Source organism: Agrobacterium sp. CCNWLW155 (assembly GCF_036888815.1).
GTDB lineage: Bacteria > Pseudomonadota > Alphaproteobacteria > Rhizobiales > Rhizobiaceae > Agrobacterium > Agrobacterium radiobacter.
Genome location: NZ_JBAKFW010000007.1, coordinates 1 through 57671 on the forward strand (window position 1 = coordinate 1; position 57671 = coordinate 57671).

The 57671-nt window shown below is 58.8% G+C and carries 48 protein-coding genes (1 of these 48 running past the window's edge); 21 read left to right on the plus strand and 27 right to left on the minus strand.

The annotated features are described in order from the left end of the window. Window positions 1-323: 323 nt before the first annotated feature. The 11 genes from V6S97_RS19645 to V6S97_RS19695 all read right to left on the minus strand — a co-directional run bounded on the left by V6S97_RS19645 (window position 324) and on the right by V6S97_RS19695 (window position 12897). Window positions 324-1934, minus strand: coding sequence for an ABC transporter ATP-binding protein (locus V6S97_RS19645; RefSeq protein ID WP_162697146.1), 1611 nt, complete (start codon window positions 1932-1934; stop codon window positions 324-326). Window position 1935: 1 nt separating this feature from the next. Continuing rightward, the gene (locus V6S97_RS19650; RefSeq protein ID WP_003510220.1) at window positions 1936-3066 is read right to left on the minus strand and encodes an ABC transporter permease; all 1131 of its coding nucleotides are present in this window, start codon (window positions 3064-3066) and stop codon (window positions 1936-1938) included. Then, window positions 3059-3982, minus strand: coding sequence for an oligopeptide ABC transporter permease OppB (gene oppB / locus V6S97_RS19655; RefSeq protein ID WP_003510218.1), 924 nt, complete (start codon window positions 3980-3982; stop codon window positions 3059-3061). Before oppB ends, V6S97_RS19650 begins: the two co-directional genes overlap by 8 nt. A gap of 54 nt (window positions 3983-4036) precedes the next feature. Further along, window positions 4037-5632: a peptide ABC transporter substrate-binding protein gene (locus tag V6S97_RS19660; protein ID WP_112356964.1), complete on the minus strand. Its 1596-nt coding sequence runs from the start codon at window positions 5630-5632 to the stop codon at window positions 4037-4039. A 260-nt stretch (window positions 5633-5892) separates the two neighbouring features. After that, window positions 5893-6771, minus strand: a complete 879-nt coding sequence (locus V6S97_RS19665) for a carbohydrate ABC transporter permease (protein WP_003510216.1) — start codon at window positions 6769-6771, stop codon at window positions 5893-5895. Beyond that, the gene (locus tag V6S97_RS19670) at window positions 6771-7859 is read right to left on the minus strand and encodes a carbohydrate ABC transporter permease (RefSeq protein WP_112346584.1); all 1089 of its coding nucleotides are present in this window, start codon (window positions 7857-7859) and stop codon (window positions 6771-6773) included. The genes V6S97_RS19665 and V6S97_RS19670 overlap by 1 nt, the downstream gene beginning before the upstream one ends. 13 nt (window positions 7860-7872) lie before the next feature. After that, the gene (locus tag V6S97_RS19675) at window positions 7873-9141 is read right to left on the minus strand and encodes a sugar ABC transporter substrate-binding protein (protein WP_112356965.1); all 1269 of its coding nucleotides are present in this window, start codon (window positions 9139-9141) and stop codon (window positions 7873-7875) included. 420 nt (window positions 9142-9561) lie between these two features. Next, window positions 9562-10440 carry an efflux RND transporter periplasmic adaptor subunit gene (locus V6S97_RS19680; protein WP_111792750.1) on the minus strand — a complete coding sequence of 293 codons (879 nt, stop codon included), beginning with the start codon at window positions 10438-10440 and terminating at the stop codon, window positions 9562-9564. Continuing rightward, a complete protein-coding gene (locus tag V6S97_RS19685; protein WP_111792749.1) occupies window positions 10437-10646 on the minus strand; it encodes a DUF1656 domain-containing protein in 210 nt (69 codons plus the stop codon). Before V6S97_RS19685 ends, V6S97_RS19680 begins: the two co-directional genes overlap by 4 nt. Further along, window positions 10643-12673, minus strand: coding sequence for an FUSC family protein (locus V6S97_RS19690; protein ID WP_334427659.1), 2031 nt, complete (start codon window positions 12671-12673; stop codon window positions 10643-10645). The genes V6S97_RS19685 and V6S97_RS19690 overlap by 4 nt, the downstream gene beginning before the upstream one ends. Continuing rightward, a complete protein-coding gene (locus tag V6S97_RS19695; protein ID WP_334427660.1) occupies window positions 12670-12897 on the minus strand; it encodes a hypothetical protein in 228 nt (75 codons plus the stop codon). Before V6S97_RS19695 ends, V6S97_RS19690 begins: the two co-directional genes overlap by 4 nt. A 209-nt stretch (window positions 12898-13106) precedes the next feature. Here V6S97_RS19695 and V6S97_RS19700 point away from each other — a divergent pair, with 209 nt between their 5' ends. Continuing rightward, window positions 13107-13913 carry an AraC family transcriptional regulator gene (locus V6S97_RS19700; RefSeq protein ID WP_162690425.1) on the plus strand — a complete coding sequence of 269 codons (807 nt, stop codon included), beginning with the start codon at window positions 13107-13109 and terminating at the stop codon, window positions 13911-13913. Window positions 13914-14041: 128 nt separating this feature from the next. Here the strand turns inward: V6S97_RS19700 and V6S97_RS19705 are convergent, their stop codons facing one another. Beyond that, window positions 14042-14665 (minus strand): TetR/AcrR family transcriptional regulator, encoded by a 624-nt coding sequence (locus V6S97_RS19705; protein ID WP_111792746.1) that lies wholly within the window; start codon window positions 14663-14665, stop codon window positions 14042-14044. Window positions 14666-14752: 87 nt separating this feature from the next. On the opposite strand from V6S97_RS19705, the gene V6S97_RS19710 reads away from it, so the two are divergent. Next, window positions 14753-15526, plus strand: coding sequence for an SDR family NAD(P)-dependent oxidoreductase (locus V6S97_RS19710; RefSeq protein WP_003510207.1), 774 nt, complete (start codon window positions 14753-14755; stop codon window positions 15524-15526). Window positions 15527-15687: 161 nt separating this feature from the next. Here the strand turns inward: V6S97_RS19710 and V6S97_RS19715 are convergent, their stop codons facing one another. After that, complete coding sequence (locus V6S97_RS19715; protein WP_112356967.1) at window positions 15688-16089, minus strand: tautomerase family protein; 402 nt, start codon at window positions 16087-16089, stop codon at window positions 15688-15690. An 89-nt stretch (window positions 16090-16178) separates the two neighbouring features. Here V6S97_RS19715 and V6S97_RS19720 point away from each other — a divergent pair, with 89 nt between their 5' ends. Next, window positions 16179-17021, plus strand: a complete 843-nt coding sequence (locus V6S97_RS19720) for a LysR family transcriptional regulator (protein ID WP_112356968.1) — start codon at window positions 16179-16181, stop codon at window positions 17019-17021. A 137-nt stretch (window positions 17022-17158) separates the two neighbouring features. On the opposite strand, the gene V6S97_RS19725 is transcribed toward V6S97_RS19720, so the two are convergent. After that, window positions 17159-17563 (minus strand): VOC family protein, encoded by a 405-nt coding sequence (locus tag V6S97_RS19725; protein ID WP_307008713.1) that lies wholly within the window; start codon window positions 17561-17563, stop codon window positions 17159-17161. 27 nt (window positions 17564-17590) lie between these two features. Further along, window positions 17591-17926 carry a cupin domain-containing protein gene (locus tag V6S97_RS19730; RefSeq protein WP_003510203.1) on the minus strand — a complete coding sequence of 112 codons (336 nt, stop codon included), beginning with the start codon at window positions 17924-17926 and terminating at the stop codon, window positions 17591-17593. Between the two features lie 148 nt (window positions 17927-18074). On the opposite strand from V6S97_RS19730, the gene V6S97_RS19735 reads away from it, so the two are divergent. Continuing rightward, window positions 18075-18620, plus strand: coding sequence for a MarR family winged helix-turn-helix transcriptional regulator (locus tag V6S97_RS19735; protein WP_060723751.1), 546 nt, complete (start codon window positions 18075-18077; stop codon window positions 18618-18620). Between the two features lie 115 nt (window positions 18621-18735). Here the strand turns inward: V6S97_RS19735 and V6S97_RS19740 are convergent, their stop codons facing one another. Next, a complete protein-coding gene (locus tag V6S97_RS19740) occupies window positions 18736-19632 on the minus strand; it encodes a LysR family transcriptional regulator (RefSeq protein ID WP_003510199.1) in 897 nt (298 codons plus the stop codon). A 105-nt stretch (window positions 19633-19737) separates the two neighbouring features. On the opposite strand from V6S97_RS19740, the gene V6S97_RS19745 reads away from it, so the two are divergent. The 7 genes from V6S97_RS19745 (at window position 19738) to V6S97_RS19775 (ending at window position 26937) form a co-directional block, all read left to right on the plus strand. Next, window positions 19738-20820 (plus strand): 4-oxalomesaconate tautomerase, encoded by a 1083-nt coding sequence (locus V6S97_RS19745; protein ID WP_003510198.1) that lies wholly within the window; start codon window positions 19738-19740, stop codon window positions 20818-20820. Window positions 20821-20868: 48 nt separating this feature from the next. Continuing rightward, entirely contained in the window at window positions 20869-21870 is a 1002-nt protein-coding gene (locus tag V6S97_RS19750; RefSeq protein ID WP_003510196.1) for an ABC transporter substrate-binding protein, read from the plus strand. Window positions 21871-21879: 9 nt separating this feature from the next. Next, entirely contained in the window at window positions 21880-22701 is an 822-nt protein-coding gene (locus tag V6S97_RS19755; protein WP_112356969.1) for an ABC transporter ATP-binding protein, read from the plus strand. Then, entirely contained in the window at window positions 22688-23464 is a 777-nt protein-coding gene (locus V6S97_RS19760; RefSeq protein WP_020009013.1) for an ABC transporter permease, read from the plus strand. The genes V6S97_RS19755 and V6S97_RS19760 overlap by 14 nt, the downstream gene beginning before the upstream one ends. Window positions 23465-23580: 116 nt before the next feature. Then, complete coding sequence (locus V6S97_RS19765; protein ID WP_003510191.1) at window positions 23581-23823, plus strand: hypothetical protein; 243 nt, start codon at window positions 23581-23583, stop codon at window positions 23821-23823. A 202-nt stretch (window positions 23824-24025) separates the two neighbouring features. Continuing rightward, on the plus strand, window positions 24026-24601 hold the full coding sequence (locus V6S97_RS19770; protein ID WP_060727546.1) for a DUF1349 domain-containing protein: 576 nt from the start codon (window positions 24026-24028) through the stop codon (window positions 24599-24601). A 392-nt stretch (window positions 24602-24993) separates the two neighbouring features. Beyond that, window positions 24994-26937: a methyl-accepting chemotaxis protein gene (locus V6S97_RS19775; RefSeq protein WP_111792744.1), complete on the plus strand. Its 1944-nt coding sequence runs from the start codon at window positions 24994-24996 to the stop codon at window positions 26935-26937. Between the two features lie 211 nt (window positions 26938-27148). On the opposite strand, the gene V6S97_RS19780 is transcribed toward V6S97_RS19775, so the two are convergent. The 6 genes from V6S97_RS19780 to V6S97_RS19805 all read right to left on the minus strand — a co-directional run bounded on the left by V6S97_RS19780 (window position 27149) and on the right by V6S97_RS19805 (window position 41549). Continuing rightward, complete coding sequence (locus V6S97_RS19780) at window positions 27149-32149, minus strand: beta strand repeat-containing protein (protein ID WP_334427661.1); 5001 nt, start codon at window positions 32147-32149, stop codon at window positions 27149-27151. A 270-nt stretch (window positions 32150-32419) separates the two neighbouring features. Further along, window positions 32420-33577, minus strand: a complete 1158-nt coding sequence (glf, locus tag V6S97_RS19785) for a UDP-galactopyranose mutase (RefSeq protein WP_003510423.1) — start codon at window positions 33575-33577, stop codon at window positions 32420-32422. A 102-nt stretch (window positions 33578-33679) separates the two neighbouring features. After that, the gene (locus tag V6S97_RS19790; protein ID WP_111792741.1) at window positions 33680-35725 is read right to left on the minus strand and encodes an O-linked N-acetylglucosamine transferase, SPINDLY family protein; all 2046 of its coding nucleotides are present in this window, start codon (window positions 35723-35725) and stop codon (window positions 33680-33682) included. Between the two features lie 219 nt (window positions 35726-35944). Beyond that, complete coding sequence (locus V6S97_RS19795) at window positions 35945-36910, minus strand: glycosyltransferase (RefSeq protein ID WP_060723757.1); 966 nt, start codon at window positions 36908-36910, stop codon at window positions 35945-35947. A 93-nt stretch (window positions 36911-37003) separates the two neighbouring features. After that, window positions 37004-39946: a beta strand repeat-containing protein gene (locus V6S97_RS19800; RefSeq protein ID WP_111792740.1), complete on the minus strand. Its 2943-nt coding sequence runs from the start codon at window positions 39944-39946 to the stop codon at window positions 37004-37006. A gap of 709 nt (window positions 39947-40655) precedes the next feature. Continuing rightward, on the minus strand, window positions 40656-41549 hold the full coding sequence (locus V6S97_RS19805) for a LysR family transcriptional regulator (protein WP_035213264.1): 894 nt from the start codon (window positions 41547-41549) through the stop codon (window positions 40656-40658). Window positions 41550-41674: 125 nt separating this feature from the next. On the opposite strand from V6S97_RS19805, the gene V6S97_RS19810 reads away from it, so the two are divergent. From V6S97_RS19810 to V6S97_RS19820, 3 genes are read left to right on the plus strand one after another with little or no spacing between them, the layout of a single operon-like run. Beyond that, complete coding sequence (locus tag V6S97_RS19810; RefSeq protein WP_112207965.1) at window positions 41675-42862, plus strand: MFS transporter; 1188 nt, start codon at window positions 41675-41677, stop codon at window positions 42860-42862. Beyond that, a complete protein-coding gene (locus V6S97_RS19815) occupies window positions 42859-43323 on the plus strand; it encodes a cyclophilin-like fold protein (protein WP_111792738.1) in 465 nt (154 codons plus the stop codon). Before V6S97_RS19810 ends, V6S97_RS19815 begins: the two co-directional genes overlap by 4 nt. A gap of 26 nt (window positions 43324-43349) precedes the next feature. Beyond that, window positions 43350-44429, plus strand: coding sequence for an alpha/beta hydrolase (locus tag V6S97_RS19820; protein ID WP_111784229.1), 1080 nt, complete (start codon window positions 43350-43352; stop codon window positions 44427-44429). A gap of 120 nt (window positions 44430-44549) precedes the next feature. Here the strand turns inward: V6S97_RS19820 and V6S97_RS19825 are convergent, their stop codons facing one another. After that, on the minus strand, window positions 44550-45449 hold the full coding sequence (locus V6S97_RS19825) for a LysR family transcriptional regulator (RefSeq protein WP_003508348.1): 900 nt from the start codon (window positions 45447-45449) through the stop codon (window positions 44550-44552). 119 nt (window positions 45450-45568) lie between these two features. On the opposite strand from V6S97_RS19825, the gene V6S97_RS19830 reads away from it, so the two are divergent. From V6S97_RS19830 to V6S97_RS19855, 6 genes are all read left to right on the plus strand, one after another. Beyond that, complete coding sequence (locus V6S97_RS19830) at window positions 45569-46501, plus strand: VOC family protein (protein WP_111793407.1); 933 nt, start codon at window positions 45569-45571, stop codon at window positions 46499-46501. Between the two features lie 143 nt (window positions 46502-46644). Further along, the gene (locus V6S97_RS19835) at window positions 46645-47337 is read left to right on the plus strand and encodes a hydrolase (protein WP_107677804.1); all 693 of its coding nucleotides are present in this window, start codon (window positions 46645-46647) and stop codon (window positions 47335-47337) included. A 72-nt stretch (window positions 47338-47409) separates the two neighbouring features. Further along, window positions 47410-47700, plus strand: a complete 291-nt coding sequence (locus V6S97_RS19840; RefSeq protein WP_020813626.1) for a XapX domain-containing protein — start codon at window positions 47410-47412, stop codon at window positions 47698-47700. Next, window positions 47700-49682 carry an amidohydrolase gene (locus V6S97_RS19845; RefSeq protein WP_111792952.1) on the plus strand — a complete coding sequence of 661 codons (1983 nt, stop codon included), beginning with the start codon at window positions 47700-47702 and terminating at the stop codon, window positions 49680-49682. Before V6S97_RS19840 ends, V6S97_RS19845 begins: the two co-directional genes overlap by 1 nt. Before the next feature lie 208 nt (window positions 49683-49890). Continuing rightward, entirely contained in the window at window positions 49891-50331 is a 441-nt protein-coding gene (locus tag V6S97_RS19850) for a DoxX family protein (RefSeq protein ID WP_020813628.1), read from the plus strand. Then, window positions 50328-51926: an MFS transporter gene (locus V6S97_RS19855; protein WP_112346601.1), complete on the plus strand. Its 1599-nt coding sequence runs from the start codon at window positions 50328-50330 to the stop codon at window positions 51924-51926. Before V6S97_RS19850 ends, V6S97_RS19855 begins: the two co-directional genes overlap by 4 nt. 55 nt (window positions 51927-51981) lie before the next feature. Here the strand turns inward: V6S97_RS19855 and V6S97_RS19860 are convergent, their stop codons facing one another. Both V6S97_RS19860 and V6S97_RS19865 read right to left on the minus strand, forming a co-directional pair. Continuing rightward, window positions 51982-52764, minus strand: coding sequence for a pyrroline-5-carboxylate reductase (locus V6S97_RS19860; RefSeq protein WP_080867453.1), 783 nt, complete (start codon window positions 52762-52764; stop codon window positions 51982-51984). A 121-nt stretch (window positions 52765-52885) separates the two neighbouring features. Beyond that, entirely contained in the window at window positions 52886-53740 is an 855-nt protein-coding gene (locus tag V6S97_RS19865) for a LysR family transcriptional regulator (RefSeq protein ID WP_003522061.1), read from the minus strand. 130 nt (window positions 53741-53870) lie between these two features. On the opposite strand from V6S97_RS19865, the gene V6S97_RS19870 reads away from it, so the two are divergent. Beyond that, window positions 53871-55388 carry an MFS transporter gene (locus tag V6S97_RS19870; RefSeq protein WP_112356971.1) on the plus strand — a complete coding sequence of 506 codons (1518 nt, stop codon included), beginning with the start codon at window positions 53871-53873 and terminating at the stop codon, window positions 55386-55388. A gap of 30 nt (window positions 55389-55418) precedes the next feature. Here the strand turns inward: V6S97_RS19870 and V6S97_RS19875 are convergent, their stop codons facing one another. Both V6S97_RS19875 and V6S97_RS19880 read right to left on the minus strand, forming a co-directional pair. Next, window positions 55419-56372: a DUF535 family protein gene (locus V6S97_RS19875; protein ID WP_111793770.1), complete on the minus strand. Its 954-nt coding sequence runs from the start codon at window positions 56370-56372 to the stop codon at window positions 55419-55421. 151 nt (window positions 56373-56523) lie between these two features. Beyond that, a protein-coding gene (locus tag V6S97_RS19880; RefSeq protein ID WP_060723768.1) for an ATP-binding protein crosses the window boundary here: on the minus strand, window positions 56524-57671 show its 3' portion. Its footprint extends 10 nt past the window's final position; the window shows 1148 of its 1158 coding nt (coding positions 11-1158); its start codon lies off the right edge, out of view; its stop codon occupies window positions 56524-56526.

The following is a 57671-nucleotide window of genomic DNA, read 5'->3' on the forward strand; positions in this document are numbered from 1 at the left end:
CGGGGTGGAGCAGCCCGGTAGCTCGTCAGGCTCATAACCTGAAGGCCGCAGGTTCAAATCCTGCCCCCGCAACCAAACCCCACCAAACATATCAAAGGGCTCCGAGACAACTCCGAGCCCTTTTTGGCGTTTCTGGACCGCGGAAATTACGATATTCCGCCAGACCGCAATGGTCGCCAAATCTCCAACCTCTCAATGCCTGAGATTATACAGAAGCTGGATTTGCAGGATCGCAGGGATAGACCGAGACCCGGAAGAACAGCGCGGACGTGATCGTCCTGTGCCTTGCCAAGACGGGTAGTCCGGCGCTGTCGGGCGCTAATCTACCGTGCGACTCCCGCCGAGAACGCGGATTTGATGAGTGTTTCGGTATATTCCGCCGTCGGCCTGTTGAATATGTCGTCCGTTTCTCCCTCCTCCACAATCTTCCCGTTTCTCATGACGATGACGTAATCCGAAATGGCTTTGACGACAGAAAGGTCGTGGCTGATGAAGATGTAAGAAAGGCCGTGCGTTTTTTGCAAATCGCGCAGCAGGTCGATAACCTGGCCCTGAACGGATCGGTCCAGCGCCGATGTAGGTTCGTCGAGAATGACGACATCAGGCTTAAGGATGATCGCGCGGGCAATTGCGATACGCTGACGTTGTCCGCCTGAAAACTCGTGAGGGTAACGGTTGCGGGCGGCGGGATCGAGACCGACTTCTTTCAGCGCTTCGATTGCGCGTTTGTCACGCTCCGCCCGGCTGAGTTGCTGCTCATGCACGAACAGACCTTCGGTGATTATTTCTCCGACAGTCTGTCTCGGCGAGAGAGAGCCATAGGGATCCTGGAACACCAGCTGTAGATGCCGTCGCAAAGGCCGCATGGCCTTTCGGTCGAGGCTGCTGATTTCCGTCGCGCCAAAGAAAATGCGGCCATTTGCATGGGCAAGACGCAAAAGCGCGCGACCGAGCGTGGACTTGCCCGATCCCGATTCACCGACGATGCCGATGGTCTGTCCCTGGTGAAGGCTGAGATTGACGTCATCGACGGCCCGAAACCTGCTCGGCTTCGACAGGAAGCCGCCGGGGATTTTATAATCGACTGTCACGTTCTGGCCGGAAAGAACGATCGGCGCCTCTTTACCGACTGCAGGCTTGTGCCCGCTGGGTTCTGCGTCAAGAAGCATCCTGGTGTATTCCGCCTGCGGACGATCGAAGATATCCTCCGTCGTGCCGGTCTCGACAATCTCGCCGCGGCGCATAACGGCGACGCGATCGGCAAAGTGGCGGACAACGCCGAGATCATGCGTGATCAGGACTATGGCCATGCCGAAGCGTTGCTGCAACGACTTCAGAAGGTCGAGAATCTGCGCCTGGATCGTTACATCAAGCGCAGTCGTCGGCTCATCTGCAATCAGAATGTCCGGTTCATTTGCGAGAGCCATGGCAATCATGACTCGCTGGCGCTGGCCGCCGGAGAGTTCGTGCGGGTAGCTGTCTATGCGTCGCTCCGGATCAGGAATTCCCACGAGCTTCAGGAGTTCGAGAACGCGTGCACGCGCTTGTCTTTTGCTGCCACCTTTGTGGTGGATGATCGGTTCGGCGATTTGCGCGCCTATCCTGTAGAGGGGATCGAGCGAGGTCATCGGCTCCTGGAAAATCATGGTGATTTTCGCGCCGCGGATGTCGTTCAGTTTGCTGACCGGCAGACCGATCAGCTCGCGCCCGCGATATTTTGCCGAGCCCTCAATAACGCCGTTGGATGCAAGCAGCCCCATGATGCCCATCATGGTCTGGCTTTTGCCGGAACCGGATTCGCCGACAACGGCGAGCGTTTCCCCCGGTTTGACGTCAAGATCGATGCCTTTAACGGCATTCACCGTGCCATCAGGCGTGGTGAAATCGACCTTGAGATCGCGGACGGTGAGGATGGTTTCAGATGTCTTGGTCATATCAACGATCCTTGGGATCGAGCGCATCACGCAACCCATCGCCCACGAAATTGAGCGAAAACAGGGTCAGCACGAAGAAGATCGCCGGAAATATCAGGAGCCATGGTGCCGATTGGATATTGTTGGCACCTTCGGAAATCAGCGCGCCCCAGCTCGTCAACGGCGCCTGCACGCCAAGACCGAGGAAGGAGAGGAAGCTTTCCAGAAGAATGACCTTGGGCACGACAACGGTGACGAAGACGACGACGGGCCCGATCGTATTGGGAATGATGTGGCGGCGGATGATCTGCCAGTCGCTCAAACCCAGGGCTTGGGCAGCACTCACAAATTCCCGCCGTTTCAAGGCAAGCGTCTGGCCACGCACGATACGTGCCATATCCAGCCATTCCACGGCACCGATGACCAGGAAGATCAGGATAAAGCTGCGGCCGAAAAAGACCACCAGAACGACCACCAGAAAGACGAAGGGCAGCGAATAGAGGATTTCGACGAAACGCATCATCACATTGTCGACACGCCCCCCGATATACCCCGCAGTCGCGCCGTAAACGACGCCGATCCCAAGCGAAACGAGACTGGCGAGAACGCCGACGGTGATCGAGATCTGCCCACCCAGCATCACGCGAGCCAGCATGTCGCGACCGTTCGAATCCGTACCGAAGAAGAAGTATTCGCGGTTTACCTCGCCTTCCAGCTTCAGCGTCCGGCCTTCATCTTCGGTGGCGACGACCTTCGTATTTTCGAATTCGTTGGCGCGGTCGAAATAACGTGTCGCGCGCGGGTCGATCGGGCTACTGGAGGTGATGGTTGCCGTGAAGGTCTGCCCCTCCACGGAAAATTCCTTCAGTTCCACGCGCGCGCGGCCTGCGACGCCCTCCATCACGCCCTGAAGGTTGTTCACATCCGGGCGTGGCTCAAGGCTTGGCGCCACGGAGACATAGGACGAAAACACCTGATCATAGGTGTGCGTAAGGAAATTCGGACCGATAAATGAGAAAAGCGTAATCAGCACGAGCATGATGGAGCCAGCCATGGCCGCCTTGTTTCGTTTGAAACGCAGGGCTGCCAGCTGGAACAGGCTTCGGCTTTTCACCGATGGTTGAGGGGCAATATTGCCGGAGATATCAGTCATGTCTGACCCTCGGATCGAGCAGGCCGTAGAGAATATCGACCACGAGATTGAACACGATGACAAAAATGGCGACGAGAACGACGGTTCCCATCACCAGCGTATAGTCACGATTGATGGCGCCAAGAACGAAGTAACGGCCGACGCCGGGGATCGTGAAGATCGTCTCGACGACCGCCGAACCGGTAAGCAGGGCTGCGGCACAGGGCGCGAGATAGGAAACGACCGGCAGCATTGCCGCGCGCATGGCATGGAACACCACCACGCTGCGCGCTGGAAGACCATAAGCCTTGGCGGTGCGGATATGGTCCATCCGCAGAGCCTCGATCATGGCACCGCGCGTCAGGCGCGCGATAACCGCAAGCTGCGGCAAAGCGAGCGCGATCATTGGAAGAATGAGATATCGCAGCGATCCGTCGCCCCAGCTGCCTGCCGGCAGAAGCCCGAGCATGACGGCGAAGATCAGCGTCAGAACCGGTGCGACAACGAAGTTCGGCACGGTGACGCCGACTGTCGAAATCGACATGATCGAGAAATCGAAGGCGCTGTTCTGCTTGAGCGCGGCGAAGGTGCCGGCAAGAACGCCGCCCACCAGCGCCAATAGAAGAGCATAGCTGCCGAGTTCCAGCGAATAGGGCAGGCCCTTGCCGATCAACTGGGCGACGGTGTTGTCCTTGTAGATGTAGCTCGGACCGAAATCGCCGGTGACGGCATTGCCGAGATAGATGAGATACTGGCGCCACAATGGTTCATCCAGATGATAGGTTCTCATCAGGTTTTCCATCGTCTGCGGCGGCAGGGGACGCTCAAGATTGAACGGACCACCCGGTGCGAAACGCATCAGGAAAAACGAAATCGTGACGACGATAAACAACGTCGGCACGGCGCTCGCCAAACGGCGCAGAATAAACGAGATCATGGTTTTTCGGGCTCCGGCATGGCACGGTGGTTTCGGCCACCGTGCCAGTGCTGCTTATTCGGAAACGCTCAGGAAGCGGCTGAGGTGTTCGTTGGCAGCATTGTCGACCCAACCCTTGACGCGGTTGGAAACCAGCCAGAGGTCTGCCTGCGTCAGAAGCGGCGCAACCGGCTGTTCCTTCATGAGGATCGTTTCTGCCTCATGCAGCAGCTTGGAGCGCGCTGCCGGATCCTTTTCGTCATAGGATTTCTTCATCAACGCATCATATTCGGCGTTGTTGAACTTGGCGTAGTTGAAGGTCTTGTTGGAGGATATGGAAAGCGCGAGGAAGTTTTCCGCATCCGCATAGTCGGCAACCCAGCCAGCACGCGCGACATTGAATTTGCCGCCTTCCTGCAGGTAGCCATAGTGTGAGGCGACGTCGAGGTTCACCAGCGACACCTTTGCGCCAAAGGTGTTCTTCCACATATCTGCAATAGCGGTGGCAACACGCTCATGGTTCGGGTTGGTGTTGTAGCGGATTTCGACGGAAAGAGGCTTGCCGCCCTCACCGTAGCCGGCTTCCTTCATGAGTTTTAGGGCTTCGTCTTCGCGATCAAGCTGGGACAGCGTCGCAAAGTCGGCCTTGGCTGGCTCGCCGTAGGAAGCCATACCGGGGGGAACCATCGAGTAGGCCGGAACCTGAGAGCCGCTGTAGATTTCCTTGGCGAGGAAATCGCGGTCCACCGCCATCGACAGGGCTCGGCGGACCCGGACGTCGTTATAGGGCGCTTCGCGGGTATCGAAGGTGTAGTAATAGGTCGCAAGCGTCGGCGAAACGTGAACCTGTTCACCATAGGCCTTGCGCAGACGGTCGATCTGATCTGCGGAAAAATTGTAGGCGAGGTCCATTTCCTTCGCTTCGAAACGGCGAACGGATGCGGCCTGGTCATCCACCGGGTAGAAGATGACCTTATCGATCTTGGTGTTTGCTGCGTCCCAGAAACTGGTGTTCTTGACGACCGTCAGGCTGTCATTCGGGACATGCGCTTCGAGCTTGTATGCACCGTTCGAGACCATGACACCAGGCTTTACGAAGTTCGCGCCGTTCTTTTCGTAGCTCGCCTTTGAGATGGGCAGAGCCGCCTGATGGGCAAGTAGTTCAACGAAGAAGGGTGTCGGGCGCTCGAGTGTGATCTCAAGGGTCTTGTCATCCACCGCCTTCACGCCGAGCTGCTCAACCGGCGTTTCGCCCTTGTTGATCTTTTCGGCGTTCTTGATCGGGTAGAGAATATTCGCATATTTTGCGGCGGTCTTCGGGTCCTCGACGCGCTGGTAGGAGAAAACGAAATCTCCAGCCGTTACCGGAGTACCATCTGACCACTTCGCATCCGCGCGCAGCTTGAACGTGTAGACTGTGCCATCCTCAGACAGCGTCCAGCTTTCCGCCGTACCGGGAATGATCTTGCCGGCAGCATCGTAAATGGTGAGACCTTCATAAAGGTCTTTCAGGATAAAGGCTTCGATGTTGATCGAGGTTTGTGCCTGATCGAGCGTCTGTGGTTCCCCAGCATTACCACGGTGCAGAACTGTTTCTGCAAGTGCGGAACTGGCACCGATCAGAAGCGATCCTACCAGCAGAGTGACGCGCGCTGTTGTTGTTATCGACATTGTTTTCTTTCCCCGTGAATATTTTAAGTCCACAAACAAGGCCAAATTGCTTCAAAGCGCAACCACAATAACGCAACCACAATAAATTGTGAGTTCTGGCGAAACCTCGCGTTTCACTTGGGTTGACGTACCCAGCCTCCCGAGCTTGACCCGAGAGTTTCTTGTAGAAAACTTTGGTGGGAACTCATCCGGCGGCAGGCTGTCGCGAAGATGCCGGCCTTTGGCGCCCGAAAGGTTCGTGCCGCGACCTTGCCGATGCATTATCCCTTTATCCCGCTCGCCGCGATACTGGAGATGAACAGCCTCTGCAGGCAGAGATAAAAGATCAGCACCGGCAGCGTGATGATGGTGAGATAAGCCATCACCTCACCCCAGGGTGTGTTGAGCTGGAAGAAATATTGCAGCCCCACCATCACCGGCCTGTAGGCCTCGGACTGGGTGACGAGAAGCGGCCATAGATATTGCTGGCTGTACATGACGAGAAACTTCAGGATCGCAGCCGTTGCGATGACCGGGCCGCTGAGCGGCATCACCACCTGCGCGTAAATCCGCAGCCAGCCGGCCCCGTCGATGCGCGCCGCCTCCAGCAACTCCTTCGGCAGATCCTTGAAATATTGCACGAAGAGGAAAATCGTCAGCCCGTCTGCGATCCATGGAATGATCTGCACATGCCAGGAATTGAGCCATCCCCAGGTAAACCCATTGCTGCCGATCCATGGCAGATTGTTGACTTCAAGCAGCAGCGGCACGGCAATGGTTTCAAAGGGAATGATGAGGGTGGCGAGGATGACCGAGAAGAGCACATCCTTTCCACGCCAGTTCAAAAAGGTGAAAGCGAAGGCGGCAAGTGAGCCAAGCAGCAGGGCGAGAAAGACGGTAACGCCCGTTACCAGCACCGAGTTGAATATGAAGGTCGCAATCGGCGCTCGGGCAAAAGCCGCAGTGTAGTTTTCGAGCGAAAGGTCTCCCACCGGCAGGAAGGCTCGTATCGACGTGGCATCACTGAGCAGCTGGTCGTTCGGTTTCAGCGACGAGAAGCCCATGAACAGCAGGGGCAAAATGAAGATCGCCGCGAAAGCCAGCATGAGTACATAGTTGCCGATGAGAAAAGCGAGGCTTTTGCGTTGTCCGGCCTGCATCATTGCTTCTCCCTTGTCAGGTATCGCTGGGTGAGCGATATGCACAGGACAAGCAGGAACAGGACGACCGAGATTGCCGAACCTGCCGCGATGTCCTGCTGTCGGTATCCCCGCTCAACCGCCTGATAGACGATGCTCTGCGTCGAATCGCGGGGTCCGCCCTTGGTCATCACATCGATCTGCGCAAAAAGGGCAAAAGCCTGCATGGTAATGACGATGATAATTAGCACGGTCGTGTTGCGCAGCAGCGGCCAGGTTATCATGCTGAACTTCTGCCAGCGGCTCGCTCCTTCGATATCAGCCGCCTCGTAAAGATCCGGAGAGATTGTTTGCAGGCCGGAAAGCCATATGACCATGTGGAAACCGACGCCCTGCCAGACTGACATCACCAGAATGGCCCACAGGGCGGTATCGGTTCTGCCCAGCCAGTCGACTGGCTGGAACAGCCCGAAGCTCATGTAACTCAAAAGGCTGTTCAGAAGACCGTTATCCGCCGCATAGATAAACCGCCAGAGCAGGGCCACCACCACCACCGACAGCACCACAGGCATGAAGTAGATCGCACGGAAAATCGTGACGCCGGGAATCTTCTGGTTCACCAACAGGGCAAGAAACAACGCAAGTGCTGCCTGAACCGGCGCAACGACCGCCACGAAGGAAAGCGTATTGACGAGCGCTGTCAAAAACACAACGTCGCGCGCCAGAATGACGATCTGGTTCTCGCCCCAGGTGAAGCTCTTATATTCCCGCATCCCCTCCAGATGGGGATAGTCGGGATTGTTGCGGGTGAAATTGCGAATTCGCGGATAGGAGATGGCGCCATCCGCACCCTGCTTGAGGCTCCCATCCGCCTCCCTTTCCGGCTCGAGCGTCAGCACGCCGATACCCAGCAGCCGGGTGTAGTTTTCAACGCCGACAAACTCGGTCGGATTGGGAGATGTCAGCCGCTGGTTGGTGAAGGAAAAACCGAGCCCCAGCAGAAAGGGCGTGATCAGGAACAGCCCGATCAGCACCATGGCCGGTCCAGCCATGAACCAGCCCGTGAAACCGTCCCGGGTCAGTTTCCCCTTTGAGGAAAAGAGCGCCATCGATCACATGCCCCTATTTGGGTTGGTAACCGGAATTGCGCTCTATGTTGTTGTTTATCTCGTCGGTTGCATTGTCCAGCGTATCGGCCACATCCGCGCCATTGGCAATGTCGGACACGGCCTTGGAAAAGACCGGCGAGATGAAGGCGTAAGCTGGCGTCACCGGACGCAATGTTCCCTGACGCTTGGAGAGCTCGAAGAAAACCTCGAGCTGGCCGCCCTGCTTGTAATTCTTCGTCATCTGGGCCGCTGAAGACGTGGCCGGGATCAGGCCGATCGCATCGGAGAACTGCGCGAGATATTTGTCCTGTATGGCGAATTCGATGAAGGCGGATGCGCCTTCCGGATGTTTGCTGGTGGCCGACACGCCAAACTGCCAGGATCCCGCACCGATCTTCGGACCGTTCCCGAAATCAGGGGCCGGCAGGAACAGCAGATCGTTCCCATATTTCTCCAGAGCCTTCACCGCCACCCAGTTGCCCATCCATTGCAGGGCGTGGCGACCTTCCAGAAATCCGGTTTCATGGTCGGCAGGCGACTGCGAAGTTCCGGGCGCGAGCTTCTTCTGGAACAGGGATTGCCACCACTCCCCGAACTTGACGGCACTGTCTCCGTTAAGGACGTTCTCGGCGGTTTGATAATTTTCCTTGTCGATCAAACTGCCGCCGAAGCTTTCCAGAAACGGGCTGAAGGCATAGCTGTACCATTCGGTTTTATCGGCCATGCCGAGGTCGATCGCATAGTCGAACTTGCCGCTGGCCGCGAGCTTTTCGAGCGCTGCATTAAATTCTTCGCCGCTCCATGGCTGGTCCAGCGTTGGAATGCGAATGCCATTTTCATCGAGAACAGATTTGCGGGCAAAGACCGCGACGGCTGCGTCCCACAGGCCGACTGAATAGAGCTTGTCTCCCCACTTCCCGACGGCGCCCGGCAGGAAATTGGCAAGCTTTGCCTCATCGATCTGCAGTGGCTGCAGATAACCGGACCACGCCCAGTTCGGCATGTTCGGGCCGTCGACATCCAAAATGTCAGGCAGCTTGTTGGAGAGCGCAGCGGCGGTGACGGACTCATTATATGCGCTCTGGGGAAATTCCTGAAGCGAGACCCGCCAGTCTGACTGAGACGAATTGAAGTCTTCGATAATGCCCGCTAGGATCTTGCGTTCTTCAACATTGCCCGCACCATGATACCACATCGTCAGGTCGGTTTGTGCCAATGCGGCAGTGGAAAAAAGCATCGACAGGGCAGTGGCTGCTCCGGCAAAAATGGCTTTGGTGGTCATAGATGGTCCTCCTCCTGAAGAAGGGTAACTTCACCATCTACAGATTGTTCCGCAGAAAATTCGCATTCGGACAACAGTGTCCTATTGCGAAAGCCTCGTTACGGCGGCTGCAAGTTCCGCTCCATCTCCGCCGTTGCGGCAATCTTTTGCAGCATACGCTTGGGGACGTTCAATCCGTTGACCAGCCCCGAGCGTATGCTGTCTGCCTTTGAAGCAGTGATTCCTGGCGGCCTCGGCCCGATCCGGGGAACGCTGGCCGGCGTCGTCGTTCTCGGTATCTCCCAGGCGGCTGGCAATAGGTGGCTCCAATGGCTTGTTTTGCTGCAAACCGAGTCGTAATCGGCTGCGAAAGGTTCCAGGAATCTTACGACTAAACCCGGTTAGCGATCACACAACGCCGTTGATAGAGCCAGATAAGACCTAGTCCCTTTTTTGTTCAATCGAAACCGTTGCAGTCCGGCCCGCTATCAGTTGCACGCCATCGGGGATCTCGTCGATCGATATCCGCACCGGAATCCTCTGGGCCAGACGAACCCATGAGAATGTTGGTGCCACACTTGCGAGAGCACCTGCGGAATCGCTGCGCTCCCGATCCTCGATGCCGGCCGCGATGCTTGCGACGTGCCCGATCACAGGTTCAGGCTCACCCATGATGTCGATCCTCACCCGATCGTTGACGTGGAGCCGGGGAAGCTTTGTCTCTTCGAAATATCCTGCGATATAGATGGATTCTCTTTCTACCAGCACCCCGATGGCATTACCCGAAGAGACATAGTTTCCGCGGCGCAGAGAGAAGTTCGTGACGACCCCAGTTGCGGGCGCTTTCACGGTTGTCCGCTCCAGGTTGAGCGCGGCGAGATCCCGGGTGGCAAGCGCTGATTGATATGAAGCGTCTGCCTGATGCATCTGGCTTTCCGCCTGCTGCTGCTGCTTCAGGCTGGCAGCCTCTTTCGAAGCGAGCAACTGATATCGTTCGAAATCGGTTCTTGCCAGTTCCGCGGAAGCCCTGGCGCTCCGCATCTGGGCTTCCGCGTCACGCAGTGCAAGCTCAAAACGAAGTGTTTCGATACGAAATAGCGTTGCGCCTTTCTCCACCCACTCGTTGTCCGACACCAGAACTTCCGTGACGGGGCCGGAGACATCGGGAGCCAACCTGACAATGTCGGCACGGACATGAGCGTCGCGGGTCCATGGCGCTTCCATGTAAAACGACCATAGGTGCATGCTCAGCACCGCGGCACAAGCGACCATAGACAGGGTCAAAAGAACACGACCCGAAATATGTGTGACATTCTTCATCTTTGAAACCAGCTCATAGCAATTGAAAACACGCCGAGAAGGGTGAGGTAGAGTGCGAGGTTGAACAGCGAACGATGCCATACCAGCCGATAGAACCCGATCTTGGAGAGAGCCGATGCAAGAGCGCGGAGGGCGCCGTAGGTGAACAGGGCGAGCGCCGCGAACGATGGCAGGAAGGCGCCATAGAGATCGAATTGCCCGGTCATGCTGCCATCTCGCTTGCAGGTGGCGTCGAGAAGCCCGGCGGATCAGCGTCCGGCACAAGGCAAAGACGAAGGGCGGCGACCTGCACCAGAAGCTCCCGTTCCGCAGCCGCCGTGAGAGTGCCCGGAGCGGAAAGAACAAGCTCGTCCAAAACCGCAAGGGCATTTTCCAATGACTCACGGCGTCTGGTGGACTTCAGGTCGTATAGCCCTTCCACTGCTTTGAAGACGGCTTCCATTTTACAACGAACTGGCTCGGACGCTTCATCCGCAAGCCGCTGCATCTTCGCCACATGAAGGCCTGTGCGCAAATCCCGAATAAGATCGGCATTCGCGGCATCGGAAGTCGATGGGAGTTTTGCCGCTCGCGAAGCAAACAGACCGGCGATATCGATGACGTGATGGTGCGTGACATGAGCGTCTGCATGTCTGCCGGCGGCGATTTTCGCAACGTGCCTCTGCGTAACGGAAAAAAGCCTTCTAGCGTTCGTCTCCGCCCTTACGGACCGGAAGATACCGCAGACTATAATCGTCCAGACCATGGCAAGTACGGTGGCAATCCCCGTGTTCGAGAATGTGATGAAGTCACTGCTCTGGTGTGACTGGAGTGTGAGGAGAAGGGGAAAATTTATGCACAATCCCATGCCGACGAGTGCCAGCGACGGCACCGCGAGACTTATTCCCGCCGGGATCAGGAATAGCCCAAGTGCCGCGACGAGCGGCACGAAACCGTCGATCGCCGGAAGGATCGCGAAACCGTAGACGAATGCTGCGATGACAGAGCCAATCGTTACGCGGACAAACTTGCGCATCGCCGGAACCGGATCATCCATTGTGGCAAGGAGGCAGCAAGTGACCCCTGATATCTGCGCAAACGTCATTCCATCTGGCCAGCCGCTTGTGATCCAGAAGAAGATTGATGTCGCCAGGCAGATCGCCACTGAAAGTGCCGACAGCGAAGCCATTCCGATGTCGCGATGCTGGGCTGGCATTGTCTTGGGTGCCGTGAAGCGGCGGGTCGCTCTCGCCGTATTCTCTTCTTCCAGAGATTCTCGAAGAGTGCGGCACTCGTCGGATATCCGAAGAATATTCACGAGATTCCGCGAAGCGTTGGCGAGGAGAAGATTTTCCCAGGAATGAAGCGTATCGGACGGAGCAAGCGCATCGATCTCGACTTTCAGGCGTTCTGGGGTATTCGTCGAACGAGAAGCCACCCGTGCAATCACAACCAGAGCCCATTGCGCGCCGGAGGTATTCAGCCTGGTCAATGAGCGCCGCAAATCTTCGAGTTCAGCCAGTAATGGAAGCAAGGACACCATTCGGTGCTGCAGCGATCGGGTCAACGAAACAGCAGGTCGATATCTGGAGCCGTCATATTGAAGATGCGTCGTAAACGAGCGCATTTCCACAGCATCCGCCGCGAGACCTTGTCGCTCCATCCTGCTCTGGATTTCGCTTACCTCTCCGACTGCCGTCGTGGCGAGGAGCGTTCGCGTCTTTGCCATCCATGCGTCGATCCGACCGACGAGAACGTTGCCCACATGGGCAGGAAAGACGACATGGCTGACGATCGAGGCGCACGTGATGGCAAGACCGATCTCCTCAATGCGCGATACGACCGTATCAAACGTGTTTGCCGGAGCCGTGACCAGCGGCAAACCCGCAAGAAGCACCGTATATCCGGCCAGTAGCGGAACATAGCTTCGGGGCGTGCGGTCGAGAAGACTGATGAAGGTGCATACCGAGACCCAGGCAATGATCGCGGCAGAAAGCAGTATAGGCTCGTTTGCGAGGGTGGGAACCATGAGGATCGTCGCGCCGCCGCCGATGAGAGTTCCGAGCAGTCGATAGACTGACTTGGAGGAGATCGCGCCCGAAAGCGGATGAGCGACGATGTAGACCGTAGCTACCGCCCAAAACGGTCGAGGCAGATCGAAGTTGATGGCGATGAAATAAGCCAGCATTGCCGCTGCGAACGTCTTCAAGGAAAAAATGACGTTGGCGGTGGTGACGACCGGGCGGGTGTTCACGCCTCATCTCCCGGCCGGGAGCTTCCGGTGGGGAGGTCTCGCTGGTTGTCGGCATTGGTGAGACCGTAGATTGCCGGTGAAACATAGCAGAAGGGCGGTGCCGCCAGGCAGGCATTCATATAGGCTTCAGCCGGGTCGGCACACGAAACAGTCGAGGTGGCTTTGGGCCGGCGGGCAAGGAACGTGTGGATTTTCAAGAGGAAGGCGCGTGTAAGCTTCCTCAAAAAGGTTATGCGCGTGGACCCGACCCGCTTGCGCGGTACGGGCAGGATGCAAAGTCTGCGAGAGCACCTGTGAGGCAATCGAATTTCAGTCCGTACTATATCGGACCACCAGTGAGGGTCGTGCTTTTGAATTGCCATCGTCATTCTCCGAAATCTTTTCGGATGATCCTATCGACAAGGCACTCGGAGGAATTTAGATATCCTCTCAAATGATCACTAAATCCAACCAGCCTCCGATGTCTCTTTCCGCAGCTCTCTTCGACCATGAGCTCGAAGAGTCCACGGCGCGAGCGCATGCCTTCAGGATCGACGTATCGCAAAACGAGCGCGAAGCTCCCGAGCACCAACATCGCAAGGGCCAACTCGTCATGGCTTTGCGAGGCGGGATCACCTGTCGCGTTCCAAGCGGGATGTGGATGGTGCCGCCTCATTGTGGTGTCTGGGTTCCAGGGGGCATGCCGCATAGCAATATCGCGACCGCCAATGCTCGTCTGTTCTTCCTGTTCATTGAGCCGGGCGCCGCCGACCTTCCGGACCGGTGCTGCACGCTTTCCCTATCTCCGCTCGTCAGGGAACTTATCATCGAGATGGCTGACCAGTCCGAAGTCGCGATGGTGGATGCCGAATTCTTCACCACACTGCTTCTATCGGCCTTGTCGCGTATGCCCATAGAGGATCTGCATCTGCCGATAACCGATGAACCTCGGCTTGCTCGGATCGCGTCGGCACTGGTCGGCGATCCTTCTGACCGAAGCACGATAGCGCGATGGGCGACACGAGTGGCTTTGAGCGAAAATTCCCTCGCCCGTCTCGTTCAACGGGAGACCGGCCTGACTTTCGGGCGTTGGCGGCAGCAGTTACAGTTGATCATCGCGCTGCGAAGTCTTGCAGCGGGGGCAACAGTGCAGCAGGTTTCGGGCGACCTTGGGTATGAGTCCGTATCTGCCTTCATAACGATGTTCAAGAAAGCGCTCGGTACATCTCCGGCCAGGTATCTCAAGACCTTCGACCAATAATCATAAAGGGAATGCTGTCACTAAAGCGCAGGTGGGGCTTGAACAAGTTTTGATGGAGAGTCGCCTGTCAGCTCCATTCGGCCTATTCTGACTGAGCCCTCAATCTGCCTGTTCAAGAGCCTTCGGACTCAATCCTGACGGCCCTGTTTCCCCGGCCAGGCTGTCAGCGCGACGTCGACCAGAGCCTTCAATCTTGCCGTACATGCGCCATCACATGCCTGCGCAGACATGCCCTGAATGATGGCGCCATAAAAGCGCGCGAGGGTATCCGTGTCCGTTTGCTCGGGCAGTTCGCCTTCGCTGACGGCGCGGTCGAACCGCGTCTTGAGAATCTGTATTGCCGCCTCGCGCCATGCTGCCGCTGTGCGGGCGACAGAGGCGTTTTCTTCCGAATGCTGGAGAACGGCGGTAGACACGATGCATCCGCGCGGCTTGTCCGGCTGGGTGTCTCCTTCGGCAATGTCGTAGAGATAAGTGGCGAGCGCCTCGTAGGCCGGTATTTTCGCCTGCAGCATTTCGGAACGGCGTTGGCTTTCCTGCGCGATGCTATGATCGAGCGCCAGCCGGAATAATTCTTCCTTTGAGCCGAAGGTCGCGTAGAGGGACGGCGGGGTGATGCCCATCGCATGGGTAAGGTCCGCTATCGAGGTTCCCTCATAGCCGCGTTCCCAGAACAGTCGGGCTGCGACATCGAGCCCTGCATTCCGATCGAGCAGACGCGGTCTGCCGCGTTTTCGCGTTGTTTCAGTCATTATTATATCGATCACTATAAAAATATTGACAGATCATGATTGGCTTTTATTATATCGATCGCTAGTTAAATCGCAACGGAGTGATCCATGTCCCGGAAACTATCCAACAAAGTCGCCCTCATAACGGGCAGTTCACGCGGTATTGGCCGCGCCGCCGCCTTGGCGTTTGCGAAAGAAGGTGCAGGTCTTATCGGCGTCCATTACGGCGCAAATCCCGATGCCGCACAGGCAACGATCCGCGAGATCGAGGCCCTCGGTTCGAAGGCGGTCGCGCTCAATGCCGATCTGCGGGCAGGGAAAGCAGCAACCGACAGCTTGTGGGAGCAGTTTAAGGAAGCCGCGATCGCTTTCACCGGCGCGCCATCGCTCGATATTCTCGTCAACAATGCGGGCATTGCCCCGGCGACACCGTTGAAAGAAACAACGGAGGCCGCGTTCGACGAGTTGATGACGATCAACTTCAAGGCGCCATTCTTCCTTATTCAGGCTGTCGCTGATCATCTCCGCGACAATGGCCGCATTATCAATGTTTCGACCGGTTTCACGCGCATTGCGGCGCCGACGCATCCGGCCTATGCGGCATCCAAGGGTGCGCTTGAGACATTGACACTGGCACTCGCCCCGGAATTCGGCCGGCGCGGAATTACGGTCAATTCGGTTCTGCCGGGTGTTACTGAAACCGACATGAACGCCGAATGGCTGGCAGCGCCGGAGGCCCGTGCCGGTGCCGAGGCCCTGTCCGTCTTTTCACGTATCGGTCGCGCCGACGATATTGCTGACGTCATCACGTTCCTTGCCTCGGATGATGCCCGCTGGACGACCGGGCAGATGATCGATGCGACAGGCGGTGCGCGGATTTGATCCCGCGAGCGTAGACTTGGATGACGGGTGTCGGGCAGTTTCGCTCGACGCCCGGATGAGGAGGTGGGGCAGCTGTAATCCTCCTCCACCTCGAGTAGACATCTTGTATCCGGGGCCACGCCGCTGGCTTTGTCATGCCCCGCCTCATCTGGTTGCCGGTGTTATCCGTGCTTGCGCGCCCACCGCAGGTTCTGGGTTTGCCCGCCATAACCATAGGCGTCGCCATCAACAGCGTGAACCAGGACATAGCTCGCCTCGTGCACGGGGCCTACCAGCGCGTTCATCCCGTCATAGACCCGCCGGACCCATTCGGTCGTTTCATCCTTTAAGTTGGTGTGCTCGGTAATCGAAACCTCGACATAGAAGCTTCCGATCTTCTGGTCGGCGACACTCGATCCGGCAATGATCCAGTCCTCGGGATCGGCACTCTCGACGAGAACCGCGGTGACGGCCGGGTCCTTGTGCAGGATTTCCGCCGTGAGGCGAGAGAGCAGCGCCGCGACTTCCAGCTTTGGGTCGCTTCCGTTTTGGGGTTTGGTGTAACGCGCTTTGATCATGGGCATGGTCTTGTCTCCTTGTTGCCGAGACACCTTGCGCAAATTTCTTCATAATGAGAAGATGAGGATAGATATTCCATACATAGTGATTTCATATGATTGATCTTGAGAGCGTTCGCCTGTTCATTTTCTCCGTCGAGCTCGGCAGCCTGACAAAGGCGGCGGAGGCGTCGGGAACCGTGCAACCGGTCGTCAGCCAAAAATTGAAGATGCTGGAGCAGCGTGTCGGCAGGCGTCTGATCGACCGTTCGCCGCGTCATTTGCGGCTCACGGAGGATGGTGAGGTGTTTCTGCCGAAGGCGCGCGAGCTGCTCGCCAAACACGAGGAAGCACTGACCTTCGGACATGAATCACCGCTGCACTTCAGCCTGGCTGCGAGTGACCATGCGATCGGGGGCCGCCTTTCGACGGCCATAAGAGCGATGCGTGCGGCACTTCCTGCCAATGCGGTGATTGAAGTGAATGTCGGCTTTTCCCGGCACGTGAAGGAAAATTTCGCGTCCGGACAGGCGGACGCCGTCATTTTCAGGCGCAACGGCGGTGGCTCTGACGGCGAAATCCTGCGTACTGACAAGCTGGGATGGCGGGCCGCTCCAGACTGGCGGCCACGCGCGAACAGCGCCATCCCGCTGGTGTCGCTGGGAACCGGGTGTGGAGTCCGGGAAATTGCGGTGTCGGAGCTTAGAAGAGCCGGCGTGGATTGGCGCGATACGTTCACCGCCGGAAGCTGCTCGGCGCTCCATGAAGGAATTCTTGCGGGAGCGGGTGTCGCGCCGCTCGGCAATATTAGCGCCCGTGGTCTGCCCGACAGGGGCGCGGAACTCGGGCTGCCTTCGTTGCCGCCTTCCGATATCGTTCTTCTCTCCCGTGCAAGAACGCCGGCACACGCATCGGCGATCAGAGCGCTGGCCGCAGCCGTATCGGGCACCGGCGATTAGGTGAAGGGGCGGACGTGCTTTAGTTTCCGGCTGCTGTTCGCAGCCCACGGTCAAGTGCGAAGCGCCTTCCTGATATCAAAACCATTCGGGAGGCACGCTTTACGCTATCAATGAGGATCATCCCTTTGTGGATAACGTCAGCCCGCGTTGCTCAAGTCCATGTAAGCGGGTTCAAACTCGTGGCCATCGGGATCGGCGAAGGTGCGGAGATACATGAAACCCAGATCCTGCGGCTCTCGAACATCCGCCTGTCCGCCCGCTTTTGCCGCGGCGTCAACCATGGCATCCACCTCTTCGCGGCTGTCGCGCGAAAGAGCAATCAGCATGCCGTTTGTTTTGTGAGCATCGGCGATCGGTTTGGCGGTGAAGGTCTTGTAATAGTCATGCCGCAGTAGCTGGAATGTAATCGTGTCCGACCACACCATCGAACTTGCGTCTTCGTTGGAGAACTCCTCGTTCTTCACGCAGCCGATTGCCCCGTAGAAGGCGGTTGAAACAGCCAGGTCTTTGACCGGCAGGTTCAGGAAAATCATTCTGGCCATTGTCTTTCTCCTCATGTTGGAACGGAATTACAGGAAGGTCTGCTGGAAGGTCTCACTCGGATGGATGCAGATGATCTCCAGCCGGTCCGTACCGATATTTTCGAAGCGATGGGGGATATTGGCAGGCCCGACGACGATGTCTCCCGACGAGCCGCGCGCCCGTTGATCGCCTATCGTGAACTCGGCCTCGCCTTTGCGCACCACCCAGGTTTCGGCATAGGGGTGAACATGCAGATCAGGGCCGCGACCCGGATCGGCATTGACGAGAAAGATGGATACGGCGCTTCCGTATTCGCATCCTTCATAACGCACTGTCCGGCTCTCGCCGGGCTTCGGCTCGTGATGACGGCGTATGGAAAACATCTGGTCTCCTCCCTGAGACAAAACTATCTTCGCGAGAAGATATATGTGCGATTTATCTTCCTGTCAAGATATCTATCTTCTTGCAAAGATATATTCACGGAGCAGGCAAAGCCGTATATGGTTTTCAGAGTGGTAATGGGGTGATGAGATGAAGCAGGCGATGCCGGACACGACGGCGGATCGGACGATTGAAACTGACAGGGAAGATCATGTGGATCGTCTCCGTGGCCAGTGGGCGCGGGAACTGCCTGATATCGATACCGAGCCGATGGCTATCTTCGGGCGCGCCAAACGGCTCAGCAACCTTCTGGCACCGTCAATAGAAGAGACATTCGCCGGCTTTGGTCTCGATCGCGGCGAGTTCGATGTTATTGCCACATTGCGCCGGTCGGGACCGCCCTACCAGCTGACGCCGACGGAGATGTACACGACGCTGATGCTCTCTTCAGGCGGCCTGACGCACAGGCTCGACCGGTTGGAAAAGGCCGGCCTCATCGAGCGCAGAAAATCGAAGCTTGATGGGCGCAGCGTCGTTGTGTGCCTTATGCCGGCCGGCATCGAGCTGGCGGAAAAGGCGTTTCGCCGGGACATGAGAAGCGAACTGAATTTCCTGCAGGGCCTCACTCCGGACGAGCGCGAGAACCTTGCGGCGCTGCTGAAAAAGCTGGTGCTGGATATCGAGGCCCGGGTGTAGCTTCTGGTGCAAATTCGTTCATTCGAGCGATCTGCAAATCAGAGGCTGTTACCGCGCACCTACGGTTTGCGCCGCCACTAGCCGGGATGTCGTAGAAGGTATTTTTCTAAAGAGATCATTGTGTTTTCCAGGTCTCGAGCAGCATCCTCACAAATTTTTCGGCGGCTGGGGAAAGAGCACTGCTTCGCCTTTGCACGATGCCAATCGTACGGGAGACCACCGGGTTGACGATCGGCCGGGTGATGAGGAATGGATGATCGTCCTGCGGCGTTGCCAGCCGCGGCAGGACTGAAATCCCAAGCCCGGCTTCGACGAGACCGAGCGATGTGTTGAGATGCGTGACCTCATAAAACCAGTTCAATTTCAGATTGTGCCGCGCAAGCGCGCTGTCCAGAAGCGTCCTGTTGCCGCTTGAACGATCCACGACGACCAGCGGATAGGCCTCCAGCTGGTCCCACTCGATCGTTTCGAACGCTGCCAGAGGGTGGTCTTTTCGCATTGCCAGCACGAACGGGTCATCGATGAGTGGCTCGAATGAAAGCTCGGGATCGGAATTGCCCATTAGGTTGATGCCGAATTCCACCTCGCCTCTGGCGACCGCCTGCAGACCCTCATTGGCTGTCAGATCCCTGATCCGCAGCCTTATGTGGGGATATTGCTGGCTGAAGGTCTTGATAACGGTCGGAAGAAAGTAAAAAGCGGCAGTGGGGACGCAGGCCATCGTAATAAGCCCGCGCCTTTGCGCGCCGTCCTTCATGGCAAAAAGCGATCCGTCAAATTCCTCGAGCATACGCCGGACGAGCGGCATGACTTCCTGCCCCATGGCGGTAGGCGCGACGTGGCGCGTCGTTCTTTCCAGAAGTGGCGCCCCGATGGCCTGCTCCAGTTTCTGGATGCGGCGGGTGAGCGCCGGTTGCGAGATGTGCAGCGCCTCGGCGGCCCTGTGGAAACTGGCGAGTTCAACCACCGCTTGAAATGCCCGCAGATCCAGAATTTCACAATTGATGCTCATAACGCAATAAAACTCCAAAACATTGCATTTAACAGATTAGACTCTTTTGCTCATATTGCAACAACACGGCGTATTGATCCGCCAAATGCAATATTGAGGCAACCCATGAACGATCTGCTGAAGATACCCTGTGTGCTGATGCGCGGTGGAACGTCGCGTGGACCGTTCTTTCTTGCATCCGATCTTCCGCGTGATCGAGCAGACCGGGACGCGGCCCTTCTTTCCATCATGGGGTCGGGCCATCCGTTGCAGATCGACGGCATTGGCGGGGGCAATCCGGTCACGTCCAAAGTTGCGATTATCGGACCTTCCACGGTCAGGGGCGCCGACATAGATTATCTGTTCGCACAGGTTCGGACCGACAGGCAGTATGTCGACTATTCGCCAAACTGCGGAAACATGCTGGCCGCCGTCGGCCCCTTCGCCATCGAAGCGGGGCTTGTCGAAGCGCAGGGCAACGATACTCTTGTGAGAATTCATAACGTGAATACCGGCAAGCTGATCGAGGCGAAGGTCCCGACACGCGGCCGCGAGGTTATTTATCTCGGCGACGCCTCGATCGACGGTGTTCCGGGCCTGGCGGCGCCCATCGCATTGACATTCATGGATGCAGCAGGTGCGAAAACCGGCAAGCTGCTGCCCACCGGAAAGCCGGTTGACGTGATCGATGGGGTCAACGTGACGGCCATAGACTGCGCCATTCCGATGGTTCTCATCCGCGCAGCAGATCTCGGCATGACGGGTTACGAGGATCCGCAAACCCTGAGCGCCAACAAAGACCTTATTGAACGGATGACGCGCATCCGCATTGAGGCTGGAAAGTTGATGGGAATGGGTGATGTAAAAGACATGGTCATTCCGAAACCGGTGCTCGTTGCGCCCGCCCGTAAAGGTGGCACTCTCTCGGTACGGTATTTCATGCCTAACGAGTGTCATCCCGCACTGGCGACGACCGGTGCTGTTGGCATCGCAACGGCGGCTGTCACCAAAGGCTCCGTCGCATATGATGTGGCCGGAGGCCTTTCGGTGCCCACCCAGATCCGCATCGAACATCCCGCCGGCTGCCTCGACGTGCAGTTGGAAATGCGAAACGGCGCAATAACGGCCGGACTTGTAAGGACGGCGCGCAGGCTTTTCGAAGGCTTTGCCTTCGCCAAACCAACCGCTGCGATTGAAGACGCAGCCTAGACGCGGCCATAGTGGCGCAAAATATAGTCAAACCGGGAGGAGACCCTTATGCGTAAATATCTGCTTGCAACCGCCGCGCTCTGTGCGCTGGCGGCATCCGCCAATGCCGAATCCGTCAGAATGAGCGTTGGCTCGTACAACCTCAACAACCTGCCTTTCCCCGTGGCCGCCAGTCTAGGCTTCTACAAGGAGGAAGGCCTTGATGTAACGACCGAGAACTTTGCCCAGGGCGGCTCGAAGGTGCTTCAGGCACTGGTTGCCGGTTCCACCGACGTTGCCGTGGGTTTCTACGATCATACGATCCAGATGCAGTCGCAGAACAAGCACGTGGTCGGCTTCGTGCAGCTCGCCCGTAACTCGGGTCTGGTTCTCGCGGGCAAGAACGACACCGATTTCGATCCGGCCAAGCCCGAGACGATCAAGGGCAAGAAGGTCGGCATCACGTCGCCCGGCTCCTCTTCGGATTTCTTCATTCGCTACTACATGAAGCAGCATAATCTCAGCGACAACGACATTTCCATCATCGGTGTCGGTTCGGGCGCTGCGGCCGTTGCAGCCCTGCAGCAGGGCAAGATCGATCTGCTCGTCAATTACGACCCTGCCGCGACCATCGTCGTGGAGCGCGGGCTCGGCAAGATCCTCATCGATGCCCGTAGTGATCAGGGCGCTAAGGATGTCTACGGCGGCATCTATCCGACATCAGTTCTTTACGCGACGCAGGATTATATCAACGCCAATCCCGAAGTGATCCAGAAGGTCACCAATGCAACGGTTCGGGCTCTGCACTGGATGAAGCAGCATTCTGCGGAAGAAATCGTCGCAAAGCTTCCCGATGATTTCGTGTCCGGAGACAAGCAGACCTATATCAAGGCAGTTGAAGCGGCCAAGGCGATCTTCTCCGAAGATGGCAAGTTTGAGCCTGCCGATCTCGAAACGCCGCTGGCCGTCCTGAAAAGCTTCAACGATGCGGTCGCAAAGGCGACGATCGATCTCAACACCACCTACACCAACAAGTTCGTCGAGGCCGCGGCCTCGAAGGCCGCAAACTGAGAGGCCGCCATGTCTTCGCCAGCCAGAAAGCTAGAACCCGTGACGGAACTCAAACCCCAGCCGATGGTGGCAATCGACGACGTGACCATGGCGTTCGGTTCGTTTGTTGCCGTGCAAAACGTAAATCTCAAGGTCGGCGATGGCGAGTTCCTCTCCATCGTTGGGCCGACGGGATGCGGAAAGTCCACCATTCTCAACGCCATCGCGGGACTGTTGAAGCCCGCCCAGGGCAAGGTTTCCATCGACGGCTCGCTCGTCAAGGGCGTACAGAACAACATCGGATATCTGTTCCAGCAGGACGCGCTTCTTCCCTGGAAGACCGCGTTTCAGAATGTCGAGCTTGGCTTGGTGTTCCGCGGCGTTCCCGAAAATGAGCGGCGCGCCAAGGTTCAGGCCTGGCTTGAAAAGGTTGGCCTGAAGGGTTTCGGAGACCGTTTTCCGCACCAGCTCTCCGGTGGACAGCGCAAACGCGTGCAGATGGCGCAGGCGCTCATTACCGAGCCGAAGGTCATCCTGATGGATGAACCCTTCTCCGCATTGGATATTCATACCCGCCACCTCATGCAGAACGAATTGCTGCGCCTGTGGCAGGAGGATCGCCGTGCGGTGGTGATGATCACCCATGATCTGGAAGAGGCGATTGCGCTCGGAGACCGGGTTGTCGTTCTCGCTGCAGGCCCGAAAAGCCGAGTCATCGAGAGTTTCCCTGTCGATCTTGAACGGCCCCGCAACGTTGCGGAAATCAAACTCGATCCAAAATTCATGACGCTCTATCGCGATATATGGGCGTCCCTGCGTGGCGAAGTGGAGAAAAGCTATGCAAGCCGTTAATGTTCGTATCATCCAGATCGCTCTTCTGGTCGTGCTCTTGGGCGGTTGGCAGCTCGGTGTCACCTCGGGCGCCATCGACCGCTTCTTCTTTCCCGCGCCCTATGACATCGTCAAACAGGTGATTGACTGGGTTGCCGATGCCGGTTTTTACAAGCATGTCGGCATCACGCTGAGCGAAACGGTGCTTGGCTATATCATCGGAACAGGTCTCGGCGTCGGCGCCGGCGTCTGGCTGGGCCTCAGCCCCTTCGTCGCCCGCGTGCTTGATCCGTTCATCAAGGCCGTGAATGCCATTCCGCGCGTCGTTCTGGCCCCGATCTTCGTGCTCTGGCTCGGTCTTGGCCTGTGGTCGAAGGTTGCGCTTGCGGTTACGCTCGTCTTCTTCGTCACGTTCTTCAACGCCATGCAGGGCGTGCGCGAGGTGAACCCGGTCGTGCTTTCCAATACCCGCATTCTTGGTGCGAAGCGCTCGGATCTGCTGCGTCATGTCTATTTCCCGGCGGCGGCGAGCTGGATCTTATCGTCGCTGCGCACTTCCGTCGGATTTGCGGTGGTCGGCGCAATCATCGGCGAATATCTGGGAGCTTCCGCTGGCCTCGGTTACCTGATCGCCCGCTCGGAAGGAAACTTCGATGCGGTCGGTGTTTTTGCGGGCATCATCATCCTCGCGGTCTTTGTTCTTATTATTGACCTCATTCTGGATTTTGCGGAGAAGAGGTTGATTACCTGGCGACCGAATGCAGGCGAGGAGCGTCCTGCGTAAGCGGACTGAAACAGGAATATTCCGTCGGGGGCGGTCCTTGATCGCCCCTTTTAAATGCCTGAGCCTTGCACGCAAAATAGGGCGTTCAAATCCTTCCATCCGCTAGACCAATTGCGATGCTGGACATCTATTGCGCCGATTTCGACACCGCCTTCATGCCGCCGGACTCGGGCTGCCTCGAACTCGCCGGCTCCATCGATCTTGATGCGCACCGTTTGCTTGCGGCCCTGTTCGACAAGGGCCGGCAGGCTTGCGCGGACCTCAGCTACTTCGACGACGCGCTGCTTGAACCCGCGCAGGTCGCGATATTGCTGAACATCCTCCTGATAAACGAATATGTTCTGAAAGGTAACGCGTGAAGGCAGATGGCGAGCTCTCTTCTGGCTTGCCTTTGGCGAGATGCTCCTATTGGCCGGGGGCTTTACGCTGCTTTTGCTTGTGCTGCTGGTGCCTTCGCGGCTTCTAAGCTTGCCGATCGCAGATGCGTGTGTGCTGGCCAGCCAGCCTCTCTCGACGTATAACTCCACCGATTCCGTCGTATGAACGAAGCTAGGGATACCCATGTTCGAGAGGTGTGTTTGGCATAATGAGCCGCAGCAATGGTCGCTCGATAACCAGGTCCTCTACGTAACCACTGATAAAGGCTCCGATTTCTGGCGTGAGACCTACTATGGCTTTACGCGGGATAGCGGGCACTTCTTCGGAATGGAATGGCAGGGGGATTTCACCGCTTCATTGCGGATCCATGGACGTTATGAGGAACTGTACGATCAGGCAGGGATCATGGTCCGGATCGATGAGTCACACTGGATCAAGGCAGGCATCGAGTTGTCGGACGGTGTTGCCTGCATCGGCAATGTGCTGACTCTGGGTCGCTCGGACTGGTCCACAACTGCCTACGCAGGCGACGCGTCTGATCTGTATCTGCGCGTCACCGTTGCGGATGGCGTGCTGCGCGTTCAAACATCCGCTGATGGAATCCGCTGGCCTCTTCTGAAACTTTGCCCGTTTCCAAAATCGCAATTTTATCAGGTCGGGCCCATGTGCTGCACACCGGAGCGCGAGGGGCTGGAGGTCAGGTTTTCCGAGTTCCGTGTTGGACCTCCGCTCGGCAAAGCCCTTCATGACCTGACGTGAGAAATATCCGAAAAATCATCCGTTGCGGGGCTGAGTCACCGCGGTGTCGGTCAGCCTTGCGGCGTCGGTTTCCGGCATAGCCGCAGAGGCCGCCGCTACACGTGAAAATGATGCCTGAACGGGTTTGCGGTGCAGCGGATTGTCAGCAATTGCATAGTCCGGGTAACACTTCATTTAGTGATTTTGTGAAATCTAAAATACGCAGGTTCCAAGGTTTCATCGGCGGAGCCGGTAGAACAAGTGAAGCCTCCTCGGCCTGCCTGGCGGCGGTTCGAAAATGGCGCTCGCTTGTCGCCCTATGAGGAGGGGCAACAGCTACCCGCGATGTTTCATCATATATTCCCCGGCCTCCCGCGAGGGCGGCTGGAGGAGTGCTTGCCTTGAGGCCATTCATGTCTTTCCTGAAGAATACCAAGATAAAAACGAAGGTCGTTTTTGTCATCTCGCTGATGAGCCTGATGTCGCTTTCCGGAATAAGCTACGTCAGCCTGCAATATCAAAAAACCGACAACGTCTATAGCGACTTCATCGGCCATGAGGCCCTTGCTGCGGTTCTGAACGCCAGAACCAGCGGCAACCTCAATGCGCTCGGCATGCAGATGCTTCGCGCCAGCCTTAACGACCCGGCCAGCGGCGATTTCGAAGCTGCCGTCAAAACCTTTAGAGCCGACCGTAAGCAACTCGAGGAACGCCAGAACAAGATCATGGAGCTGGTGCCGGCGCGCACGGAAGCCGCCCGCGATATCCTCAAGGGTGTTGTCGAAGTCGAAGAGATCGGTAATCAGGTCATCGCCCTCATGCAGGCAGGGCAACGCGCCGAAGCGCAGCAGATGGCGCTTAACGTGCTTCGAAAAATTGCCGAAGTCTCGCCAAAGATCAGTGCCGGCAATGAGCAGCTCATCCAGGTCATGAATGAGGGGAGAGAGCGTCTTACAGCCAGCACCAATACGACGATCTGGACGGGCCTGATTACGCTCGCGCTCGTTTCTCTGGCTGTGATCGCACTTGGCCTGCTTGTTTCCTCCCGAGGCATCACCACCCCGATTGCGCGGCTTCGTGCGCGTATGGAATCGCTGGCGGCGGGTGATACGGCGAGCGAAATCGCCGGAATGGATCGCAGGGATGAAGTTGGCCAGATGGCCGCCGCCGTTCAGGCATTTCGCGAAGGCGCAATCGAGCGCCTCCGGCTTGAGAATGAAACGGAGGCCAACCGGTCGACTTCGGAAAAGGACCGGATCGAGCGCGAGAAACAGAAGGCCAGGGAAGCTGCCGATGTACAGTTTGCCGTCGACAATCTTGCCACAGCCCTTTCGAAGATCGCCCAGGGCGACGTCACTTACCGGATCGTTGAGCCATTCGTCTCCGGCCTTGACGGTATCCGTGGTGATTTCAACCGGGCTGCGGAGCAGTTGCAGTCGACCTTGAGCCAGGTGGCGCAGAACGCACGCGGCATTGATGCCGGCGCCAACGAGATCAGGTCTGCGGCAGACGATCTGGCGAGACGCACGGAGCAGCAGGCTGCCGCCGTCGAAGAGACTGCGGCTGCGCTGGAAGAGATCACCACGACGGTGAAAGACGCCACGAAACGGGCGCAGGAAGCGGGTCACCTCGTCGGCCGCGCAAAAGTCGGCGCTGAAAAGTCCGGGGAGGTGGTACAGCAGGCCGTCGCGGCAATGGAGCAGATCGCGACATCCGCCAATGAGATTTCCAATATCATCGGCGTGATCGACGAGATCGCGTTCCAGACCAACCTTCTGGCGCTGAATGCGGGCGTTGAAGCAGCGCGTGCGGGAGAGGCGGGCAAAGGCTTTGCCGTTGTCGCGCAGGAGGTTCGCGAACTGGCGCAGCGCTCCGCCGGCGCCGCCAAGGAGATCAAGAACCTGATCACGACATCGAACGGTCAGGTTCAGCAGGGTGTACAGCTGGTTGGCGAAACCGGCAGGGCGCTGGAACTGATCGTGACGGAGGTGAAGGAAATCAACCGGCACGTTGCGGCCATCGCGGAATCGGCGCAGGAGCAATCCTCAGGCCTTCAGCAGATCAATACGGCCGTGAACCAGATGGATCAGGACACCCAGAAGAACGCCGCCATGGTGGAAGAAAGCACTGCCGCCAGCCACGGGCTTGCGCGCGAGGCGTCTTCGCTGAACGGGCTCATCGCCCAGTTCAAACTGTCGGAAGGTTCGTTCAGCGAGGCCGCTGCGCCAGTGCGTTCGGCTTCACCCGCCGACAGACCCGCTCGTTCTCCCGCCCGCGCCCTGGGCGGCAGGATCAAGGCTGCGTTTTCCGGCAATGCGGCACTGAATACCGCGGCGGATAATTGGGAGGAGTTTTGATCCTTGCCCTGCTTTCATGCCTGCCTCAGCTGAGGGACTGAAAGCATCGCTTTGAACATTGACGCCGGGGATCGGAGGTTTGTTGGACCCTGATTCCCGGTGTTCTGCTTTTGGGCGATATGAGCCCGGCACTGCCGTCCATCTATGCGTTTGCATGGTGGTCAAGCCGGCTGGGGCTTGACCGGTTTTCAGGTCTGCTCACGAGCGAAAGTCAGACGTCCAGGTAGGACAAAATGGTTGCAGCGACGTCAGACGCCTCTTGCGTCTCACTCGAAGCGTTCGCTGATGTGTCGGTCCCGGCTGCATTGTCCGGGGTCGCAGCCTGCTGCTCGGTGGTTGAGATGAAGGAGGCGATATCCTGCACGGAGCTGTTTGTGGGCTTTGCGCTATTTAATGCCGTAACCTGCGCCGAGGTCATGGCGGCGATCTGACCTGGCGTGAAGGCGGCCGCCTGGGATGTTGTCAAGGCAGCGAGCGTACCGGTGCTCAATCCCGAGATCGCGCTCGAACTCAAGCTGATGATCTGCTCGGTGGAAAATGTTGTGAGGTCGTCGCCGCCAAGCGCGGCTGCTTGCATCGCATTGAGGGCGCTGACCTGGGACAGTGACAGCGCTCCGATTTGCGCAGATCCCATTGCCGCCACCTGGCCGTAGCTCAGCGCGGCCACCTGGCTTGTCGTCAAGGCGGCGATCTCCTGAGGCGACAGGGACGCTACAACGGCGGTGGACAATCCCCTGATCGCCGTCGAATTGATGGCAGCAAGCTCGCCGGTCGAGAATGTTGCCAGATCTTCAGTCGTCAACCCCGCAAGTCCGGCCGAACTTAATGCGGCGATCTGGCTTGTAGAGAGTGCTTCGATCTGATCCCTGCCAAGGGCGTTGATCTGATCGCCAGTCAATCCGGCGACGCCAGCCGTACTGAGGGCTGCCACCTCAGCGGTGGAAAGAGCGGCGATAAAGCCCGTGGACAGTCCCTTTATCGCGCTTGAACCAATCGCGGCGAGTTCTTCTGTCGAGAAGGTTTCCAGCATCTCCGCAGACAGGCCCTTGAGCGCATCCGAATTCAACGATGCGATCTGACGGGTGGATAATGCCTGAACCTGTTCAATGCTCAACGCGCCGGTCTGTGCGCTGCCAAGGCCTGCGATCGCCTTGGCGTCCAGAGCAGCTATCTGGTTTACGGAAAGGGAGGCGATGTCGGCCGTATCCAAAGCCGCAACCTGTTTGGAGGTGAGGGCGGCGATCTGGGCATTGGTCAGCGCGTTCACCTGACCGGTGCCGAGGGCGGCGATCTGGTCCGTGGTCAGACCCGGCACTGCCGCCGCACCCAAGGCTGCGATCTGAGCTGTCGTCAGCGAAGCGATCGTTGCTGCCGACAGGCCCGAGACCGCACTCGAGCTGATGGCAGCCAGCTCAGCGGCGGTGAATGTATCGAGATCATCGGCGCCAAGGGCCGCAATCTGTTTCGAACCGAGAGCACCGATCTGAGCGCTGGTGAAGGCCTCGACCTGAGCGGTGTTGAGGGCCGTGATCTGATCAGCGGTCAGGCCTGCCGCGCCCGCCGTGCTGAGGGCGGCGATCTGGGCTGCTGAAAGCGAGGCGATGCCGGCTACGCTGAGAGCCGCAACCTGCTTGGAGGTGAGGGCGCCGACCTGGGCGCTGATGAGGGCCTCGACCTGTGTGATGTTGAGCGCCGCGATCTGGTCGGTGGTCAGGCCGGGTAGCGCCGCCGTGCCCAGGGCTGCGATCTGGTCAGTGGTCAGGCCCGCTATGCCCGCCGTGCTGAGAGCGGCTATCTGGGTTGCCGAAAGCGAGGCGATGCTGGCCACGCTGAGAGCGGCAACCTGTTTGGAGGTGAGGGCGCCCACCTGGGTACTGATCAGGGCGTCCACCTGATCACTGGTCAGGACGGCGACCTGTCCGGTGTTCAGTCCACCAATGCCGGCCGTGCTCAACGCTGCGATCTGAGCCGTGGTCATCGACGCCACGGTTTCCGCTGACAGACCTGGGATGGCATTCGAACTGATCGCCGCGATGTCCTTGGTCGAGAACGTTGCTATGTCATCCGTACTCAAGACTGCAATCTGTTTCGAGCTGAGAGCACCGACCTGGATATCGGTCAGGGCCTCGACCTGCGTGGTGTCGAGGGCCGCGATCTGATCAGTGGTCAGGCCCGTTATACCGCCGGTGCTGAGGGCGGCGATCTGGGCCGCCGAAAGCGAGGCAATGTCAGCCACGCTGAGAGCCGCAACCTGTTTGGAGGTGAGCGCAGCAATCTGGGTATTGGTCAGAACGTCCACCTGATCGCCAGTCAAGGCGGCGACCTGTCCCGTGCTCAGCGCGCCGATGCCGGCTGTACTCAGCGCGGCGATCTGCGCTGTTGTCAGCGACGCTATGGTTTGCGTTGACAGGCCCGGGACCGCATTCGAACTGAGCGCGGCAATGTCTCTGGTCGAGAACGTTGCGATATCGTCTGCGCCCAGGGCCGCTACCTGCGTCGAGCTGAGTGCGCCGACCTGGGCGCTGGTCAAGGCCTCGACCTGAGCGGTACTCAAGGCGGCGACCTGCCCGGTGCTCAGTGCGCCAATGCCCGCCGTGCTCAGCGCTGCAATCTGGGCTGTCGTCAGCGACGCCATGGTTTCCGTTGATAAACCCGCGACCGCATTCGGACTGATCGCGGCGATGTCCTTGGTCGAGAATGTCGCAATGTCGTCCGCGCTCAGGGCCGCTATCTGTTTGGAGCTGAGAGCGCTGACCTGGGCGGTGGTCAAGGCCTCGACCTGGGCGATGCTGAGGGCGGCGATCTGCACGGTGCTCAACGCAGCGATGCTTTGCATATTCAGGGCGGCAATCTGGGCTGTCGTCAGGGAGGCGATGGTCTCCGCCGACAATCCTGAGATCGCACTTGAACTGATCGCGGCGATGTCCTTGGTCGTGAATTTCGCCAGATCGTCCGTTCCCAGCTGCGCAATCTGTGTGGAGCCGAGATTGACGATCTGCGCACTCGTCAGGGCTTCAGCCTGGCTGGTGCTGAGGGTCGCCAGTTGCTGCGAGCTAAGTCCCGCAATGCCCGCAGCGCTCAGGGAGGCAATCTGGGCGGTTGAAAGAGCGGCTATGTCGTCTGTACCAAGGGTGGCGACCTGTGCCGCGCTCAGCCGCCCCATCTGCTTGGTCGACAGTCTGGAAACCTGATCGGTGCTGAGGGCGGCGATCTGGCTGCTCGAAAGTCCGACGATGCCAGAGGTGCTCATTGCCGCGAGCTGGGCCACGGAAAGCGATGCTATATTGTCCGTGCTCAATGCCGCAATCTGTCCCGAGCTGAGAGCTCCGATCTGGACGGTGGTCAAGGCCGAGAACTGATCGATGCTGAGCGCTGCAATCTGATCCGTGGTCAGACCCTTGACGCCCGCAGCACTCAACATGGCTGTTTGGTTGGTGGACAAGGCGGTCACATCGTTGCCGAGAGCGGCGACCTGTGCTGCGCTCAATGCCTTGATCTGCGCGGCGGATAGAAGGCTGACCTGATTGCCGCTCAGGGCTTCGATCTGGTCGGAGGTCAGGCCGGTAATAGCACTGGTGCTCAGGGCACCGATCTGAGCCGTGGTGAGGGCTGCGATAACATCCGTGTTCAGGCCCGGCATGGCTCTGTTGGTGATGGCTGCGATATCGGCGATCGAGAATGTCGCCAGATCTTCAATGCTCAGGGCCGCAATTTGCGTTGAACTCAGTGACTTCACCTGTGTCGGCGACAGGGCCTCGACCTGGCCGGTGCTCAATGCTTCGACCTGATCGGCCGTCAGGCCGGCGATGGCGCTGGTGGTCAGGGCTGCGATCTGGGCGGTGGTCAGCGCCGCGATTGCGTCCGTGCTGAGGCCGGCCATGGCCTTGCTCGTGATCGCCGCAATATCGGCGGTCGAGAATGTTGCTATGTCCTCCGCGCTCAGAGCCGCAAGTTGTACCGAGTTCAGCAACTTCACCTGTGCCGAGGACAGGGCTTCGACCTGCTGGGTACTAAAAGCTTCGATCTGATCGGCGATCAGGTTTGCGATCACCCCTGTGTTGAGGGCGGCAATCTGAGCGGTTGACAGGGCCTCGATCTGAGCAGCGCTCAGGGACTGGAATTGCGCGACGCCAAGCGCGTTCATCTGGGCCGTGGTCAATGCGGCGACCTGATCCCTGGTAAGCGTGCCGATCGTCTCCGTGCCCAGACGTGGCATGGCTTTGGCGGTAATCTCCGCGATATCGGCGGTTGAGAATGTCGCTATATCCTCCGCACTCAGGGCCACGAATTGTGCCGCACTCAACGATCTCACCTGTGCCGGTGACAGGGCTTCGACCTGGCTCGTGCTCAAGGCGGCGATGTGCGTTGTTTTGAGCGCGGCAATCTGAGCCGTCGTCAATGCGGCGATCTGGGCGGTGCTCAGGCTTTCGATATGGTCGATTGTCAGACCCGCAATCGCACTTGCATTGAGGGCGGCGATCCGATCAGGGGTAAACTCTGCGATTGCTTCGGTGCTGAGGCCCGGCATGGCTTTGACGGTAATCGCCGCGATGTCGGCGGTGGAGAATGTCGCTATGTCATCTGTGCCGAGGGCCGCGAGTTGCATCGAGCTCAACACCCTGACCTGTGCCGGCGTAAGGGCTTCGGCCTGATCCGGGCTCAGGACCGCGACCTGGTCGGTTGTCAGGCTTGCAACGGCGCTTGTGCTCAGGGCCGCGATTTGATCCGGGGTCAGACCTGCAATCACTTCCGTGCTCAGGCCCGGCACGGCTCTGTTCGTGATCGCGGCCATATCAGCGGTTGAGAATGTTGCGATATCTTCCGCGCTCAGGGCGGCAATTTGCGTCGCACTGAGGGCGCGCACCTGAGATGAGGTCAAAGCCTCCGCTTGATCGGTCGTCAGGGCCTGAAGCTGGGTGGTGGTGAGCGCAGAAACCTGGCTCGAATTCAGACTTTTAATGGCGTATTGATCGAGAATATTGAGTTGATCCAGCGTCAGGCCAACGATGGCGACCTGCGAAATGGCGCTCAACTGTTGCGAGTTGAGGACTTTGACATCCTCTACATCCAATGCCGCGATCTGAGCCGACGAGAGCGCTTTGATCTGCGTTGTGGAAAGCGACGCCACGTCGTCGGTTGTCCACGCTGCGACCGCCTCTGTCGAAAGATATCTGATCTGATTGACATTCAGGGAAGAAATGATCGACGTCATGTCTGAAAAATCCTAAAGTCCAAGCTTAACAGGTGGATTTTCCGCCCAAGCCCCCCAAAGGGGGATCGGTTATTCGGGTCCACCATTTTTCAGATGTTGATTACGCAATCGGGCTTGCCTGAACCTGAAGTTGCTACGTCTCAGCCGATCTCCCTTTGCGATACTTGTCTTTAACGCCGCCGGCGAGGGACGTTATGCCGTCGCGGCAAAACGTCGGCGAGCTCCGGTAAAGCCGGCGCGTGTCATGGAGAAGAACGCGACAGATCCGTTTCAGACGGGCGAATGCAGAAATGCCGGCATGGGAGCACCCTCCGATTGCCTGGCGAGATAGAGCCGGGCGGTATCGAGCGCCTCTCGAATGGTCGCGTCCATGTCGAGATAACGATAGGTCCCCAGCCGTCCGACAAAGGTTACCGACGCTTCCCGTTCGGCACGCGCCACATATTCGGCAAGCTGTTCTTTGTCTTCGACCAGCCGGATGGGATAATAGGGAATGTCCTGCGGGCCGCATTCATGGGAGAACTCCCTGTAGCAGACGGAGCCTGCATGTTCCTCCCACGGAGAAAAGTGCTTGTGTTCGGTGATGCGGGTAAAGGGTACCGCAACATCGCCATAGTTCATCACCGCGCAGCCCTGGTAGTCGCCGTCATAGGTGAAGCGTTCGAAGTTCAGCGTCCGGTATGCCAGGCGGCCGAATTCGAAGTCGAAATAACCGTCAAGCGGACCGGAATAGAAAACGTGCCCGGAGGCGGGCGCCTCGGTGCGCTGGAAATGTGTGCCAAGCCTGACGGTGATGTTCGGATGATCGAGGATGCGCTCGATCATGTCCGTATAGCCGGTTTCCGGCATGCCCTGATATTTGTGGAAGAAGTAGTTGTCGTCATAGTTGAAGCGCACCGGTAGGCGCTTCAGGATCGAGGCCGGCAGCTCTGTCGGCGAGCAGCCCCATTGCTTCTCGGTATATCCCTTGAAGAAGGCCTCATAGAGATCGCGGCCGACGAAGCGTAGCGCCTGCTCCTCAAACGTCTGTGGGTCGGTAATCGACTTGTCGGCCTTTTCCTCGATGAAGGCCCGGGCTTCATCGGGTCGGAAATTCTTGCCGAAAAACTGGTTGATCGTATGCAGATTGACCGGCAGCGAATAGACGCGCTCGCCGCTCGTCGTCTTGACGCGGTTCTTGTAGGGCATGAACGTCTGGAAGCCGTTCACATAGTCCCAGACTTCCTTGTCGTCGGTATGGAAGATATGCGGACCGTAAACATGCACCATGACGCCAGTCTCACTGTCGCGTTCGGTGTGGCAATTGCCGGCAATGTGGTCGCGGGCGTCGACGATGTCGACCATATGGCCTGCCAGTGCAAGCTCCCGGCCAATGACTGCGCCGGAAAGCCCGGCGCCCACAATGACAATTCTTTCGTCCGCGAACATTGATAATCAGTCCTGTTCATACGTCGCCCGGCGGGCGGTCAAGATTTGCATCGAAGAACTGCCGTGCAGCGCGTGCCCCGGCCGGTCGAGAATAGTCCGCGCTCAGTTGTCCGGTTTCTGCCAGAGGCGACGGTCATAGGGAATTGGCGCATAGTCGTGCCACTGGGTAAGCTTCTTGAGGTAGCGGTTGCGGTAGCTCTGCTCGTCTTCAAACTCTATGTTCTCGAATACGGCTTCCGCGCCCAGTTCGTAATAGAGATCGAGATTGCTGAGATCCGGCACCGGTGTCTCGCCGCGCTCACATTCGCCCTGCATCTGCCAGAACAGCTCTTCCAGACGTTGCGCCAGAGCGGGGATATCGCGCAATACGCTGGTGTCGCGCTGCCGGGCGATCGATTCTCTAACCTCCAGAAGGCTCTTCCGGTCGCGTTCGAAACCGATGGCGCGGGCGACATAATCTTCCGGCGAAGAACAAATCATTTCCGGAACACCCGCTGCCGTGACGATGCTGCCGCAGAAGCGCGCCGCAAATGTCTTGCCGGGCATGGTGAGGACGGGCAGGCCGGATGTTATCGCATCCGCGGCCGTGGAGTGAGCGCCATAAGGGAACGTATCCAGAAACAGATCGGCGACGCCGATACGGGCAATATGTTGCGGGTTCGGGACCTTCGGCGCAAATACGAGCCGTTCCGGTGCGATGCCACTTTTTTCTGCGATGCCTTGCAGGTGTTGATTGACATCTTCATCGCCCGCCAGCAGCCACAACAGGCTGCCCGGCGTTTCAGACAGGATCGTCATCCATCGCGCAAAGCAGCTTTCGGTAATCTTCTGCATGCCGTTGAAGCTGGCATAAACGAATGCATCCTCCGGCAGTCCGACCTCGGCCCGGCTTGGCCGGGCGGCGATTAGGCGCTTGCGGTCAAGCGGCTGGTCACAGGCGATGCGCAGGACCTTTTCGGAGTAATAGATGTCGTTCTCCGGCGGGATCATGTAGCCGTCAGAGATCAGGTATTGATGGAAGGGGCTTCCCATCGATCCGGGATAGCCGCAGAAACTGACGATAACAGGCGCGGGACGATAGGCGAAGATCTTCGTGCGAGCGTCCTTGGTGTAGCCATTCACGTCGATCAGGATATCAATGTCGTCGGAAATGATCTGCGATGCCGCCGCGGCATCGTCGAGGCCATGGATATCCCGCCAGCAATGAACCGCCGCCTTGATCCGCTCCTGCGTGCTGTCAGTGTTGCGGACGTTACCGCAATAATAGGCGAAAACCTCAAGGCTGTTCTTGTCATGCAACTCCAGAACCTCGCAAAGAGCGAAGCCCACGGCATGGTCGCGAAGATCCGACGAGAGGTAGCCGACGCGCAGCCGCTCACCGGTCCCGGACTTCTGCTTCGGTGATCTGCGCGGAAAACGGCTGAGGTCCGGGCGCGTGCCGACCACCGTTTTGCTATAGCGATATGCCTTGGCCAGCTGGAACATCGGATCGTCGGCGTAACAGCTCAGCGTCAGCGACGACATGGCGTCGAGCATCTTGCGGGCAGGGACGTGGTTCGAGGGCGCAAGCACCGGCCATTTGCACTGCCGCTGCCGCAATGACACCCAGTGCTGGCCTGCTTCCGGCAATTCCGGCCGCAGCTCGAACGCCTGCAGCAAGGCGGTCTCAGCGTCATCAAGCTTTCCAGCGCCTTCGAGGACCCGGCCGATGTTCTGCAGGGCCATATGCCGATGGCCCACCGCTTCGGCGTCGAGATGTTTCGTCGTCTCGGCATAATGCGACCACTGTTCCACAGCCTGGCCGATCAATCCGCTATCTTCAAGGACACGGCCGAGATTGATGTGGCCGGGAGCGAATTGCGGATTGGCCTTCAAACAGGCGCGGAATGCCTGTACGGCGCCCGCGCGGTCGCCGAGCTGGCTGAGCGCGACGGCATAGTTGAAATAGGCAAGATGAATGACGGGATTGTTGTCGTTGAATGCGACCCAGGTCTTGTAGAGTTCCACAGCAGCGGCTCGTTGGCCGGCGGCATTGAGCGCCTCGGTCACGCTCAGCAGATCCATGAGACTTAACCGTTGGTTCCGCGCAAGATCAAGTGCGCTGGGAGCGGTGTCGTCATTTGAAGGAGAGACGTGGTTGGCGGTCATGACATCCTGCGGCAAGGCGACAAAGGGTCGAAGATAAAACGGCCTGTTGATGGGCCGTATTTAGCTATCGCAGGTAACTTGCCTGTGGCTGGATGTGTTTGAGGCGGGGTTGCGTGTCCAGATCAGCCGGCGGCCCGGCGGGGCGAAGGTTTCTCCCAGTCAGGCGCCGGCTTCTGAGGCGTTGATGCTGTCGTGCCGCAATAAGGATCACTCACATGTCTAGCGACGGGAATGTTTCATCCTGTAGCTCGCCAGAGCGATTGACGGGTTTATCCTATAGACACTGTCGAAGTCTTCGTCTGTGAAGTATTGGTATGAATGTGCGACATATTCCCGGAAAAGACCGTGCAGGTCCTCCCGCATCTGCTTGGCCGCCCATTCCAGCAGACCTGCCTTGAAGACGATGAAGATCGGGTAATATTTTGCCCTGAAGATCGGATTTTCCAGGAAAAGCTTTTCGGTGTCTTTCAGCGCCGCGAACATTTCAAGTCGGCGCTCGTCGAAAGTGCTCGTATGCTGCTCCCGTCCCGGGATGAGGCGATGTGTTGTCAGGCTGCTGTTAATGGCCAGAAAGCGCCCGGCATTCATATAGGCCGCCCAATGCGGCAGGATGTCTTCGTTGATCCGCGCCGTGGAGAAGCGCCATTTCGTCTGGTGAATGAAAGATGTCCGCAGTATCTTGTTCCACGGGTAGTTGATCGTCACCAGGAATTGCGCGGTCGAGTCGAGATCGATCATGGCGCTGTCGCGACTACCGAGGACGCTATCCCAGATATTCTTGTCGATAGGCGCCATTTCGCCAGGAGCGCCACCGGCCGTTCTCAGCACGCTATATCTGAATGCCGCGACATCGATATTCGTCTCGTCCATCAGGGGCAGAACGGTATCGACGGCTCCCTCATGCAGGAGGTCGTCAGCATCGTGAAACAGGCAATATTCGCTGTCGATTGTCGCCAGCGCCCTGTTGCGGGCGACGCCCGGGCCGGTGTTCGTCTCGCTGCGCATCAGCCTTATATTGGCGTGCCGCGCCATGTATTGCGCAACGATGTCGCAGGTATTGTCGGTGGAGGCATCGTCGACAACGACGATATCCATTTCGGTTTCATTACGCAGAACACTGTCGAGTGTCTCGGCGATAAGACTGGCCATGTTGAAGGCCGGAATGATGATGGATATTTTTGCCATGACAGAGACTGAATGTCCTTCTGGGGCATTCTGCAATTAAAATGTTACGACGCGGCCCTGAGCCGCGTCGTAGGTTTTCTGGTCGTTTAAGTCTTATACTGCCTTGTAGGCTTTGATGACCGCCTCGACCTGTGCATCGTTCATGACCTTGAGCTGCTGGGGCGAGAGAGCGCCGGCCTGGGCGCTGTTCAGACCACCAATGGCAGCTGTGGAGAGACCGGCGACGGCATTTGCGCTGATCGCTTTGATCTCATCGGTCGAGAAGAGTGCCAGTTCGCTGCTGTTCAGGGTCGCGATCTGTGCGGAGCTGAGGCCGGAAACCTGATCGGAGTTGAGGGCCTTGATCTGGTCGGTCGACAGGGCCGCGAACTGTGCCGAAGAGAGCGCTGAGGCCTGTGCTTTGCTCAGGGCGGCGACGTTATCGGTGCTCAGCTTGCTGGCATCGAGGCCTGCGAGTGCCTTGGTGCTGATGGCCTTGACCTCGTCGGTCGAGAAGGTGGCAAGGCTATCAGAGGACAGGGCGCCAAGCTGTGCCGAAGACAGGCCAGCGATCTGCGTCTTTGTCAGTGCCGCGGCGTTTGCGGTGCCGAGGCCCGCGAGCGCCGCCGCGGAAAGACCGGCGATGGCATTTGCGCTGATCGCTTTGATCTCATCGGTCGAGAACAGTGCCAGTTCGCTGCTGCTCAGGGTCGCAACCTGGGCGGAGCTGAGACCGGCGACCTGATCGGAGCCGAGGGCCGTGATCTGATCGGTCGAGAGAGCTGCGAACTGCGCCGTGGAAAGTGCTGCGGCCTGTGTTCTGCTCAGGGCGGCGATGTTACCGGTGCTCAGCTTGCTGACGTCGAGGCCTGCCAGTGCCTTGGTGCTGATGGCTTTGACCTCATCGGCGGAGAAGGTGGCAAGGCTGTCGGAAGACAGGGCGTTGAGCTGTGTCGAAGACAGGCCGGCGATCTGCGTCTTGGTCAATGCCGCAGCGTTTTCGGTGCCGAGACCGGTCAGGGTAAGACCGGCGATGGCATTGGCGCTGAGAGCCTTGATCTCGTCGGTCGAGAACAGCGCCAGTTCGCTGCTGCTCAGGGTGGCGACCTGTGCGGAGCTGAGGCCGGCAACCTGATCGGAGTTAAGGGCCTTGATCTGATCGGTCGAGAGAGCTGCAAACTGCGCCGAGGACAGTGCCGCTGCCTGCGTTCTGCTCAGGGCGGCGATGTTACCGGTGCTCAGCTTGGTGACGTCGATGCCTGCGAGAGCCTTCGTGCTGATGGCCTTGACTTCATCGGCGGAGAAGGTGGCAAGGCTGTCGGAAGACAGGGCGTTCAGCTGTGTCGAAGACAGGCCGGCGATCTGCGTTTTTGTCAGAGCGGCGGCGTTTTCGGTGCCGAGACCAGCCAGGGTAAGACCGGCGATGGCATTGGCGCTGATGGCCTTGATCTCGTCGGTCGAGAAGAGTGCCAGTTCGCTGCTGTTCAGGGTCGCAACTTGGGCGGAGCTGAGACCGGCAACCTGATCGGAGTTGAGGGCCTTGATCTGATCGGTCGAGAGAGCTGCGAACTGTGTCGAGGACAGTGCCGAAATCTGCGTTCTGCTCAGGGCCGCAATGTTGCCGGTGCTCAGCTTGCTGGCATCAAGACCGGCGAGGGCTCTGGTGCTGATGGCCTTGACCTCGTCGGCAGAGAAGGTGGCAAGGTTGTCGGAGGACAGGGCGTTGAGCTGTGCCGAAGACAGGCCAGCGATCTGCGTCTTTGTCAGTGCGGCGGCGTTTTCTGTACCGAGGCCAGCAAGTGCAGCGGCGGAAAGACCGGCGATGGCATTGGCGCTGATAGCCTTGATCTCGTCAGAGGAGAACAATGCCAGTTCGCTGCTGTTCAGGGTGGCGACCTGTGCGGAGCTGAGACCGGCGACCTGATCGGAGGTGAGTGCCTTGATCTGATCGGTCGACAGGGCTGCGAACTGCGCCGAGGAAAGCGCCGCTGCCTGCGTTCTGCTCAGGGCGGCGATGTTGCCAGTGCTCAGCTTGGTGACGTCGATGCCAGCGAGTGCCTTCGTGCTGATGGCCTTGACTTCATCGGCGGAGAAGGTGGCAAGGCTGTCGGAGGACAGGGCGTTCAGCTGTGTCGAAGACAGGCCGGCGATCTGCGTCTTTGTCAGAGCGGCGGCGTTTTCGGTGCCGAGACCCGCCAGGGTAAGACCGGCGATGGCATTGGCGCTGATGGCCTTGATCTCGTCGGTCGAGAACAGAGCCAGTTCGCTGCTGCTCAGGGTGGCGACCTGTGCGGAGCTGAGACCGGCAACCTGATCGGAGTTGAGGGCCTTGATCTGATCGGTCGAGAGAGCTGCGAACTGTGCCGAGGACAGTGCCGAAATCTGCGTTCTGCTCAGGGCGGCGATGTTGCCAGTGCTCAGCTTGCTGACGTCGAGGCCGGCGAGGAGCTTTGTGCTGATGGCCTTGACTTCATCGGCGGAGAAGGTGGCAAGGCTGTCGGAAGAAAGGGCGTTCAGCTGCGTCGAAGACAGGGCGGCGATCTGAGACTTTGTCAGAGCGGCGGCGTTTTCTGTGCCGAGGGCAGCAAGTGCAGCCGCAGAAAGGCCGGCAATTGCATTGGCGCTAATGGCCTTGATTTCGTCGGTCGAGAACAGAGCCAGTTCGCTGCTATTCAGGGTTGCAACCTGTGCGGAGCTGAGACCGGCGACCTGAGCCGAGTTAAGAGCCTTGATCTGGTCGGTTGAGAGGGCGTCGATCTGGCTGGTGTAAAGTGCCGTAACCTGAGACGCCGACAGGCCGCTGATCTGAGCGGAGCTCAGTTTTGCGATCTGGGTCAGGGTCAGTCCCTTAAAGGCGCTCACCGAAATGGCCCGGAGGTCTTCAGAGCTGAAGAGCGCAAGGTTATCTGTGCTCAAAGAAGCGATCTGAGACGACGAGAGGGCCTTGATCTTGGTGCTGTCAAGGGCATTCACGTCTTCAGAGGTTAGGCTGGCAATGGTGGACGTGGAAAGCTTGGAAATCTGCACAGCAGACAGTGAGGAAAGAATCGAAGTCATGAACGTGTCCTTTACCGAATGGCGACTGGTCACGCCTATCTGCCGCCAGACACTGCCCATGATGACAGCGGTCCGACATCCGCAAATAAAGCGAAATTGTGGAGAACATGGCTCATGTGAACCTGCGCTGGAAAGGCATCATGCAATTCGAGCCGGAGAAGGGGGCCCGGATTTTCCACGCTAGCTTGTGCGAATGCCGCTTAATAATTTCCGCCGCTTAACATCTTCGCGACGTGCGTGTCATATCAGGCGAACATTTAAAGCCTAGTTAATATTTGGAGGGGGCGCGTTTATTCTTGATGTTTGCGTATCTTAGAGCTTTATAGAGTATAAAATTGCGAATCCAATTACCCAGTCGGTCGGTTTTCACTGCGGGAAACCAGATATGTCCGCGCTCGTATAAGTAGCGCCCGTTTGAGCAGGCGGGAGCGCAAGGGTTTAATGTTTATTGTCGGTCAAAACGGAACAACAATTCTTGTCGCAAGCTGATTCGCTGATGTAACGGGCGTCAGCCGCAGTCAATAATTTGCTTTGTCTCCTTTATATCGGGTGCCGTGAAGTTTGTTTTTAGGGAGAGGAAGCTGTGATTTCCCGTTTCGTGGATATGGCAATGCTTTAGACGGACAGACGCGGGCCGCGATGATCCGCCACGAATGACGGCCGGTTTGGGTTCAGGGCGGTTGTTCCGATAGGAGGTCAACCCTCCGTATCAGGCATGATGGCGCAGGGCGTCGATGATCACCTTCATCGCCGGAGACATCTGACGCCTGCTCGGATAATAGAGGTGATAGCCGGTGAAGGGCTCGCTCCAATTGTCCAGAACCGCCTGCAATCTCCCTTCAGCGATGTGCGCCTCGACGAGGTCTTCCGGAACGTATGCGATCCCGTAGCCTTTCATCGCGGCGTCGATCTGGGAGATCGAGGAATTGAAGCTTAGTTGTCCGTCAACCCTGACCCGCAGCTCCCGCCCGTCCTTTTCAAATTCCCATGCGTAAAATCCACCCCAGGTTGCCTGACGTGTATTGATGCAGACATGGCCGACCAGATCCTGGGGTATGACAGGGATGCCGTGTCTGACGAAATAGTCTGGCGAAGCCACGGCTCTCAGACGCCAGTCCGGGCCGATCCGAACGGCGATCATGTCCCTGTCGACGCTCTCGCCCAGTCGCACGCCGGCGTCGAAGCGTTCCTCGACAATATTGCGCATGCCATTGTCGCTATAGAGCTCAATACGAATGTCGGGATAGTTGGACAGGACGCGGCCCAGTTTCGGCCAGACGGTTGTTTGCAGGGCGTGATCGGACAGGGTGAGGCGCAAGGTGCCTGAGGGCTTTTCGCGAAAGGCGACGAGATCCGCCAGATCCGCCTCGATCCCCTGAAATCGCGGAGCGATAGATAAAAGCAGGCGTTCGCCGGCTTCCGTCGTGGCCACGCTGCGTGTCGTCCGCGTCAGCAGGCGCACGCCCAGCCGGGCTTCAAGCTGCTTGATTGTATAGCTCAATGTCGATTGCGATGTTCCGAGCGTCGCCGCAGCCTTCGTAAAGCTCCGCTCTTTGGCAACCTCCATGAACCAGAGGAGATCCTTCATATCCTCTCGCTGCATCAAAAACCTCTGATTAATATTGAATTTCGATAAGTCCATGCGAATTAGCACGGATTGTCCGCAAAGTCGCCCGGCAATATCTTCCCGCCATCGAAAGAAACCGGGATTTTAGTGGGATCTGGCGAATGACTCTCACCTATGACGAAAAGATGGGCAGCAGACATGCGGCATGGAGCGCCGTGTTTTGCATGACGCTCTGCGCCTTCGTGTTGATCGCTTCGGAATTCATGCCCGTCAGTCTGCTGACGCCGATCGCCGCCGATCTCGGCGTTTCAGAAGGTAATACGGGGCAGGCGATCTCCATCTCCGGCATCTTTGCGGTTATCACCAGCCTGTTGATTACCGGCCTGACCCGGCGGCTGGACCGGCGCGTTGTCGTACTCGGCCTCACGGCGCTCTTGATGGTGTCCGGCATCGTGGTCACCCTTGCACCGTCTTTCCCGCTCTTGATGCTTGGCCGGGCATTGCTCGGAATCTCGATCGGCGGCTTCTGGTCGATGTCCACCGCGATCGTGATGCGTCTCGTCTCCCATGATCAGGTGCCGAAAGCACTTGCACTGCTGAATGCCGGCAACGCGGTTGCGGCAACGGTTTCCGCCCCACTTGGCAGCCTGCTGGGCGCCTATATCGGCTGGCGCGGCGCCTTCTTTCTGGTCATGCCTATCGGCCTGCTTGCGCTCCTGTGGCAATGGATCGTCCTGCCGGAACTTCCGCCGCGCCGCGCCCTTTCATCCGCGAATGTCTTCAGGCTGCTTGGACGTCCAGCCGTCACGGCGGGCATGGTCGCGATCCTGCTGTTGTTCATGGGTCAGTTCGCACTTTTTACTTATCTGCGGCCCTTTCTCGAGCAGGTCACGCGGGTCGAAATCACGATGCTGTCGCTGCTGCTGCTGATCATGGGATTGGCGGGGGCGGTTGGAACCTGGGTCGTCGGCCGGCTGCTGCAACACCGTCTCTTCAGCATTCTTGCGATCATTCCCCTGTTGATGGCCGGTATCGCGCTCTTCATGGTCGCCTTTGGCGACGCGAAACTTCCTGTCGCAGCCGCACTTGTCGGCTGGGGTTTCGTTGGAACCGCCGCACCGGTTGGCTGGGGCACCTGGCTGAGCCGCATTCTGCCTGATGATGCCGAGACCGGCGGCGGGCTGCAGGTTGCCGTCATTCAACTGGCGATCACGGCGGGGGCCTCGGTCGGCGGCATTTTATTCGACAGTTTCGGCTGGTGGTCGGCCTTCACACTGAGCGCATTGTTGCTCTGCGGTTCCTCGCTTGCCTCTTTTGTCGCCTGGCGGCTGGCGCGGAGGCGATCGTGAATGGTCGCCCGGCGGTTTTCGCCCGACGCATCCTGCTGGCGATGGCCGCCGCCTTCATCCTGCCCGGGCGAGCTTTCAGCAAAGGCGGGCCTAACAATCAGGAGAGGACCGATTTGAAGATCAAGCTGATTTTCGCAGAAAACACGATGATAGCGACGCTCTACAACAATCCGTCAGCCCGCGATTTCGCGTCCATGCTGCCGCTCGACGTCAGGATCGCTGACTTCGGCTCCAACGAGAAGATCGCCTATCTCCCTCGAAAGCTGACGGTCGAAGGCCACGGTCCGTTCGAAAACGAGCGACCTTACGACCTCTGTTATTACATGCCCTGGGGCAATCTCGCGATGTTCTATGCCGACTACAGGCATCCCGGCCTCATCCGGCTGGGGCGCTTCGATAAAGGCTATGAAGCGCTTCATATCCCCGGGGAATTTCCGCTGCGCATCGAACGCGTCCAATGAACCGAACCACAACAGGAGTTCCCAGCATGAGCAAGCCAGTCGAAACTGATGAAACCTGCAATACCGGCAGGCGCAACCTGATGAAGGCAACGGGCATCGCCGTCGCCGCAATGGGCATGGTGCCGATGGCGAGCGCGACGCAGGTTTTCGCCCAAACCTCTTCATGGGACAAGGTCTTCCCGAAGAGCGACAATGTCGATCACCAGAAGGTCTCGTTCAAGAACCGCTACGGCATTACCCTGGCAGGTGACCTCTACCTGCCAAAGAACCGCGGAAGTGCGCCTTTGGCCGCCCTTGTCATCAGCGGTCCTTTCGGTGCGGTAAAAGAACAGTCGTCCGGTCTTTATGCGCAGACCATGGCGGAGCGCGGATTTGCCGCGCTGGCGTTCGATCCCTCCTATACCGGAGAAAGCGGCGGCGAGCCTCGGAACGTCGCCTCGCCGGATATCAATACCGAGGACTTCAGCGCTGCGGTGGATTACATCGGGCTGCAATCCTATGTGGATCGCGAGCGTATCGGCGTGATCGGTATCTGCGGCTGGGGCGGCATGGCGCTGAACGCTGTCGCGGCGGACAAGCGCGTGAAGGCGGTCGTGGCCAGCACCATGTATGACATGACGCGGGCCATGTCCAAAGGCTACAACGACAGCGTTACCCTCGAACAGCGCACACAGGCGCTGGAGCAGATGAGCCGGCAGCGCTGGCAGGATGCGGAAAAGGGAAGCCCCGCCTATCAGCCGCCTTATAACGATCTCAAGGGTGGCGAAGCGCAGTTCCTGATCGACTATCACGACTACTACCGGACGCCGCGCGGCTATCATGCGCGTGCTGTCAATTCGGGTAATTCCTGGACGCAGACGACACCCCTGTCGTTCATGAACATGCCGATCCTGACCTATATCGCCGAAATATCGCCGCGCCCGGTGATGTTCATCCATGGCGAGAAAGCGCATTCCCGATATTTCAGCGAGACAGCTTTCACTGCCGCTGCCGAACCGAAGGAACTCGTGATCATTCCGGACGCCAACCATACGGACCTGTATGACCGCGCCGACAAAATCCCGTTCGACCGGATCGCCGCCTTCTTCAGCCAGCATCTGGCCTAGAGGCCCGACCATCAGAACGTTGCGGCAGCCCCGGCTATTGCCATTTCTTGCTGCCGCCACGCTAAGCCACGCATCAGGCCGACGCGCTCGTGCGCGTCGGCGGGGTCAAGGTCGCCGGCTCTAGTCCAGCATCACCATATGCGCCGGCAATTGTTCCTCGAAGAATTTCGAGAAGGTCGCGATACGGGGCGGCAGCGTCTGATAGGGCGGATAATAGAGCGTCAGCCAGAGTTCGGGCGGCGCCCAGCCGGGCAGGACATGAACGAGCCGGCCGCTATGGATATGCTCGGCGATATTAAATCCCGGCAGCATCGCCACGCCCGCGCCATCTGCCGCCATATCGGCCAGAACCTCGCCGCTATTGGCGCTGAATGCGCGGCCGGCCGAGATGGCGATGCTCGATCCGCCGTCTGACAGGACCCAGTTCTCCCGCCGGCTTTCACCGCTATAGGCAAGGCAATCGTCAGGGGTCAGTTCGCTTGGATGTTCCATCTGCGTGAAGCGGCTGCCCGGTGCCGCCACCAATATTCGCGGCACGGCCCTGATCTTGCGCCAGATGGTGAATTTGTCTGACGGGGCGGACGAGATGCGGATCGCCAGATCGTAGTCGTCATCCACGATATTGATCAGGCCGTCCGACAGGGAAATCTCGAAGCACATTTTTGGATAGAGTTCCCGGAAACCCGACAGGATCGGCGGCAGCACCGTCTTGCCAAGCCATGTCGGCGCGCTGATCCTCAGGCGCCCCTCATCGGCCTTATGGGCGTTGCGGACATCGCGCCGGGCGTTCTCAAGCGCCTCGACCGCCGGCTGGATCTGTGCGGCGAAGATGGCGCCGTCCGTCGTCAAGGAAACCTGTCGGGTGGTGCGGACAAACAATTGCACACCGAGATCGTCTTCAAGCGCGGCAATCGCACGGGTGACGGCAGCCGCCGTCATGCCCAGTTCACGGGCGACCTGCGCGAAGTTGCGCTTTTCGGCCGCCATCAGAAAGGTTTTCAGAGCTTTATGGTCGTTCATCTCTATTATTTCAAAAATCGCAATTCATTCGAGATAAATATTGCAATTCCGCGATGCAATCAAGCGGGTTACATCTTTGTCCATCGAAACGGACACACCAACAACGAAAGGCGCCGACGATGATCAAGGATATCAAGGGCCTGCACCACATCACCTCAATGGCGTCGGATGCGCGGCAGAACAACAGCTTCTTCACCGATACGCTCGGCCTGCGCCGGGTGAAGAAAACCGTCAACTTTGACGAACCCAGCGTCTATCACCTTTATTACGGCGACGAAAATGGCACGCCCGGCACGGTCATGACCTATTTTCCCTTCGCCAACATGATGGCCGGCCGTCCCGGCGTCGGCGAGGTGGGCGAGACGCAGTTTTCCATCCCGAAGGGTTCGCTGGGCTTCTGGAAAGAGCGCCTGCTTGCCAAAGGCGCCGCCGGCCTTCAGGCCGACACGGTTTTCGGCGCCGAGCGCCTGCGCTTCACCGGTCCCGATGGCGATGGACTTGCGCTGATCGAAACGGAGAATGATGCCCGCGCCCCCTGGCTGGCCGAGGGTATTTCCGAAGACAGCGCCATACGTGGTTTCACCGGCGCGCGCTTCAATCTGAACGACACGGCCGCGACTGAGGAACTCCTTCGTTTCATGGGTTATGAACGCGCTGATGCTGAAGGCAATGTGACGCGCTTCATCATTCCCGGCGGCAACGGGGCCGACACGATCGATCTTGCGGCCCTGCCGAAGACGCCCTTTGCCCGTCCGGGGGCAGGTTCGGTCCACCATATCGCTTTCGCAGTCGAAAACCGCGAAAAGCAGCTGGAAGTGCGCAAGGCGCTGATGGATACGGGCTATCAGGTCACCCCCGTCATCGACCGCGATTATTTCTGGGCGATCTATTTCCGCACGCCGGGCGGCATTCTGTTCGAAGTCGCCACCAATGAACCCGGTTTCGACCGTGACGAGGATACCGCGCATCTGGGCGAAGCGCTCAAGCTGCCGAGCCGCTACGAGCCTTTCCGCAACCAGATCGAGGCCAACCTCGCTCCCCTTGCGGCATAAAGCGGGTCTCTGATCCGCATCCACTGACCAAAACAGATTTATACTTTTCAAGGCGGCTGCCCCTGCCGGGCAGCCGACCGGCGAAGCCTTCCTAGTTTCCACCGCCGTAGATCGGCAATCACCACCTGAACGGAGAACTGAAAATGTCCAAGCTCGAAGTCCTTACCCCCGCCAACAGCCAGCTCATCTTCATCGACCAGCAACCGCAGATGGCTTTCGGTGTGCAGTCGATCGATCGCCAGACCCTGAAGAACAATGTCGTCGGCCTCGCCAAGGCGGCAAAGATCTTCAACATCCCGACGACCATCACCACGGTCGAAACGGAAAGCTTCTCCGGTAACACCTTTCCGGAACTGCTCGCGGTCTTCCCGGAAAACGACATTCTCGAGCGTACCTCGATGAATTCCTGGGACGACCAGAATGTTCGCGATGCGCTGGCGAAGAACGCCGCCGGTGGCCGCAAGAAGATCGTCGTCTCCGGCCTGTGGACGGAAGTCTGCAACACCACCTTCGCACTCTCGGCTCTCCATGATGTCGCGGACTACGAGATCTACATGGTGGCGGACGCCTCCGGTGGTACTTCTCTCGACGCGCATAAATATGCGATGGACCGCATGGTGCAGGCCGGTATCATTCCCGTGACCTGGCAGCAGGTGCTGCTCGAATGGCAGCGCGACTGGGCACGCAAGGAAACCTATGACGCCGTCACCACGCTGGTGAAGGAACATTCCGGCGCTTACGGCATGGGCATCGATTATGCCGTCACCCATGTCCATGGCGGTGAAGAACGCGTGAAGCACGGCAAGCGCATCGGCCCCAACCCGGCCAAGAAATAAGCTTTCAACCACGCCGCACCGGCAGGATCGCCATCCAGTCCGGTGCGGCTTTCACCCATCGAGGAGGTTTCGATGAAAGTCTATCTTCTGTCCCTTGGCGCCGGTCTGCTGGTCGGCATCGTTTACAGCCTGCTTAATGTGCGTTCTCCCGCACCGCCCGTCATTGCTCTCGTCGGTCTGCTCGGCATATTGGTTGGAGAGCAGATCATCCCCCTAGCCAAGACGATCGTCGGCAAGGAGCCGGCCGTGGTTTCGTGGATCAACCAGATCAAGCCGCATATGTTCGGCCATATGCCGAAGGGTGGCGCTGAAACAACTGGCCTTGCCGAGGTCAAACAGCCTATCAACCGGGAGAGAAGCTGATGCCGACACGACGCACCTTTCTTGGCGCGGCTTCGAGCCTTGCCTTTCCGAATCTGTTTTCACCGGCTAAGGCCGCTGATCTCATCAAGACCGGAGGTTCTTCCATGCACCCAGATACGATCCTTCACAACGGCCGCGTCACGACGCTCGACCGCGGCAATCCGAATGCAACGGCAGTGGCCATCAAGGATGGCCTGTTTCTGGAAGTGGGAAGCGATGCCGAGGTTATGGCCCTTGCCGGGCCGGATACGAAGATCATCGACCTGAAGGGCAAGCGGGTTCTGCCCGGCCTGATCGACAACCACACCCACGTCGTGCGCGGCGGCCTGAACTTCAACATGGAACTGCGCTGGGATGGCGTGCGCTCGCTTGCAGATGCCATGGACATGCTGAAGCGTCAGGTGGCTATTACCCCGGCCCCGCAATGGGTGCGGGTCGTGGGCGGTTTCACCGAGCATCAATTCGTTGAAAAGCGCCTGCCGACCATCGAGGAAATCAATGCGGTGGCGCCGGATACGCCGGTCTTCCTGTTGCATCTTTATGACCGGGCGCTGCTGAACGGCGCAGCACTTCGCGCCGTCGGTTACACCAAGGATACGCCGAACCCGCCCGGTGGCGAGATCACCCGCGATGCGAATGGCAATCCGACCGGCCTGCTGCTCGCCAAGCCGAATGCCGGCATCCTCTATTCGACGCTCGCCAAGGGGCCGAAGCTGCCTCTCGACTACCAGGTCAATTCTACCCGCCACTTCATGCGCGAGCTGAACAGGCTGGGTGTGACCGGCGTGATCGACGCGGGCGGCGGCTTCCAGAATTACCCTGATGATTACGAAGTGATCCAGAAGCTGTCGGATGAGAACCAGATGACGGTTCGGCTGGCCTACAACCTCTTCACCCAGAAGCCGAAGCAGGAGAAGGAGGACTTCCTCAACTGGACGTCATCGGTCAAATACAAGCAGGGTAACGACTACTTCCGGCACAATGGTGCAGGCGAAATGCTGGTCTTTTCCGCTGCCGATTTCGAGGATTTCCGCCAGCCACGGCCGGACATGCCGCCGGAAATGGAAGGCGAGCTCGAAGGCGTCGTCCGGATTCTGGCGGAAAACCGCTGGCCCTGGCGTCTGCACGCCACCTATGACGAGACCATTTCGCGGGCGCTGGATGTCTTCGAAAAGGTCAACCGGGATATCCCGCTCGAAGGGTTGAACTGGTTTTTCGATCATGCCGAAACCATCTCCGAGCGCTCGATCGACCGCATCGCCGCGCTTGGCGGCGGCATCGCAACCCAGCACCGCATGGCCTATCAGGGCGAATATTTCGTCGAACGGTATGGTCAGGGCGTGGCGGAGGCCACACCGCCGATTGCGCGGATGCTGGAAAAGGGCGTGAACGTTTCGGCCGGTACGGATGCAACGCGCGTCGCCTCCTATAATCCGTGGGTGTCGCTGTTCTGGATGGTGACGGGCAAGACGGTGGGCGGCATGCAGCTTTATCCGCGCGCCAACTGCCTCGACCGCGAGACGGCGCTGCGCATGTGGACCGAAAAAGTCACCTGGTTCTCCAACGAGGAAGGCAAGAAGGGCCGCATCGAAAAAGGCCAGTTCGCCGATCTCGTGGTGCCGGACAAGGATTATTTCTCCTGCGCGGAGGATGAAATCTCCTTCCTTACATCCGAACTGACCATGGTCGGCGGCAAGATCGTCTATGGCGCCGGCGACTTCAGGACGCTTGATGAAAGCAATATTCCGCCGGCGATGCCCGACTGGTCGCCTGTGCGAACCTTCGGTGGTTATGCCGCCTGGGGTGAGCCGCAGGGTGCCGGAAAGAACTCGCTCAGACGGGCGGCGATCTCGTCCTGCGGCTGTGCCAGTGATTGCGGTGTGCATGGTCACGACCATGCCGGCGCCTGGACGTCAAAACTGCCGATCGCCGATCTGAAGGGCTTTTTCGGCGCTCTCGGCTGCTCCTGCTGGGCGGTCTGAGGCTGATTGGCAAGATAAATCCAACGGGCAGTGGATTGCCGCTGCCCGTTGTCTGCGAAAGATCCGGCAATAAAAAGAATATTACAAAATTCGCAATTATATAGAAACTATTGATGCAATTGTTGGCGGTAATCCTTTGCGCCAATATCGCTCCATCACATGAACGCAGCGCCGCTCGAACCGACCGGCCAGATCGCAGGAGCAAAAAATGACCGAGCCATCTTCAACCCTTCGCCTTCGCGGCTTCCTCGCAAATGTCGTTGCCGCCCCCGCCACAAAGACCCTTGCGCTTCTGGCGCTTTGCTCGGCCTATATTCAGGGGCCGCTGACCAAGATCTTCGACTTCCCCGGCGCGATTGCCGAGATGAACCATTTTGGCCTTCAGCCGGCGGCCGCATTCGCCGTCGTCGTCATCCTGTTCGAACTCACCGCCTCCGCATTGGTGGTGTCGGGCTTCCTGCGTTGGGCCGGTGCTCTGGCACTTGCGGGCTTCACGCTTCTGGCCACCTTCATCGCTCTCCGCTTTTGGGAAATGGCGCCCGGCATGGACCGCATGATGGCCACCAACGCCTTCTTCGAGCATCTTGGCCTTGCCGGCGCCTTCATCATCGTCGCCGCAATCGATCTCACGAAAGGAACAGGCAAATGAGTGCCGCAAAATCCTCGGCGAGCAGCTTTGCTCCTCTTGCGCAACCAGTTTTCGCCGTCCTCTGGGCCGCGACGGTGCTCGGCAATACCGGCAGTTTCATGCGCGATGTCGCCAGTTCATGGCTGATGACCGATCTTTCGGCCTCGCCGGCGGCCGTCGCCATGGTTCAGGCGGCAGGGACGCTGCCGATCTTTCTTCTGGCAATCCCGGCCGGCGTGCTGACCGATATTCTCGACCGCCGCAAATTCCTGATCGCCGTGCAGCTGTTGCTGGCCTCCGTCAGCGTCACCCTCATGGTTCTGGCCCAAACCGGCCTGTTGTCCGTCAGCGCGCTGATCGGTCTCACCTTCCTCGGCGGCATCGGCGCCGCGCTGATGGGCCCGACCTGGCAGGCCATCGTGCCGGAATTGGTGAAACGCGAGGATATCAAGAGCGCCGTGGCGCTGAACTCGCTCGGCATCAACATCGCCCGTTCCATCGGCCCGGCCGCCGGCGGCATCCTGCTCGCGGCCTTCGGGGCGGCCTTTACCTATGGCGCTGATGTCGCCAGCTATTTCGTGGTTATCGCCGCCCTTCTGTGGTGGCCACGGGCAAAGAACGCCAATGATGCACTGGCGGAAGGTTTCTTCGGCGCATTCCGGGCGGGCCTTCGTTATACCCGCGCCAGCAAGCCGCTGCATGTCGTCCTGCTGCGGGCAGCGATCTTCTTTGCATTCGCCAGTGCTGTCTGGGCACTGCTCCCTCTGGTCGCCCGGCAACTGCTCGGTGGAGATGCGAGCTTCTACGGTATCCTGCTCGGTGCCGTCGGTGCCGGCGCCATCTGCGGCGCGCTGGTCATGCCGAAGCTGCGCGAACGTTTCGATGCCGATGCCCTGTTGCTGGGTGCGGCTCTCACGACTGCGCTCGTCATGGCTGGACTGTCCTTCGCACCGCCAAAGTGGTTTGCCATCATCATCCTGCTGTTCCTCGGTGGGGCATGGATCACGGCGCTGACGACGCTGAATGGCGCAGCCCAGGCAGTTCTGCCGAACTGGGTGCGTGGCCGTGGCCTTGCCGTTTATCTCACCGTCTTCAATGGCGCGATGACGGCCGGCAGCCTTGGCTGGGGTGCTGTTGGTGAAGCCACAGGCGTGCCGGGTGCGTTGCTGATCGGCGCTGCGGGATTGCTGGTTGCGGGCCTCGTCATGCACCGTCTGAAACTGCCTGCGGGCGATGCGGATATGGTGCCGTCCAACCATTGGCCCGAACCGCTCGTTGCCGAGCCGGTGGCTCATGATCGTGGCCCGGTTCTGATCCTGATCGAATATAATGTCGAAAAGCATCACCGTTCCGATTTCCTGCATGCGCTGGACGAACTCTCCCAGGAACGTCGCCGCGATGGCGCCTATGGCTGGGGCGTGACGGAAGACTCCGCCGATCCGCAGAAGATTGTCGAATGGTTCATGGTGGAATCCTGGGCTGAACATCTGCGCCAGCACAAGCGGGTTTCCCATGCCGACGCGGATTTGCAGGGCAAGGTGCTGGCTTACCATTCCGGACTGGAAAAGCCTGTCGTGCGGCACTTCCTAACAATCAACCGTCCGGGGAAGGCATAAGACAAAAAAGGGGCCGAAAGGCCCCTTTTTTGTTGTTGCCGTTGCACCTGTCCGGCTATTGCGTAATCCGCTCCAGCACGCGGCTCAATGCGTCTTTCAGCGCCCCTGAGCCGCCCTTGCCGTCGAAGTCCAGCAGCACCTGCTCGTTGAGGCCGCCTTTTGTCGCGAACTCACGGCTGATCTCGTTGAAATCCGCCTTGCTTCCAGCAAGCATCGCCACCTCGGAGAGGCCGGCGAAGAGGGGGGCAAGATAAGCGCGCGCCTTTTCTTCCGGCAGACCGTTCTCGGCCAGCCATTCGGTCGTGGTCTGCATGATGCCGAAATAGGTGGCCATCAGAGCGCTGGCCGCGGCCAGAAGGTCGTATTCCGCCTTGGTCTCGCATTCCACCGCATTGCCGAGCACGTTGAAGATTGCGGCAGTATCCGTATCAGCGGGATAGATGGCGGTGACGCCCTTGCGCCGGGCGACGAAGGGTAGCGGGATTGCCTGGGTGAGACGCACATCCGCGCCGATCCAGTCCAGGAGCGACTCGCGGCTGGTTGCCGCCACGACGCTGATGACCTTCTGCCCGTCGCGGAACCGGAGAGGCCGGATGACCTCTTCGGCGATCTGCGGACGGATCGCGAGCATGACGGTATCGCAGCCATCGACGATCGCCTGATTGTCGCCGGAGATGATCACCTGCGGAAAATCGACTGCAAGCCTGGCCGAGATATCCGCGCTGCGCTGGGACACCATGACATGCGGCAAGGCGGTAGGCCTGGCGAGCAGGCCGCGCACCATCGCATCCGTGATGGCACCCGTTCCGATAAAGCCGATTTTCTGGGGAAGGGACATGAGGGGACTCCACTGCAGCGATTGGACCGAGAGAGACATCGGCCGGGTCATTTTCGCCCGATGCTAGATTTTCCGCCGGTAGTTGTCGACAAGCGGACGGTGTCAATCTGTGTGATCATGGTCACGATCCCGGCCGATGCTCGCGAAAGGCGGCGGCGAGCGTGCGTAACGCCTCCCGGGATCTGCTGTCCGTCAGGGTCGAGAACATGATGATTTCGGTAGAAGGCAGGGGCGGCAGGCCAAAACGCTGGCTGACCTCCACCGTGCCGGGTGGTGCAAGACGGGAGGAGAAGGCGGAAACCGCAAGCCCGGCCGAGACGGCTGCGGTCACCATCGACGATGTGCCGCCAAGAAACACTTCGGTCCACGCAATCGCAGCCGCATCCAGGGCGCGGGTGGCGATGTCACGCACACCACAGGCGGGTGAGAGCGCCGCCAGCCGCAGCGGTTCACCCTGACGGTGTTCGAATTGCGGGGTTGCATACCAGCCGAAATGTTCCGGTCCGAGCACCTCGCCGTCGCGCCTGTCGTCTTCGCGCCGGATGATCGCCGCATCGATCTCCCCACGGTCGAAGGCGTCAAGCAGGGATCTGGAATGATCCATGCGTACTTCAATCGTAAGCCCGGGGTCGTGGTCGTTGAGACGCGCAAGCAGGGTCGGAACCTCCGGTCCCGCCACGTGGGCGGCAATGCCAAGGCCGAAGCGGCGGCGCGGCGAGGAAAGACCCGCCAGCGCCCGATCATGCGCGGCGAGAAACTCGCGGGCGGGCGCCAGAAATACCGCACCCTGTGCTGACAGCCGCACGGAGCGCGGTGTGCGTTCGAGCAGCCGCTGGCCGAGCCTGTCCTCCAGCCGTTTGAGCTTGACGCTGATGGCGCCCTGGGTGGTGCCGAGCGCTTCGGCAGCGCGGGTGAAGCTCTGCATATCGGCGATGGTGACGAAGGCCTCGACGGCCTCCACATCCAGCGTGCTCATATCGATTATTCCGATTTGTTGTCTCTGAAATAGCCAATCATCCAATTCAGTTATGGTCAAGCTTTGTCTAGCGTGCCTCCTCCACAGATCGGTTCTCGCAGTGGTGAACCGACCCTTGAAAGGCTGAAGAATGACCCTTGCCGTTACCGCCCCAGCGGGCAGCAGAAGCGCCATGGCGCTCGCTGCCGTCTGTCTCTCCGCCCTGATGTTCGGACTGGAAATTTCCAGCGTTCCGGCGATCCTGCCAACACTGGAACAGGTGCTGCACGCGGATTTCCGGCAGCTTCAGTGGATCATGAATGCCTATACGATCGGCGTGACGATGGTGCTGATGGCGACGGGCGCGCTGGCCGATCGCTTCGGCCGCAAACGTGTCTTCATCGCCAGCATCGCCGCTTTCTCGCTGTCCTCTCTCGCCTGCGGAATGACGGAAAACGTCTCGGTGCTGATCGGCGCGCGTTTCCTGCAGGGACTGAGCGGCGGGGCGATGCTGGTGTGCCAGATCGCCATCCTGTCGCATCAGTTCCGCACGGCCCGTGAACGCGGCATGGCGTTCGGCTGGTGGGGCATCGTCTCGGGCGTGGGGCTGGGTTTCGGCCCGATCATCGGCGGCGCCATCGTTGCGCTGTGGAGCTGGGAATGGGTGTTCCTCGTTCACGTCGCCCTTGGCGTGGGAACATGGCTACTCGCCGCCGGTGGTGTGGGAGAATCGCGAGATCCGGAAGCGGCGCGTCTCGATATTGCCGGCATGGTCACGCTCTCGGTTGCCGTTTTTTGCCTTGCCTTTTTCATCACGCAGGGACCCGAACTCGGTTTTGTGGGCCCGGCGGCGCTTCTGATCCTTGGCGTCTCGGTTGCGAGCTTCATCGCCTTCGTGTTCGCTGAAAAGCTCAACACGCGACCGATGTTCGACTTCTCCGTCTTCCGCATCCGGCCATTTTCGGGGGCGATCATCGGTTCGGCGGCGATGAACATCAGCTTCTGGCCGTTCATGATCTATCTGCCGATCTGGTTTCAGGCAGGCCTCGGTTATGACAGCGTCACCGCCGGCCTCGGCCTGCTTGCCTATACGCTGCCGGCGCTGGTGGTGCCGCCTTTGGCGGAGCGCCTGTCGTTGCGCTATCAGCCGCGCCTCGTCATTCCGGCCGGGCTGTTCACCATCGGCCTCGGTTTCATGCTTATGAAAGTTGGAAGCGGCATCGAAAATGCGAGCTGGCTCACCATGCTGCCCGGCTGCATCCTTGCCGGTATCGGGCTCGGGCTGACCAATACGCCTGTTACCAACACCACCACGGGCGCGGTTTCCCCCGCTCGTTCCGGCATGGCTTCGGGTATCGACATGAGCGCGCGCATGATCTCGCTCGCCATCAACATCCCGATCATGGGCTTTATTCTGGTCGAGGGCGTCCGGGCTTCGCTTCGGGCAAACCTGCCATCAGGTGCTGACATCAATGCGTTGCAGTCGCTTGCGGAAAAGATCGCGGCGGGCACCGCCGGCGCGGCGCAGGGTGTTTCGGAAGAGCTCGTCCATCAGGCGCTTGCGGACGGTTTTGGTCTGGTCATGCTTTATGCCGGCACCAGCGTCTGGTTCCTTGCCGCCATCAGTTTCATGATCTTCGGTCCGGCGCGAAAACCTGCCCATGGTTAGCGCGAAGTCCCAGGCAACCTGGGACGAGCCTCAGGCGCTTTCGTTTACTCCGGCCTCGGCGAGACGTTTGCCGAGGCTGAAAAAAGAGGACTTCATTTGGCTGCGTTTATCTCCACCCTCAAGGCTGGAGAAGGGCACTTTGAAACCGAATATTTCATCCGGCTCGCCAGAGCGTTCCCGCCAGAATGCATCGATGTCCGAAACCATCATTTTTTGCCGTCGGGCGCGCCGGTAGCGGATGGGGTGTCTGGAGTGGGCGACAGCGAAATAGTCATGTGCACCCTCACCAGCGAGACCTTGCAGAACCATCAATGCAGCCTCCTTGGGACGAAGTCCCGAGAGATCGCGCGTCATCGACACCATTTGTTCCTTCGCGGCGCGTGGGCCCTGCATGCCGCCAACGACAATCGTGTGGTTCTGTGTCTCGCGCCCTTCAACGAAAGTAAACGTTGCCGTCCACAGAACGGTGTTGTCATGGCTATCCATGAGTCTGATGGAAAACGCACCCTCGTGTCGACCGCCGCAACAATCCGCCAAGGCCAGGACGCATCGATATTCATCGTTCCGGCCGCAAACCGTGCCCATATCAATGGTTTTTCCCGCCCACAGCCCGGCCATCACGCTCCTGGAAAAATGCCGGTCCGCAATTGCGAAATTATCCATGAGAAAAGCCAGCCGTCTCTTCTGGGAAACTTTATTGATGAGGAGTTTCGACAGAGGTTTCTGGAGAAGGTCGTCATGCGGGAGCGGTAATTTTCGCTCTGTTGAAAAATCCGCCAGAAACCGCCACCACCGAAAGGTGACCAATGGATTGATCGCAAAACGCAGCCAGAAAAGGACCGCCCGCTTCCAGTAGGCGCGTCGGGTAAAGGTCATAATTCTCCAGAACAACAAAAAACGGGGTGTTTCCGAAACTGTCTCGGCCACATCATCCGTGACCGGGAGTTTCTCTGCCAGAACGGCAGCATCTTGAATGCGCGACATAAATGGGCTTCCGGCAGAACATTGCGTTCAGCCGGGGCATGCGCCGGAATTGTCAAGATTCTGTCGAGAAACGGCCTGTCCCATGTGAAGACCGGTTCGTCGCCTCAGCGCAAAAACAAGCAACCGCAAAGAGACGGTTGGCCGGGAGATTTTAGGAGGCTTCCCCGAAGACAATCGTCACGATAGTTCCGCCATCCGGCCGCGCCTTTATCTGCAGATCGCTGTCATGCGCCCGTGCGATTGCGCGGGCAATCGACAGGCCGAGACCTGTGCCACCGGTTTTGCGCGCGCGCGACGGTTCCGTCCGCCAGAAGAGTTCGATGCCGTGCGCCTCGACGCCAGCGGGAAAGCCCGGCCCTTTATCCTCGATCGCGACAAAGGCGCGCCCGTCCTGAACCCCGGTCGAACAACGCAGAAACCCGCCGCTCGCCGCGTAGCGGCGCACATTATCCATCAGGATCAGCAGAAGCTGCCGAAGGCGTTGTCGATCGCCGCAAACGGGAGCGGGCTCCAGTGACATATTGAGATCAATGCCGACCTCATCCATCAGCGGCCGTGCCGCTTCAGCTACGGCCGCGCATTCGGCGGCGAGATCAAGCGGTTCGGTGTCTTTGACGAGACTGTTGGTTTCCGCCAGCGAAAGCGTGCGCAAATCGTCAACAAGACGCGCCAGTCCCTCGACATGGACGATGAGGTGGCGAATGGCTTGCTTGTCGAGGGGAAAGACATCATCCGCGATGCCGTGCAAACGGCCCCGCAGGATCGTGAGTGGGGTGCGCAGCTCGTGGGCCACCGCCATCGTGTTGAACTTCAGCCGGCGTTCCATCATCTGAAGTTCCCGCGTCAGAGTCTCGAAACTGTCAACCAGAAATGCGACTTCGGCGATGGGGCTCGCCTTGATCTTTGCGCCGCCGCTGAAGTTGCCGGTCGCCATGCGCCGCGCGGCATCAGCAAGTTCGCCGAGAGGTGCGGCAATGCGCCGAGATATGAAATAACCAAGCAAGCTGCACAGGAAGACACCGAGCAATCCGAAGACGAACACCGATTTGATAAGCTCGTTATCTGCCTGATCCTCCAGGCCCGGCAAAACCTCGACAAGGGCTTGAAGTTGGCGTTGATCCGGCATCATGCCCAGGTCGATATCCGAAAAGGCCTTGGCGGCATCGGGCGACAGCTGGGCGATGATGCGCTCCTCAATGTTGTCCGCATACCAGGAAACGCCGAAATAGACCAAAGCAACGGCAAAGATGAGCATCGTGGTGATGGTGATCGCTGTCATCGTGCGCAGGCGGAGTCGCC

What these genes read in the sequence shown, in the direction of transcription:
- V6S97_RS19870 (WP_112356971.1), top strand. Translation starts at nt 53,871, where the DNA reads ATGACCCTTGCCGTTACCGCCCCAGCGGGCAGCAGAAGCGCCATGGCG.
- V6S97_RS19875 (WP_111793770.1), bottom strand. Translation starts at nt 56,372, where the DNA reads ATGTCGCGCATTCAAGATGCTGCCGTTCTGGCAGAGAAACTCCCGGTC.
- V6S97_RS19775 (WP_111792744.1), top strand. Translation starts at nt 24,994, where the DNA reads ATGTCTTTCCTGAAGAATACCAAGATAAAAACGAAGGTCGTTTTTGTC.
- V6S97_RS19675 (WP_112356965.1), bottom strand. Translation starts at nt 9,141, where the DNA reads ATGACCACCAAAGCCATTTTTGCCGGAGCAGCCACTGCCCTGTCGATG.
- V6S97_RS19770 (WP_060727546.1), top strand. Translation starts at nt 24,026, where the DNA reads ATGTTCGAGAGGTGTGTTTGGCATAATGAGCCGCAGCAATGGTCGCTC.
- V6S97_RS19650 (WP_003510220.1), bottom strand. Translation starts at nt 3,066, where the DNA reads ATGACTGATATCTCCGGCAATATTGCCCCTCAACCATCGGTGAAAAGC.
- V6S97_RS19705 (WP_111792746.1), bottom strand. Translation starts at nt 14,665, where the DNA reads ATGACTGAAACAACGCGAAAACGCGGCAGACCGCGTCTGCTCGATCGG.
- V6S97_RS19855 (WP_112346601.1), top strand. Translation starts at nt 50,328, where the DNA reads ATGAGTGCCGCAAAATCCTCGGCGAGCAGCTTTGCTCCTCTTGCGCAA.
- V6S97_RS19780 (WP_334427661.1), bottom strand. Translation starts at nt 32,149, where the DNA reads ATGACGTCGATCATTTCTTCCCTGAATGTCAATCAGATCAGATATCTT.
- oppB (WP_003510218.1), bottom strand. Translation starts at nt 3,982, where the DNA reads ATGATCTCGTTTATTCTGCGCCGTTTGGCGAGCGCCGTGCCGACGTTG.
- V6S97_RS19730 (WP_003510203.1), bottom strand. Translation starts at nt 17,926, where the DNA reads ATGTTTTCCATACGCCGTCATCACGAGCCGAAGCCCGGCGAGAGCCGG.
- V6S97_RS19865 (WP_003522061.1), bottom strand. Translation starts at nt 53,740, where the DNA reads ATGAGCACGCTGGATGTGGAGGCCGTCGAGGCCTTCGTCACCATCGCC.
- V6S97_RS19835 (WP_107677804.1), top strand. Translation starts at nt 46,645, where the DNA reads ATGTCCAAGCTCGAAGTCCTTACCCCCGCCAACAGCCAGCTCATCTTC.
- V6S97_RS19800 (WP_111792740.1), bottom strand. Translation starts at nt 39,946, where the DNA reads ATGACTTCGATTCTTTCCTCACTGTCTGCTGTGCAGATTTCCAAGCTT.
- V6S97_RS19860 (WP_080867453.1), bottom strand. Translation starts at nt 52,764, where the DNA reads ATGTCCCTTCCCCAGAAAATCGGCTTTATCGGAACGGGTGCCATCACG.
- V6S97_RS19825 (WP_003508348.1), bottom strand. Translation starts at nt 45,449, where the DNA reads ATGAACGACCATAAAGCTCTGAAAACCTTTCTGATGGCGGCCGAAAAG.
- V6S97_RS19760 (WP_020009013.1), top strand. Translation starts at nt 22,688, where the DNA reads ATGCAAGCCGTTAATGTTCGTATCATCCAGATCGCTCTTCTGGTCGTG.
- V6S97_RS19755 (WP_112356969.1), top strand. Translation starts at nt 21,880, where the DNA reads ATGTCTTCGCCAGCCAGAAAGCTAGAACCCGTGACGGAACTCAAACCC.
- V6S97_RS19645 (WP_162697146.1), bottom strand. Translation starts at nt 1,934, where the DNA reads ATGACCAAGACATCTGAAACCATCCTCACCGTCCGCGATCTCAAGGTC.
- V6S97_RS19685 (WP_111792749.1), bottom strand. Translation starts at nt 10,646, where the DNA reads ATGACCGGGCAATTCGATCTCTATGGCGCCTTCCTGCCATCGTTCGCG.
- V6S97_RS19735 (WP_060723751.1), top strand. Translation starts at nt 18,075, where the DNA reads ATGAAGCAGGCGATGCCGGACACGACGGCGGATCGGACGATTGAAACT.
- V6S97_RS19700 (WP_162690425.1), top strand. Translation starts at nt 13,107, where the DNA reads ATGATCACTAAATCCAACCAGCCTCCGATGTCTCTTTCCGCAGCTCTC.
- V6S97_RS19790 (WP_111792741.1), bottom strand. Translation starts at nt 35,725, where the DNA reads ATGACCGCCAACCACGTCTCTCCTTCAAATGACGACACCGCTCCCAGC.
- V6S97_RS19830 (WP_111793407.1), top strand. Translation starts at nt 45,569, where the DNA reads ATGATCAAGGATATCAAGGGCCTGCACCACATCACCTCAATGGCGTCG.
- V6S97_RS19725 (WP_307008713.1), bottom strand. Translation starts at nt 17,563, where the DNA reads ATGGCCAGAATGATTTTCCTGAACCTGCCGGTCAAAGACCTGGCTGTT.
- V6S97_RS19665 (WP_003510216.1), bottom strand. Translation starts at nt 6,771, where the DNA reads ATGCAGGCCGGACAACGCAAAAGCCTCGCTTTTCTCATCGGCAACTAT.
- V6S97_RS19740 (WP_003510199.1), bottom strand. Translation starts at nt 19,632, where the DNA reads ATGAGCATCAATTGTGAAATTCTGGATCTGCGGGCATTTCAAGCGGTG.
- V6S97_RS19660 (WP_112356964.1), bottom strand. Translation starts at nt 5,632, where the DNA reads ATGTCGATAACAACAACAGCGCGCGTCACTCTGCTGGTAGGATCGCTT.
- glf (WP_003510423.1), bottom strand. Translation starts at nt 33,577, where the DNA reads ATGTTCGCGGACGAAAGAATTGTCATTGTGGGCGCCGGGCTTTCCGGC.
- V6S97_RS19670 (WP_112346584.1), bottom strand. Translation starts at nt 7,859, where the DNA reads ATGGCGCTCTTTTCCTCAAAGGGGAAACTGACCCGGGACGGTTTCACG.
- V6S97_RS19820 (WP_111784229.1), top strand. Translation starts at nt 43,350, where the DNA reads ATGAGCAAGCCAGTCGAAACTGATGAAACCTGCAATACCGGCAGGCGC.
- V6S97_RS19765 (WP_003510191.1), top strand. Translation starts at nt 23,581, where the DNA reads ATGCTGGACATCTATTGCGCCGATTTCGACACCGCCTTCATGCCGCCG.
- V6S97_RS19720 (WP_112356968.1), top strand. Translation starts at nt 16,179, where the DNA reads ATGATTGATCTTGAGAGCGTTCGCCTGTTCATTTTCTCCGTCGAGCTC.
- V6S97_RS19850 (WP_020813628.1), top strand. Translation starts at nt 49,891, where the DNA reads ATGACCGAGCCATCTTCAACCCTTCGCCTTCGCGGCTTCCTCGCAAAT.
- V6S97_RS19680 (WP_111792750.1), bottom strand. Translation starts at nt 10,440, where the DNA reads ATGAAGAATGTCACACATATTTCGGGTCGTGTTCTTTTGACCCTGTCT.
- V6S97_RS19710 (WP_003510207.1), top strand. Translation starts at nt 14,753, where the DNA reads ATGTCCCGGAAACTATCCAACAAAGTCGCCCTCATAACGGGCAGTTCA.
- V6S97_RS19805 (WP_035213264.1), bottom strand. Translation starts at nt 41,549, where the DNA reads ATGCAGCGAGAGGATATGAAGGATCTCCTCTGGTTCATGGAGGTTGCC.
- V6S97_RS19840 (WP_020813626.1), top strand. Translation starts at nt 47,410, where the DNA reads ATGAAAGTCTATCTTCTGTCCCTTGGCGCCGGTCTGCTGGTCGGCATC.
- V6S97_RS19810 (WP_112207965.1), top strand. Translation starts at nt 41,675, where the DNA reads ATGACTCTCACCTATGACGAAAAGATGGGCAGCAGACATGCGGCATGG.
- V6S97_RS19795 (WP_060723757.1), bottom strand. Translation starts at nt 36,910, where the DNA reads ATGGCAAAAATATCCATCATCATTCCGGCCTTCAACATGGCCAGTCTT.
- V6S97_RS19715 (WP_112356967.1), bottom strand. Translation starts at nt 16,089, where the DNA reads ATGCCCATGATCAAAGCGCGTTACACCAAACCCCAAAACGGAAGCGAC.
- V6S97_RS19745 (WP_003510198.1), top strand. Translation starts at nt 19,738, where the DNA reads ATGAACGATCTGCTGAAGATACCCTGTGTGCTGATGCGCGGTGGAACG.
- V6S97_RS19845 (WP_111792952.1), top strand. Translation starts at nt 47,700, where the DNA reads ATGCCGACACGACGCACCTTTCTTGGCGCGGCTTCGAGCCTTGCCTTT.
- V6S97_RS19750 (WP_003510196.1), top strand. Translation starts at nt 20,869, where the DNA reads ATGCGTAAATATCTGCTTGCAACCGCCGCGCTCTGTGCGCTGGCGGCA.